Source organism: Pseudomonas sp. HMSC076A11, assembly GCF_001810205.1.
GTDB classification, from domain to species: Bacteria; Pseudomonadota; Gammaproteobacteria; order Pseudomonadales; family Pseudomonadaceae; genus Pseudomonas; species Pseudomonas aeruginosa.
On record NZ_KV800267.1, the window covers coordinates 1 to 49,221 of the forward strand.

Annotated in this window: 43 protein-coding genes; 29 read left to right on the forward strand and 14 right to left on the reverse strand. The window is 68.2% G+C overall.

From position 1 onward, the window contains the following. Window positions 1-422 (forward strand): cbb3-type cytochrome c oxidase subunit I (locus tag HMPREF2716_RS02505; protein ID WP_177343798.1); only part of this gene is annotated, 422 nt, incomplete at its 5' end. A gap of 83 nt (window positions 423-505) precedes the next feature. Beyond that, the gene (locus tag HMPREF2716_RS02510) at window positions 506-748 is read left to right on the forward strand and encodes a hypothetical protein (RefSeq protein ID WP_003093468.1); all 243 of its coding nucleotides are present in this window, start codon (window positions 506-508) and stop codon (window positions 746-748) included. Between the two features lie 15 nt (window positions 749-763). Here the strand turns inward: HMPREF2716_RS02510 and hpaR are convergent, their stop codons facing one another. Both hpaR and HMPREF2716_RS02520 read right to left on the reverse strand, forming a co-directional pair. After that, entirely contained in the window at window positions 764-1,186 is a 423-nt protein-coding gene (gene hpaR, locus HMPREF2716_RS02515) for a homoprotocatechuate degradation operon regulator HpaR (protein WP_003093470.1), read from the reverse strand. An 85-nt stretch (window positions 1,187-1,271) separates the two neighbouring features. Next, window positions 1,272-2,480 (reverse strand): Bcr/CflA family multidrug efflux MFS transporter, encoded by a 1,209-nt coding sequence (locus HMPREF2716_RS02520; RefSeq protein ID WP_003159295.1) that lies wholly within the window; start codon window positions 2,478-2,480, stop codon window positions 1,272-1,274. A gap of 364 nt (window positions 2,481-2,844) precedes the next feature. Between HMPREF2716_RS02520 and HMPREF2716_RS02525 the strand changes: the two genes are divergently transcribed. Then, window positions 2,845-4,101, forward strand: coding sequence for an OprD family porin (locus tag HMPREF2716_RS02525; protein ID WP_070621790.1), 1,257 nt, complete (start codon window positions 2,845-2,847; stop codon window positions 4,099-4,101). Between the two features lie 28 nt (window positions 4,102-4,129). Here the strand turns inward: HMPREF2716_RS02525 and tyrS are convergent, their stop codons facing one another. Beyond that, complete coding sequence (gene tyrS / locus HMPREF2716_RS02530) at window positions 4,130-5,368, reverse strand: tyrosine--tRNA ligase (RefSeq protein WP_033939001.1); 1,239 nt, start codon at window positions 5,366-5,368, stop codon at window positions 4,130-4,132. Window positions 5,369-6,126: 758 nt separating this feature from the next. Between tyrS and HMPREF2716_RS02535 the strand changes: the two genes are divergently transcribed. The 7 genes from HMPREF2716_RS02535 to HMPREF2716_RS02565 all read left to right on the forward strand — a co-directional run bounded on the left by HMPREF2716_RS02535 (window position 6,127) and on the right by HMPREF2716_RS02565 (window position 14,882). Continuing rightward, entirely contained in the window at window positions 6,127-6,426 is a 300-nt protein-coding gene (locus HMPREF2716_RS02535) for a hypothetical protein (RefSeq protein WP_003093477.1), read from the forward strand. A 131-nt stretch (window positions 6,427-6,557) separates the two neighbouring features. Then, window positions 6,558-8,351: a cholesterol oxidase substrate-binding domain-containing protein gene (locus HMPREF2716_RS02540; RefSeq protein WP_003121911.1), complete on the forward strand. Its 1,794-nt coding sequence runs from the start codon at window positions 6,558-6,560 to the stop codon at window positions 8,349-8,351. A gap of 308 nt (window positions 8,352-8,659) precedes the next feature. After that, a complete protein-coding gene (locus tag HMPREF2716_RS02545) occupies window positions 8,660-8,959 on the forward strand; it encodes a type I secretion effector TesG (RefSeq protein ID WP_003093484.1) in 300 nt (99 codons plus the stop codon). Between the two features lie 96 nt (window positions 8,960-9,055). Further along, window positions 9,056-10,312: an HlyD family secretion protein gene (locus HMPREF2716_RS02550; protein ID WP_004351723.1), complete on the forward strand. Its 1,257-nt coding sequence runs from the start codon at window positions 9,056-9,058 to the stop codon at window positions 10,310-10,312. Window positions 10,313-10,321: 9 nt separating this feature from the next. Continuing rightward, entirely contained in the window at window positions 10,322-12,481 is a 2,160-nt protein-coding gene (locus tag HMPREF2716_RS02555) for a peptidase domain-containing ABC transporter (RefSeq protein WP_003093498.1), read from the forward strand. Further along, the gene (locus tag HMPREF2716_RS02560; protein WP_023097203.1) at window positions 12,481-13,896 is read left to right on the forward strand and encodes a TolC family protein; all 1,416 of its coding nucleotides are present in this window, start codon (window positions 12,481-12,483) and stop codon (window positions 13,894-13,896) included. Before HMPREF2716_RS02555 ends, HMPREF2716_RS02560 begins: the two co-directional genes overlap by 1 nt. A gap of 95 nt (window positions 13,897-13,991) precedes the next feature. Next, window positions 13,992-14,882: a LysR family transcriptional regulator gene (locus tag HMPREF2716_RS02565; RefSeq protein WP_003093500.1), complete on the forward strand. Its 891-nt coding sequence runs from the start codon at window positions 13,992-13,994 to the stop codon at window positions 14,880-14,882. On the opposite strand, the gene HMPREF2716_RS02570 is transcribed toward HMPREF2716_RS02565, so the two are convergent. Then, entirely contained in the window at window positions 14,869-15,480 is a 612-nt protein-coding gene (locus HMPREF2716_RS02570) for a LysE family translocator (RefSeq protein ID WP_003104796.1), read from the reverse strand. The genes HMPREF2716_RS02565 and HMPREF2716_RS02570 overlap by 14 nt on opposite strands. Before the next feature lie 204 nt (window positions 15,481-15,684). Next, on the reverse strand, window positions 15,685-17,562 hold the full coding sequence (locus tag HMPREF2716_RS02575; RefSeq protein WP_070621791.1) for a sigma-54-dependent Fis family transcriptional regulator: 1,878 nt from the start codon (window positions 17,560-17,562) through the stop codon (window positions 15,685-15,687). Window positions 17,563-17,893: 331 nt separating this feature from the next. On the opposite strand from HMPREF2716_RS02575, the gene HMPREF2716_RS02580 reads away from it, so the two are divergent. The 6 genes from HMPREF2716_RS02580 to HMPREF2716_RS02605 are packed head-to-tail and all read left to right on the forward strand — an operon-like array spanning window position 17,894 to window position 23,994. Further along, on the forward strand, window positions 17,894-18,694 hold the full coding sequence (locus HMPREF2716_RS02580) for an SDR family NAD(P)-dependent oxidoreductase (RefSeq protein ID WP_003104791.1): 801 nt from the start codon (window positions 17,894-17,896) through the stop codon (window positions 18,692-18,694). Continuing rightward, window positions 18,691-19,731, forward strand: a complete 1,041-nt coding sequence (locus HMPREF2716_RS02585; protein WP_003112999.1) for an ATP-NAD kinase family protein — start codon at window positions 18,691-18,693, stop codon at window positions 19,729-19,731. Before HMPREF2716_RS02580 ends, HMPREF2716_RS02585 begins: the two co-directional genes overlap by 4 nt. A 22-nt stretch (window positions 19,732-19,753) precedes the next feature. Next, a complete protein-coding gene (locus tag HMPREF2716_RS02590) occupies window positions 19,754-20,728 on the forward strand; it encodes a thiamine pyrophosphate-dependent dehydrogenase E1 component subunit alpha (RefSeq protein WP_070621792.1) in 975 nt (324 codons plus the stop codon). 32 nt (window positions 20,729-20,760) lie between these two features. After that, window positions 20,761-21,780, forward strand: coding sequence for an alpha-ketoacid dehydrogenase subunit beta (locus HMPREF2716_RS02595; protein ID WP_003104786.1), 1,020 nt, complete (start codon window positions 20,761-20,763; stop codon window positions 21,778-21,780). After that, a complete protein-coding gene (locus tag HMPREF2716_RS02600) occupies window positions 21,777-22,889 on the forward strand; it encodes an acetoin dehydrogenase dihydrolipoyllysine-residue acetyltransferase subunit (RefSeq protein ID WP_003112997.1) in 1,113 nt (370 codons plus the stop codon). The genes HMPREF2716_RS02595 and HMPREF2716_RS02600 overlap by 4 nt, the downstream gene beginning before the upstream one ends. Before the next feature lie 43 nt (window positions 22,890-22,932). Then, a complete protein-coding gene (locus HMPREF2716_RS02605; protein WP_003104781.1) occupies window positions 22,933-23,994 on the forward strand; it encodes a 2,3-butanediol dehydrogenase in 1,062 nt (353 codons plus the stop codon). Window positions 23,995-24,077: 83 nt separating this feature from the next. Here the strand turns inward: HMPREF2716_RS02605 and HMPREF2716_RS02610 are convergent, their stop codons facing one another. The 3 genes from HMPREF2716_RS02610 to HMPREF2716_RS02620 all read right to left on the reverse strand — a co-directional run bounded on the left by HMPREF2716_RS02610 (window position 24,078) and on the right by HMPREF2716_RS02620 (window position 28,642). Then, entirely contained in the window at window positions 24,078-24,746 is a 669-nt protein-coding gene (locus tag HMPREF2716_RS02610) for a TIGR04211 family SH3 domain-containing protein (protein WP_003104779.1), read from the reverse strand. Between the two features lie 436 nt (window positions 24,747-25,182). Next, a complete protein-coding gene (locus tag HMPREF2716_RS02615) occupies window positions 25,183-26,490 on the reverse strand; it encodes an NtaA/DmoA family FMN-dependent monooxygenase (protein WP_003104777.1) in 1,308 nt (435 codons plus the stop codon). A 67-nt stretch (window positions 26,491-26,557) separates the two neighbouring features. Then, window positions 26,558-28,642, reverse strand: a complete 2,085-nt coding sequence (locus HMPREF2716_RS02620) for a TonB-dependent receptor (protein ID WP_016263079.1) — start codon at window positions 28,640-28,642, stop codon at window positions 26,558-26,560. 255 nt (window positions 28,643-28,897) lie between these two features. On the opposite strand from HMPREF2716_RS02620, the gene HMPREF2716_RS02625 reads away from it, so the two are divergent. Beyond that, the gene (locus HMPREF2716_RS02625; protein WP_003119004.1) at window positions 28,898-29,686 is read left to right on the forward strand and encodes an IclR family transcriptional regulator; all 789 of its coding nucleotides are present in this window, start codon (window positions 28,898-28,900) and stop codon (window positions 29,684-29,686) included. Between the two features lie 6 nt (window positions 29,687-29,692). Here HMPREF2716_RS02625 and HMPREF2716_RS02630 read toward each other — a convergent pair whose 3' ends face one another. Then, on the reverse strand, window positions 29,693-30,490 hold the full coding sequence (locus HMPREF2716_RS02630; protein WP_023518036.1) for an ABC transporter ATP-binding protein: 798 nt from the start codon (window positions 30,488-30,490) through the stop codon (window positions 29,693-29,695). Window positions 30,491-30,616: 126 nt separating this feature from the next. On the opposite strand from HMPREF2716_RS02630, the gene fepB reads away from it, so the two are divergent. The 3 genes from fepB to HMPREF2716_RS02645 are packed head-to-tail and all read left to right on the forward strand — an operon-like array spanning window position 30,617 to window position 33,603. Beyond that, window positions 30,617-31,522 carry a Fe2+-enterobactin ABC transporter substrate-binding protein gene (gene fepB / locus HMPREF2716_RS02635; RefSeq protein WP_003093531.1) on the forward strand — a complete coding sequence of 302 codons (906 nt, stop codon included), beginning with the start codon at window positions 30,617-30,619 and terminating at the stop codon, window positions 31,520-31,522. Window positions 31,523-31,552: 30 nt separating this feature from the next. Beyond that, entirely contained in the window at window positions 31,553-32,575 is a 1,023-nt protein-coding gene (locus HMPREF2716_RS02640; protein ID WP_003118181.1) for a FecCD family ABC transporter permease, read from the forward strand. After that, a complete protein-coding gene (locus HMPREF2716_RS02645) occupies window positions 32,572-33,603 on the forward strand; it encodes a FecCD family ABC transporter permease (protein ID WP_023518037.1) in 1,032 nt (343 codons plus the stop codon). Before HMPREF2716_RS02640 ends, HMPREF2716_RS02645 begins: the two co-directional genes overlap by 4 nt. A gap of 10 nt (window positions 33,604-33,613) precedes the next feature. Here the strand turns inward: HMPREF2716_RS02645 and HMPREF2716_RS02650 are convergent, their stop codons facing one another. After that, window positions 33,614-34,330, reverse strand: coding sequence for an SDR family oxidoreductase (locus HMPREF2716_RS02650; protein WP_003101310.1), 717 nt, complete (start codon window positions 34,328-34,330; stop codon window positions 33,614-33,616). A 304-nt stretch (window positions 34,331-34,634) separates the two neighbouring features. Here HMPREF2716_RS02650 and HMPREF2716_RS02655 point away from each other — a divergent pair, with 304 nt between their 5' ends. Both HMPREF2716_RS02655 and HMPREF2716_RS02660 read left to right on the forward strand, forming a co-directional pair. Beyond that, entirely contained in the window at window positions 34,635-36,344 is a 1,710-nt protein-coding gene (locus HMPREF2716_RS02655; protein WP_003101313.1) for an amidase, read from the forward strand. Between the two features lie 61 nt (window positions 36,345-36,405). Then, window positions 36,406-36,732: a gamma-glutamylcyclotransferase family protein gene (locus tag HMPREF2716_RS02660; RefSeq protein WP_003093540.1), complete on the forward strand. Its 327-nt coding sequence runs from the start codon at window positions 36,406-36,408 to the stop codon at window positions 36,730-36,732. Between the two features lie 15 nt (window positions 36,733-36,747). Here HMPREF2716_RS02660 and HMPREF2716_RS02665 read toward each other — a convergent pair whose 3' ends face one another. Then, the gene (locus HMPREF2716_RS02665; RefSeq protein ID WP_003101316.1) at window positions 36,748-38,238 is read right to left on the reverse strand and encodes a MocR-like pyridoxine biosynthesis transcription factor PdxR; all 1,491 of its coding nucleotides are present in this window, start codon (window positions 38,236-38,238) and stop codon (window positions 36,748-36,750) included. 131 nt (window positions 38,239-38,369) lie between these two features. Here HMPREF2716_RS02665 and HMPREF2716_RS02670 point away from each other — a divergent pair, with 131 nt between their 5' ends. Next, the gene (locus tag HMPREF2716_RS02670; RefSeq protein WP_003101319.1) at window positions 38,370-38,828 is read left to right on the forward strand and encodes a GNAT family N-acetyltransferase; all 459 of its coding nucleotides are present in this window, start codon (window positions 38,370-38,372) and stop codon (window positions 38,826-38,828) included. Window positions 38,829-38,877: 49 nt separating this feature from the next. Here the strand turns inward: HMPREF2716_RS02670 and dkgB are convergent, their stop codons facing one another. Then, a complete protein-coding gene (dkgB, locus tag HMPREF2716_RS02675) occupies window positions 38,878-39,696 on the reverse strand; it encodes a 2,5-didehydrogluconate reductase DkgB (RefSeq protein ID WP_003093545.1) in 819 nt (272 codons plus the stop codon). Between the two features lie 342 nt (window positions 39,697-40,038). On the opposite strand from dkgB, the gene HMPREF2716_RS02680 reads away from it, so the two are divergent. After that, entirely contained in the window at window positions 40,039-42,447 is a 2,409-nt protein-coding gene (locus HMPREF2716_RS02680; protein WP_003093547.1) for a TonB-dependent siderophore receptor, read from the forward strand. Window positions 42,448-42,511: 64 nt separating this feature from the next. On the opposite strand, the gene HMPREF2716_RS02685 is transcribed toward HMPREF2716_RS02680, so the two are convergent. Then, window positions 42,512-42,940, reverse strand: coding sequence for an Rrf2 family transcriptional regulator (locus HMPREF2716_RS02685; RefSeq protein ID WP_003101327.1), 429 nt, complete (start codon window positions 42,938-42,940; stop codon window positions 42,512-42,514). Window positions 42,941-43,020: 80 nt separating this feature from the next. Here HMPREF2716_RS02685 and HMPREF2716_RS02690 point away from each other — a divergent pair, with 80 nt between their 5' ends. The 3 genes from HMPREF2716_RS02690 (at window position 43,021) to xth (ending at window position 45,475) form a co-directional block, all read left to right on the forward strand. Beyond that, the gene (locus HMPREF2716_RS02690; RefSeq protein ID WP_003121894.1) at window positions 43,021-43,953 is read left to right on the forward strand and encodes an NAD(P)/FAD-dependent oxidoreductase; all 933 of its coding nucleotides are present in this window, start codon (window positions 43,021-43,023) and stop codon (window positions 43,951-43,953) included. A 135-nt stretch (window positions 43,954-44,088) separates the two neighbouring features. After that, the gene (locus tag HMPREF2716_RS02695; protein ID WP_003118177.1) at window positions 44,089-44,652 is read left to right on the forward strand and encodes a type 1 glutamine amidotransferase; all 564 of its coding nucleotides are present in this window, start codon (window positions 44,089-44,091) and stop codon (window positions 44,650-44,652) included. Window positions 44,653-44,674: 22 nt separating this feature from the next. Next, window positions 44,675-45,475 carry an exodeoxyribonuclease III gene (gene xth, locus HMPREF2716_RS02700; protein WP_003101332.1) on the forward strand — a complete coding sequence of 267 codons (801 nt, stop codon included), beginning with the start codon at window positions 44,675-44,677 and terminating at the stop codon, window positions 45,473-45,475. Between the two features lie 31 nt (window positions 45,476-45,506). Here the strand turns inward: xth and HMPREF2716_RS02705 are convergent, their stop codons facing one another. Then, complete coding sequence (locus HMPREF2716_RS02705) at window positions 45,507-45,905, reverse strand: RidA family protein (RefSeq protein WP_003101334.1); 399 nt, start codon at window positions 45,903-45,905, stop codon at window positions 45,507-45,509. 140 nt (window positions 45,906-46,045) lie between these two features. On the opposite strand from HMPREF2716_RS02705, the gene HMPREF2716_RS02710 reads away from it, so the two are divergent. Both HMPREF2716_RS02710 and piv read left to right on the forward strand, forming a co-directional pair. After that, window positions 46,046-46,969, forward strand: coding sequence for a LysR family transcriptional regulator (locus HMPREF2716_RS02710; RefSeq protein ID WP_070621793.1), 924 nt, complete (start codon window positions 46,046-46,048; stop codon window positions 46,967-46,969). Between the two features lie 532 nt (window positions 46,970-47,501). Next, entirely contained in the window at window positions 47,502-48,890 is a 1,389-nt protein-coding gene (gene piv, locus HMPREF2716_RS02715; protein ID WP_023117183.1) for a protease IV, read from the forward strand. Window positions 48,891-49,221: the final 331 nt, after the last annotated feature.

Here is a 49,221-nt window from a genome sequence, read left to right on the forward strand (position 1 = left end):
TCTCCCACTACACCGACTGGACCATCGGCCACGTCCACGCCGGCGCCCTCGGCTGGGTCGCGATGATCACCATCGGCTCGCTCTACCACCTGATTCCCAAGGTCTACGGGGTCGAGAAGATGCACAGCGTCGGCCTGATCAATGCGCACTTCTGGCTGGCCACCATCGGCACCGTGCTGTACATCGCCTCGATGTGGGTCAACGGCATCACCCAGGGCCTGATGTGGCGCGCGGTCAACGAGGACGGCACGCTGACCTACTCCTTCGTCGAGTCGCTGGTGGCCAGCCATCCGGGCTTCATCGTGCGCCTGGTCGGTGGCGGGTTCTTCCTCACCGGCATGCTGCTGATGAGCTACAACATCTGGCGCACGGTACGCCAGGCGCGCCCGGAAGGAATCCTCGCGGCGGCCCGCATGGCCTGAGCCGCGACAGCGCGTCCCTTCCCTTCCCGAGCCTCGCCCGCCACGCTGCGGGCAAGGCTCGACAGCCGACGAGGAGAATCATCATGGAATTCAGCTGGAGCGAGATCCTGCTGGAGCTGCTGGCGGTCGCCGTGCTGTTCTTCGGCGTGCATTGGAGCCTGCGCCACGCCAAGACCCTGGACCAGGCGAGCATGCTGCCGTTCGCCGACGACGAGGAGGTGGCCCGCCGGGTCGAGCGGGAAACCGGCAGGAGCCGCACCGGCTGCGGCTGTCCCGGTCGCTGCCAGGGCGACTGCCGGCACTGGGACAAGAATTGGCCGGCATGACGCCGGCCAGTCGCTTCAGGGCTTTATCTTCTTCAGCTCGTTGAGCAGTTCCAGCAACTGCGCGAGCTTTTCCTCGCCGAACCGCTCCTGGATGCGCTGGTAGTTCTTCTCCATGTCGCCGCTCATGGAGACGAAGCACTGCTGGCCCTTTTCCGTCAGGTTCACGTAGACCCGCCGCTGGTCCTTGGGCGCCTTCCAGCGCCGGACGATGCCGTCGCGCTCCAGGCGCGCCAGCACGCCGGTCATGCTCGGGCGCAGGATGCAGGCCTGGTTGGCCAACTGGTAGCTCTCCATCTCGCCCTGCTGGCGCAGGATGCGGATCACCCGCCACTGCTGCTCGGTGAGGCCGTGCTGGTTGAGGGAGGGGCGGAAGAAACTCATCGCGGCTTCGCGAGCCTGCAACAGGGTCAGGGTCAGGGAGGGTCTTGGCGTTGACATAGGGTCCGAGCTTGGATGACTGGTTTCGAAAGTGCAGAAGAGTAGCGGAAAAAACACAGGCTGCATGCGGGTATGCAGAAGGAAATCAACGGTTTCCGCCGTGCAGGGCCAAGCCCAGCGCGAGCAGGCTGCCGACGCCGCAGACGGCCATCACCAGCGCCATCGGCAGCACGCCGGGCAGCGCCAGCCAGCCGACCGCCAGGCTGGCCAGGCAGCCGAGGCCGAACTGCCCGGACACCGCCACCGCCGAAGCCGCCCCGGCCTGTCCGGGATACAACGCCAGCAGGCTGGCGATGCAGTTGGCGCCGAGCAGGCCGGTGACGCTGACGAAGCACAGCAGCCCGGGCACCAGCGCCCACAACCCGCCCCGCTCGCCGAGCGCCGCATAGCCGAGGAGGAACAGCCCGGACACGCAGGCCAGCAGGCTGCCGGCCCGCAGCAGCGGCCGCGGACCGTGGCGGCGCACCAGGCGCGCGCTGCACCAGGTGGCGAGCATCACGCCGAGGATGTTCAGGCCGAAGAACCAGCCGAAGCGCTCCGCGCGCACGCCGAAATGCTCGATGAACACGAAGGGCGCGGCGCTGATGTAGGCGAACATCCCGGCGAACGCCAGCCCCATGCACAGCACGTAGCCCAGCGCGCGACGGTCGCCGAGCAGCCGCCCATAGGCGAGAAAGGCCTGGGCCAGGCTGCCGCCGCGGCGCTCCGGCGGGTGGCTTTCGGCGACCCGCCAGACCGCCAGCAGGCAGAGCCCGGCGAACAGCGCCAGGACCACGAACAACGCGCGCCAGCCGGCCCAGAGCATCAGGTAGCCGCCGAGCAGCGGCGCGGCCAGCGGTGCCAGCATGGTCACCATGTGCATCAATGCCAGCATCCGGGCGGCCTCGCCCAACGGATAGAGGTCGCGCACCATGGCCCGCGCCAGCACCGACGCGGCGCCGCCGCCGAGGGCCTGGAGCACCCTCAGCAGGACCAGTTGCCCCGCGCTGTCGGCCAGCGCGCAGGCCAGGCTGCTGAACAGGTACAAGGCGATACCGGCCAGCAGCACCGGGCGCCGGCCGAAACGGTCGGACAAGGGGCCGTAGAACAGCATGCCGACGCAGAAGCCGACCAGGAAGCCGCTGATGCTCCGCTGCACCTGGGCATCGCTGGCGCCGAGATCGGCGGCGATCGCCGGCAGGCTCGGCAGGTACATGTCGATCGACAGCGGGCCGAACGCCACCAGCGCCGACAACAGCAGCAACAGGCGTCGTTCGCCGCTTCCGACCTGAATCCTCGATGCACTCGCAGGCACGCTCGCCCTCCTCTTCTTCGCCTTTCGGTCCAGACGACACCGCCGTGCACGCGGATGCAAGTTCGCCGTCCGGGAAATCCTCGCGCCGCGACCTCGTTCACCCTGGCAGCGCGCGGGCCTGGCTCCTTTCGCGGGCCGACAACGTTAACAGATTAACCAAATGCGCAGAAGGCGAAAGATTCCAGGCTGGCTTCGCTCTCCAGCGCCTTACCGTCAATGCTCGATGAGCATGGAAAGGGGCAGAGGCTAGCGAAGCTTCCGGGAGGATCGCCAACACTTCATTAACAAGTTAACAATATGCTAAAACTCACCGTGCAATCGGCGTCACCCATACCTACAAGAACAACAACCAAGGGAAGAATCGATGATCACGGCATGCCCCCGCCCGTGCGCCTGGCGCAGCTATGCGCTTGGCCTCGGCCTCCTGCCCCTCGCCGCGCAAGCGGAATTCCTCGCGGACAGCAGCGCCCACCTCGACCTCCGCAACTTCTACCAGTTGCGCGACTACCGCCAGCACGATGCGCCCCAATCGCAGGCCGGCAACTGGTCGCAGGGCTTCGTCCTGCGCCTGCAATCCGGTTTCACCGACGGCCCGCTCGGCTTCGGCCTGGATGCTACCGGGCTGCTCGGCGTCAAGCTCGACTCGGGACGCGGGCGTAGCAACGATGGCACGCTGCCGTTCGGAGCGAATTCGAAGGAGCCGGTGGACGACTACAGTCACCTCGGCCTGACCGCCAAGCTGCGCTATTCGCAGACCCAGCTACAGGTCGGCATCCTCATGCCGCAACTGCCGGTGGCGTTCCGCGACGACGTGCGCCTGTTGCCGCAGACCTTCGACGGCGCGCTGCTGACCTCCAGCGAGATCGAGGGTCTCACCCTCACCGCGGGGCAATTGTGGAAGTCGCGCACTCGCGAGTCGGCCGGCAGCGACGACATGTACATCATGGGCCGCGACAAGGCCCACGCCAGCGACGAGTTCAATCTCGCCGGCGCGACCTACGCCTTCACCCCTCGGCTCAGCGCCAGCTATTACTACGGCCAGCTCAAGGACATCTACCGGCAGCACTATTTCGGCCTGCTGCACACCCTGCCGCTGGGCGAAGGGCTGTCGCTGCGCAGCGACCTGCGCTACTTCGACAGCGGCGAAGACGGCGCGGCGATCTCCGGGCCGGTGGACAATCGCAACCTCAACGCCATGCTCACCCTGCGCGCCGGCGCCCACGCCTTCGGCATCGGTGTCCAGAAGATGATCGGCAACGACGCCTTTCCGGTGCTCAACGGCTACACCACGCCCTACGTGGCCAACCTCATGGCCTACCAGACCTTCACCCGACCGCAGGAGAAATCCTGGCAACTGCGCTACGACTACGACTTCGCCGGCCTCGGCCTGCCCGGCCTGAACCTCATGACCCGCTATGTACAGGGCCGCGACATCGACCGCGGCGCCGGCCGTGCCGACGACAGCGAATGGGAGCGCAACACCGACCTGTCCTACGTGATCCAGAGCGGACCGCTGAAGAGCGTCGCCTTGAAATGGCGCAACATCACCTACCGCAGCCGCTACGGTGCGGACCTGGACGAGAACCGCTTCATCGTCAATTACACGCTAAAGCTCTGGTGAAGCGCGGCCCCTTGGGGCCGCAGGCACCTCAATCCTCGAGTCGCAGGTGCAAATGCTGCTTCTTGCCCAGGCTCAAGCGCAGCCCGTCGACCTCGCCCGCCAGCGGCGCGTCCGGATCGCTGACCGGCGTGCCGTCCAGGCGCAGGCCGCCGCCGGCGGCGAGGCGGCGGACCGCGCTGCGGGAGGGCTGGATCGCGTGTTCCAGCAGCAGGTCGGTCAGCGACAGTCCCTGCGCCAGGCGCGCGCGGGATAGCTTCATCACCGGCAGGCCGCTGTCCCGCGTACCGTCGGCGAACACCCCGCGCGCGGCATCGGCGGCGGATCGCGCGGCGTGCTCGCCGTGCGCCAGGGCGGTGGCGGCATTGGCCAGGACCACCTTCGCTTCGTTCAGCTCGGCGCCCTGCAAGGCGCCCAGGCGGCGCACCTCATCCATCGGCAGTTCGCTGAACAGGGCGAGGAAGCGACCGACGTCGCGATCATCGCAGTTGCGCCAGAACTGCCAGAAGTCGAACGGCGCCAGGCGCTCGGCGTTGAGCCATACCGCACCCTGCGCCGACTTGCCCATCTTGCGCCCGTCACTGGTGGCCAGCAGCGGCATGGTCAGGCCGAACAGCTGGGCGCCGCCCTGGCGTCGCGACAGCTCCACGCCGTTGATGATGTTCGCCCACTGGTCGGCGCCGCCGAGTTGCAGGGTGCAGCCGCGCCGGCGCGACAGTTCGACGAAATCGTAGGCCTGCAGCAGGGTGTAGCCGAACTCGAGGAACGACAGCGAATGCTCGCGGTCCAGGCGCTGCTTGATGGCGTCGAAGGTCAGCAGGCGGTTGATCGAGAAGTGCCGGCCGACCCGGTCGAGGAACTCCAGGTAGCCGACGCCGTCCAGCCATTCGGCGTTGTTCACCAGGCTGTCGTCGTGCAGTTCGACGTAGCGCGAGAAAACCCGGGCGATGCCGTCGATATTGGCCTGGATCTGCGCCTCGGTGAGGATCGGCCGGCTCGAATCGCGGAAGCTCGGATCGCCGATCCGGGTGGTCGCGCCACCGATCAGCAGCAACGGGCGGTGCCCGGCCTTCTGTAGCCAGCGCATCAGCATCAGGCCCTGCAGGTGGCCGACGTGCAGGCTGTCGGCGGTGGCGTCGAAGCCCAGGTAGGCGGTTGCCGGACCGGCAGCCAGGTGCGCGGCGAGGCCGTCGCGGTCGGTGCACTGGTGGACGAAGCCACGCTCTTCGAGCAGGGCGATCAGGTCTTGCTGATGGGTCGGGACGGACACGGGTATCTCCTTTGGCACGGTGGATGCCCGAGGAGACAGGTTGGGAGGGAGTTCACCGGACCGCCGCCTCGGGCGGTTCGGGAATGCAGCGACGCATCTACCGCCTCAATGAGGGAGCAGATAGGCGTAATAGCGCTTGAAGGTCAGGGCTGCACGATTCATGCGCGGCACTCTACGCGCCTGTGCCGGGCTGTCAAGACTGGAAAGCGCCTCGACACGAACCGAAGCACTTCCCCGCAACAGAAGCGCAGCCTGGGAAAGTTTGCCCGCCAGTTATCCGCACAAATTTATGACGCCGGTTTCTCTACTTTGAAAAACAACGCAAGACCGGACATGGACTTCAATAACTCGACCGGAAGAAACCTATCAGCAAGGCAGTTGAATTTTTTCCGAAAGCAATAATTCGATACTTTTCTGGATTGGCGCATCATCTCGTAAAAATAGCGAACCGCTTCCCAGTACCCACGAATATCAATGGATCAGCAATATCCAGATGCTTATCGCGGCATTCGAAAAAACATCGACCAATTCCACTGACAAAATATCGGCGTCATTTGCCTAGCATGGATATTCCAAGTTCACCCTATCAACTTCCCAGATTGACACTCTCGCCGGCAGATCAGTAATTTTCAGCGACCAGCCGGCAAAGTACTTTTCCAGAGCGGCTGGCAACCGATAGTCACTCTATCTTCGCAAACCGATGTTTATGCGAGAGGGCCGGCTATCGCTCAAAACTTGATTGATGAAGGAATAGCGCCATGCAACTCGCCACACTTCAGGAACTGAGCTTCGATGAAATCGACCAGGTATCGGGCGCCGGACTCTTCAGCTTCGTCGGCGATGCCATCGTCGATGTGGTCAAGGTGTCCAACGACCTGCTCAACACGTCGGTCATCTCTTCGGTCGGCAAGGTGTTCAACGCCGTCGGCCTGACCCCCATCCATCAACTGGCCGACACCCTCGGCTACGGCGTGTTCAAGGGCGTCGCCGCGGTCGGCGGCCTGCTCGGCGGCGATACCAGCCGTATCGATTACCACTACGACACCGAGTGGACCTGATCCCAGGACCTCGGCCCGCTCCCGTCGCGGAGCGGGCCTCCCCCGTCGCCGGAGGCCTGGGCGCCCCCGGCGGCGACCAAGGACCCGGTAACCGGGAAGGGGCGACCAGCGCCCCGATCAGGAGAACCGCCATGCACGACCCCATCCAGCAAGCCGACGCCTTCGTCGGCGATCCCGACCAGGAATCCGGCGGCCTGTCGCGCCGCAGCTTCCTCGGCAAGAGTGCCACGCTCGGCGCGGTCGGCCTGGTGGCCGGCTGGACCCCGGCCTTCGTCATCCAGCCCGCCGAAGCCGCCGCCAGCAGTTGTCCGGCGCCGGCAGGCTTTCCGGCCGGCCTCGAACTTTATCGGCGGGCGTTCCGCAACTGGTCGGGGGAAATCGCCGCCGACGACCTCTGGAGCTGCGCCCCGCGCACCAACGAAGAGGTTCTCGCGGTGGTCAACTGGGCCTGGCAGAACGGCTTCAAGGTGCGCCCGCGCGGCATGGGTCACAACTGGTCCCCGCTGCTGCTGAAAGGCGGCGAGAACTGCGAGAGCCGCATCGTGCTGGTGGAAACCAGCCGTTACCTGACCCGCGTACGGATCGACGCCCAGGGCGAGTTCGGCCTGTTCAGCGCGCAGACCGGCGTCACCATGGAAGCCCTGCTGAAACAACTGGAGCGGGTCAAGCTCGGCTTCGTCGCCACGCCGGCGCCGGGCGACCTGACCCTCGGCGGGGTGCTCGCCATCGACGGCCACGGCACCGGCATCCCGGCGCAGGGCGAAAGCCGCCTGCCGGGGCAGAGCTACGGCTCCCTGAGCAACAGCATCGTGGCGCTGACCGCGGTGGTCTGGGACGGCGCCGCCGGACAATACGTGCTGAAGACCTTCCGCCGCGACGATCCGGCCTGCGCGCCGTTCCTCGTCCACCTCGGACGCGCCTTCATCGTCGAGGCGACCCTCCAGGCCGGGGTCAACAAGCGCATGCGCTGCCAGAGCTACGTGAACATCCCGGCGAGCGAGATGTTCGCCGCGGCCGGCAGCGGCGGAAGGACCTTCGACAGCTTCCTGCAGAAAAGCGGACGCGCCGAGGCCATCTGGTTCCCCTTCACCGACAAGCCCTGGCTGAAGGTCTGGACGCCGACCCCGCGCTGCCCGTTCGGCGCCCGCGCGGTCAACGGCCCGTTCAACTACCCCTTCTCCGACAACATTCCCAAGGCGCTGTCCGACCTGCTGGCGGCGATCAACACCGGCCACCCGGAACTCACCCCGCTGCTCGGCAAGCTGCAGTACGACCTGGTAGTGGGCGGCATGGCGCTGACCCTGGGCTACGACCTGTGGGGCTGGAGCAAGGACCTGCTGCTGTACATCAAGCCCAGCACGCTGCGCGTCACCGCCAACGGCTACGCGGTGCTGACCCGGCGTCGCGACGTGCAGCGGGTGATCAACGAGTTCTACCTGCAGTACCAGACGATGGTCGCCGCCTACCGCGCCAACGGCCACTACCCCATGAACGGCCCGGTGGAGATTCGCGTCAGCGGGCTCGACCAGCCCGGCGAGTCGATCGTTCCCGGCGCCCAGGTGCCCAGCCTGTCGGCGATCCGTCCGCGCCCCGACCAACCGGAGTGGGACACGGCGATCTGGCTGGACATCCTCAGCCTGCCCGGTACCCCGCAGGCCAATGCCTTCTACCACGAGTTCGAGGCCTGGCTGTTCGACCACTTCAGCGGCGACTACGCCTCGCTGCGGGTGGAGTGGAGCAAGGGCTGGGGCTACAGCCCCGCCGCCGCCTGGGACGAGCCGACGGTGGTCGACCAGTTGGTGGCGCAGTCGCTACGCCAGGGCCTGGTCGCAGACAACGATTGGGACAGCGCGGTGCGCCAGTTGAACGAAGCCGATCCGCATCGGCTGTTCAGCTCGCCGCTGCTCGACCGGCTGATGCCATGAAATGCCGCTATGCGAGGCCGTACTGACTCGGACGAAGAGCGGTTGGCCGGAGCCGATATGAATGAGCCCTCGATACGGCGTTGACTTGTTCAACAGGTCTTATCGAGGTGTCGCACGAACCGGCCTTAATCATTCGCAAAGTTTACCCGGAGTGGCAAACCTTCATCCGCCGAATATTTAAACTCATTGTCAAACGAATTATCGAGCCCATGAAAAACCGCTAATCCTGGCAGTTCATCCCACTCTTTCGGATTAGTACCATCGAATGGCTTTCCAGACTCACGGGAAGCCTAAAGGAGATATATGAAATGAAAGAACTCAATGACATTGAAGTCACCTGCGTTTCGGGTGGAACTCTTTCCGGCATGATCGTAGGCGCCGTCGACGGCGCCGCGACGGGCATGGCAATCGGCGGGAAATGGGGCGGTGCCGGCGGCTTCGGCTTCGGCGCTCTTTCCCAGTTGGTCGGCCTGATCGTGCCAACCGCAATGGGCGCTATTGCCGGGGGCACGGTCGGTCTCTTCACCAATGCAGAGACGGCTGTCGGTTACTTGGGCCAATACCGGGAAAACTTCGGTCCCGGTGATGTAGGCCGCACCACCATCTAATTAGAAAAGTCGCACTCCGGCACTTCATGCGTTTGAACTTTCGCAAGGGTGTCGGAGTGTCATGCAAGTATTATTCGAATCCAGGATCCAGCCACCATGTTTCGCCAGGAAGCCCTCGACGCCCAGCATGCCGGCGGCCTGGGCGAGATCGTGCTGATCCGCCCGGTCTCCTTCACTTTTCTCACCCTGCTGGCCGCGGCGATGGCGCTGCTGGTGGTGGGCTTCTTCCTGTTCGGCAGCTACACCAAGCGCAGCACCGTCAGCGGCCAATTGGTGCCCGCCAGCGGCCAGGTCAAGGTGCACGCACCGCAGGCCGGCATCGTGCTGCGCAAGTTCGTCCAGGAAGGCCAGGCGGTACGACGCGGCGAGCGCCTGATGGTGCTTTCCAGCGAACGCTACGGCAGCGATGCCGGCCCGGTGCAGGCCGGTATCAGCAGGCGCCTGGAACAACGCCGCGACTCCCTGCGCGACGAACTGGAAAAGCTTCGCCGCCTGCAAGACGACGAGCGCGACAGCCTGACCAGCAAGGTCGCCAGCCTGCAGCGCGAACTCACCACCCTCGCCGCCCAGACCGACAGCCAGCGACGCCTGCTGGCGCTGGCCAGCGACGCCGCCGCGCGCTACCAGGGGCTGATGGACAAGGGCTACATCTCCATGGACCAGTTGCAGCAGCGCCAGGCCGAGCTGCTCGGCCAGCGCCAGACCCTGCAAGGCCTGGAGCGCGAACGCACGTCGCTGCGGCAGCAGTTGACCGAGCGCCGCAACGAACTCGCCGGGCTTTCCGCGCGCCAGGCCAACCAGCTCGCGGAAACCCGCCGCCAGCTCAGCGCGGTGGAGCAGGACCTGGCCGAAAGCGAAGCCAAGCGCACCTTGCTGGTCACCGCGCCGGAGAGCGGCATCGCCACCGCCGTGCTCGCCGAAGCCGGGCAGACCGTCGACAGCTCGCGTCCGCTGCTGAGCATCGTTCCCGCCGACACCCCGTTGCAGGCCGAACTCTACGCGCCGAGCAAGTCCATCGGTTTCATCCGGCCGGGCGACGCGGTGCTGATCCGCTACCAGGCCTATCCGTACCAGAAGTTCGGCCAGTACCACGGCAAGGTGCAGTCGATCTCCCGCGCCAGCGTCTCCTATGCCGAGCTTTCCAGCATGGTCGGCGGCGTACCGGGGCTCGGCCAGGATGGCGAGCAGCTGTACCGGCTGCGGGTAACCCTCGACGACCAGGCGGTGACCGCCTACGGCCAGCCGCGTCCGCTGCAGAGCGGCATGCTGCTGGACGCCGACATCCTCCAGGACACCCGGCGCCTCTACGAATGGGTGCTGGAACCGCTCTACAGCCTGACCGGCAAACTCTAGGAACGACCCATGGCCTTTCTCGACGCTCTCGCCCTGCGCCTGGGCCGCCGCCTGCCGCTGGTGCTGCAGACCGAAGCCACCGAATGCGGCCTGGCCTGCCTGGCGATGATCGCCGGCTACCACGGCCACCATACCGGCCTGATGGAACTGCGCCGGCGCTTCTCCGTATCGCTCAAGGGCATCTCCCTCAAGCAACTGATCCAGACCGCCCACCGCCTCGGCCTGGGTACCCGCGCGGTGAAGCTCGACCTCGGCGACCTCGGCAAGCTCAAGCTGCCCTGCGTGCTGCACTGGAACTTCAACCACTTCGTCGTGCTCAAGGCGGTCGACGGGCGCGGCGCGGTGCTCCACGACCCCGCCCACGGCCAGCGCCGGCTGGGCCTGGAGGAAGTCTCGCGGAGCTTCACCGGGGTAGCCCTGGAACTCTGGCCGGAGAGCGGCTTCGAGAAACAGGAGGCGCCGCCGCGGATCAAGCTGCTGGGCATGCTCGGCAAGGTCACCGGGCTGTACCGCTCGCTGGCCCAGGTGCTGCTGCTCGCCGGCGCGCTGGAAGTGTTCTCGCTGATCAGTCCGTTCTTCCTGCAATGGACCATCGACAACGTCATCGTCAGCGAAGACCGTGACCTGCTCAGCACCCTGGCCATCGGCTTCGGCCTGTTGCTGCTGATGCAACAGGCGGTCAGCGGGGTGCGCGCCTGGGTGATGATGCACATGAGCACCCTGCTCGGCGTGCAGTGGCAGGCCAACGTCTTCAGCCACCTGCTGCGGCTGCCCGCGCAGTATTTCGAGAAGCGCCACCTGGGCGACGTGGTGTCGCGCTTCGGCGCGGTGAACAGCATCCAGCAGACCCTCACCGCGGCCTTCCTCTCGGCGGTGCTGGACGGCCTGATGACCGTCGCCACCCTCGGCATGATGCTGCTCTACAGTCCGCCACTGGCGGCCATCGCCATCGCCGCCATGAGCCTCTACGCCCTCGGCCGCTGGATCTGGTACCGGCCGTTGCGCAACGCCACCGAGGAGCAGATCGTCCACGCCGCGCGCCAGCAGAGCCACTTCCTCGAGACGGTGCGCGGCATCCGCCCGCTGAAGCTGTTCCAGCGCCAGGACGAGCGCCGCTCGGTATGGCTCGGCCTGCTGGTGGAACAGATCAACGCCGGCCTGCGTACGCAGAAGCTGCAACTGTTCTACCAGCAGCTCAACGGCCTGCTGTTCGGCGTGGAGAACCTGCTGGTGATCTGGCTCGGCGCGACCATGGTGATGGACGGCCAGTTCAGCGTCGGCATCCTGATGGCCTTCAACGCCTACAAGTCGCAGTTCGACAGCCGCGTCGGCAGCCTGATCGACAAGTTCTTCGAGCTGCGCATGCTCCAGTTGCAGGGCGAGCGCCTGGCCGACATCGTGCTCCAGGCCCCGGAGGTCAGCCACGGCGACATCCTCCCGGAGAACCTCCGCGAGCGCGAGGCGAGCATCGAGATCCAGGGCCTGCGCTACCGCTACGCGGAACAGGAGCCCTGGGTCCTCGACGGCCTCGACCTGCGCATCGCCGGCGGCGAGTCGGTGGCCATCGTCGGCCCCTCGGGCTGCGGCAAGAGCACCCTGCTCAACGTCCTGCTGGGCATCCTCCCGCCAGTGGAGGGACAGATCCGCATGGCCGGCCTGGACCTTGCGCAACTGGGCCTGGACGGCCTGCGCGAACTGGTCGGCACGGTGCTGCAGGACGACGTGCTGTTCGCCGGTTCGCTCAGCGACAACATCAGTTTCTTCGACCCGCAACCGGACATGCCCTGGCTGCTGCAGTGCGCGCAGATGGCTGCCATCCACGATGACATCCAGGCCATGCCGATGGGCTACAACACCCTGGTCGGCGACATGGGCACGGTGCTCTCCGGCGGCCAGAAGCAGCGGGTGATGCTGGCCCGGGCGCTGTACAAGAAGCCGCGCATCCTGTTCCTCGACGAAGCCACCAGCCACCTCGACGTACACTGCGAACAGCGGGTCAACGCCGCCATTCGCGCGCTGCGCATCACCCGCATCATGGTCGCCCATCGGCCCGAGACCATCGCCTCGGCGGACCGCGTGATAGTCCTCGGCCAGGGCAAGGTAAGCCTCGACGAAAGCACCGCGCGCCTGGCCGAACGCCAGGCCGCCGCGGCGCGGGAGCAGGCCTGATGCGTGCCCTCGCCGGCCTGTTGTGCGGCCTGCTCGGCCTGGTTCCCGGCGCCGCCGCCTACGAGCCGGACGTGTTCGGCACCGCCGGCCAGGTCGCCGGCCAGGCGGTCTACGACCTCGGCGGCAGCGGTTTGCCCTGCCGCGGCGGGCCGCCACCGACCGAGCTGAGCCTGGAGGAAGCCATCGAGCGGATCCTCTGCCACGACCCACAGACTCGCCTCGCCTGGGCCAATGCCAAGGCCCAGGCGGCCCAGGTCGGGATCGGCAAGTCCGCCTACCTGCCGCGCCTGGACGGCCGTCTCGACGCCAGTCGCGGCTACAGCGACATGGATTATCGCGATGCCCCCTACCTCTCCGGCGACGGCCATCGCCACCGGCGTGGCGCCAGCCTCCAATTGAGCTGGGTGCTGTTCGACTTCGGCCGCCGCAGCGCCGCCCTGCGCAACGCCCAGCAGTTGCTGCTGGCGGCCAACGCCAGCCAGGACGCGACCCTGCAGAACACCTTCGCCCTCGCCGCCCAGGCCTACTACGACGCCCTCGCCGCCCAGCGCAGCCTGGCCGCCTCGCGGCAGGTCGCGGCGCTGGCGGCGCAGAACCTGGAAGCCGCCGACGCCAAGTACCGGGCCGGCGCCGCCGCCCTTTCCGATCGCCTGCAGGCGCAGACCGCGCTGTCCCAGGCGAGCCTCGCCCAGGTCCGCGACGAAGGCGCCCTGAGCAACGCCCTCGGCGTCATCGCCCTGCGCATGGGCCTGGCGCCGGATACCCCGCTGCGCCTCTCCGGCGAGCTGGAGGCGCAACCCGACACCGGCTTCGTCAAGGCCATCGACGAGATGCTCGCCGAAGCCCGCCGCGAGCATCCGGCGCTGCTCGCCGCCCAGGCGCGGCTGAAAGCCGCCGCCGCCTCGGTGGAGGAAAGCCGCGCCGCCGGCCGGCCGAGCCTGGCGCTGAGCGCCAACCTGGCACGCAGCCATAGCGACCAGGCGATGGCGTTCAACGGCGATACCCGCGAACGCGACCGCAGCATCGGCCTGCAACTGAACATCCCGTTGTTCGAAGGCTTCGAACGCACCTACCAGGTCCGCAACGCCCTGGCCCGCCGCGAAGCCAGCGAAGCGGAGCTGGCCGACACCGAGCAGCAGGTTTCGCTGGAGGTGTGGAACAACTACCAGTCGCTCAGCGTCGAGACCCGCAGCCTGGCGCGCACCCGCGAACTGGTCGAACAGTCGCGGCAAAGCCTGGAGGTGGTGCAGGGCCGCTACCGCTCAGGGGTCGGCAGCATGATCGAGCTGCTCAACGCCCTGACCGCCTACGCCAGCGCCGAGGACCAGCACATCCGCGCCCTCGGCAACTGGCAGACCTCGCGCCTGCGACTGGCGGCGAGCCTCGGTCGCCTGGGTTTCTGGAGCCTGCGCTGAAAAGCCCGGGAAGCGCCGCCGCTCTCTACCTCTCGCGCTTGTCCGGCTGGCCGCCATCGCGCAGGATGCACCCAGCCCCCGCGACGAGAGACCGCATGATCGACGACATCCGCTACCTGATCGTATTCGCCAAGATCGCCGAGACCGGCTCCGTCTCCGGCGGCGCCGAGGCGCTGGGCCTGAGCGCCGCGACCGCCAGCCTGCACCTGTCCAGGCTGGAACGGAACCTGGGCCGTGCGCTGCTCTACCGCAACAGCCGCAAGCTGTCGCTGACCCAGGACGGCACGCAGTTGCTGGACACCGCCCGCTCCATGCTGGAACTCTACGAGAAGGGCTTCATCGAGTTCCGCCAGCGCGCCGTCTCGACCCGCAACAGCCTGCGCATCTCGATGCCCGCGGTGTTCGTCAACGGCGACTTCACCCGTCACCTGGCAGCCTTCATCGAGGAGCATCCCGACCTCGACCTCGGCATCGCCTGCGACGACAGCCGCCACGACATCATCGGCGACGGCATCGACATCGCCTTCCGCATCGGCGACCTGCCGGACAGCTCGCTGAAGGCCCGTCACCTGTTCCTGCTGCCGCGCCAGGTAGTGGCGGCACCGGCATTCCTGGCCCGGCACGCGCCGCTGGAACACCCGCGCGACCTGCAGCGGCTGGAATGGATCGGGCTCGGCATGCGCCCCGACAGCCGGCTATTCCGTCATGCGCGGGACGACGAGGAGGTACGCGTCGACTACACCCCGCGGGTGCGCGTCGACAGCGTCGAAGCCTCCTGCCGCCTGGCCCGCCTCGGCGTCGGCCTGGCCGCGCCGCCGACCTACCTGAGCGACGAGCCGATCCGCCGCGGCGAGTTGCGCGCGGTGCTGCCGGAATGGCGCCTGGAGCCGTTGAAGGTGTATGCGGTGTGGCCGCCCAACGTACCCGCCAGCAGCATCGCCTATACCCTCATCAATCGCCTCTACGAGGCCTTCAATCCGGGCTAGCGGCGAGCTGCAGGTAGAGCATGTAGCCAGCGGTCAGCACCAGGGTGCCGCCCATCGCCCGATTGAACAGGCGCACCCGCCGGGGGCTGTCGAGCAGCAGCGCCACGCGGTCACCGAGCAGTGCCCAGGCGGCCAGCGAGAGGTAGCAGACCACCAGGTAGATGGCCATGAAGACCAGCAGCGGCGCGTGCGTGCTCGGGCTGGCGAACAAGGCCACGCCGGAAGCGCAGGCGATCCAGGCCTTGGGATTGAGCCATTGCAGGAGCACGCCCTGGAAGAACCCGGGGACCCCGTTTTCCTCCAGGGCCAGGCGTGGATCCGCGGTGGCGATGCGGTAGCCCACATGAGCGATGAACGCCGCGCCGGCCATCCCCAGGTAGTCGAAGAAGCGCGGGTAGGCCTCGATCGCGCGGACGAACCAGAAGCCGACGAAGGCCAGCAGCAGGACGAAGCCGAGGGTGGCGCCGGTGACGAACGGCAGGGTCCGGCGGAAACCATGGTTGGCGCCGGAAGCGACGATGGTCAGGTTCACCGGACCGGGGGAAATCGACAGGCTCAGGGAGAACGCGCCCATGGCGAGCAGCAGGGCTAGCGGCATGGGTCGAACTCCCCGGTCGGATTGCGGGCTGGCTGGTGCGGGGCGGGCATGGGTTTCCTCCGTAGGCTCCTGGCGGGGCGCGACCGAACGGGTTGCGCCGCTGCCCGGAACGCTACAGGGAAAGCCCACCGGCATTAACGGGGCAAGGCTCAAGGCTGGTTTTGATTTTCCGCGCTTGACGACTGCGCCGGCCGCCGGCGCACCTCAGTCGTCCGCCTGGCCCGGCATGCGGATGCCATGCCGGCGCACCCGCCGATACAGGGTCGCTCGCGAGATACCCAGTTCCCGCGCCGCGGCCATGGGTTTCCAGCGATGCCGCACGAGGGCGTCGAGCAGGGCGTCGCGCTCCGGACCGCCGCCGCTCTCGCACGCACTGGCCGGTGTCCGGCCTTCGCCACGCAGCTCTGCCGGAAGGTCGGCGAGTTGCAGGGTGGCGCCGCCGCACAGCGCGCAGGCGTAGCGCAACACATGCCGCAACTGGCGGACATTGCCCGGCCAGCGATAGCCGAGCAGGCATTCCAGGGCTGCCTCGCCGAGTTCGATGCGTACGCCGCAGTGCGCGGTTTCCTCGTCGAGGATGCGCCGGATCAGCGCCAGCCGGTCGCTGCGTTCGCGTAGCGGCGGCAGTTCGAAGCGGGCGCCGCCGAGGCGGAAGTAGAGATCCTCGCGGAAGCCGCCGGCCGCCACCAGCGCCGCCAGGTCGCGGTGGGTGGCGCAGATCACCTGGATATCCACAGCCTGCCGGCGCGCAGCCCCCAGCGGCGCCACCTCGCCCTCGGCCAGCACGCGCAGCAGGCGGGTCTGCAGGCCCAGCGGCATGTCACCGATCTCGTCGAGGAACAGGGTACCGCCATCGGCCTGCTGCAGCAGGCCGCGCATCCCTTTCGCCGCCGCGCCGGTAAAGGCTCCGCCAACGTAGCCGAACAGCTCGCTCTCGATCAGGCTTTCGGGAATCGCCGCGCAGTTGAGCGCGACGAAGGGTTTGTCGCGACGGGCGCTGGCCTGGTGCAACTGGCGGGCGAAAACCTCCTTGCCGGCACCGGTCTCGCCCTGGATCAGCACCGGCAGGTTGCGGTCCTTGACCCGCACCGCCAGGCGCAGGCTTTCGGCGATGCGCGGGTCGAGCGCAGCGTCGTCGGGCACCTCGCGCTCCAGCCGCCGCGCCTTGGCCCGCGGCGCGCTGAGACGCACGTGCAGCTCGCCGGCCTGGCCGCGCAGCAGGCACGGCGCCTGGTCGGCGGCGGCGTGCAGGGCGTCGAGGTCGAACACCTCGCCGATGTGGCTCGGCACCTGCCCCAGGCGCTGCCGCAGGTAGTGCCGCGCCGCCGGGTTCAACGCCAGCAGGCGCCCATCGGCGTCCCAGGCGAACAGGTAGTCCGGCTGGCTGTCGACGTAGCCCGGCGCACGGTGCGCGCGCAGCACCCAATGGCCCTGGGCGCTGTGCATGAAGAAGGCGTTCTCGATCTCCCGCGCGCTCTGCGCCACCATCTGCCGGATCAGATGCTGGCTGCGGCGGTCGTCCGGCGATTGCACGGCGGAAACGTCGAGCACACCGAGCAACTCGCCCTGCGGATCGAAGACCGGCGCCGCGGAACAGGTCAGGTCGATGAAGGCGGCGCGGAAGTGATCGCGCTTGTGCACCGTCACCGCAGTCCTGTCGGTGAGTACGGCGGCCACCCCGCAGGTGCCCTCCTCGCCTTCCGACCAGCAGGTGCCGAGGTACAGCCCGGCCTTGCGGCAGTCGTTGCGGATGGTCGACTCGACACGGTAGTCGATGGTCCGCCCCTGGGCATCGGTGAGCAGTACGCAGTAGTCGGCATCGCGCCCCCGTCCATGCAGTCGCGCCACCTCTTCGCTGGCGATGCGCAGGAACAGTTCGGAACGCTCGCGACATTCGTCGAGGAGGGTCTGCGAGAGAATCCGCGGCCCTTGCAGGGACCCCGGGTCGAGACGGTGCTGCTCCATGGAGCGGCGCCAGGAGTCGAGGATCGGCGTCGGCACCGGCGCCTGCGGCAGGCGCGCGGCGTTCCTCAGGACACGGCTGACACAGTCCACATGGTCCTTCGAGTGTGCGGAAAGCATGGGGCCTCCGTTGCTCGGCATCTTGTTGTTGTGCCGCCCATTAAGCGCCCATCGGCGACCCTCGACAAGCGCCGGGCCGCCACAGCCGACGACTGAGACGGAGCGTCTCAGCGTCTCGCCGGGAACCCGTGCGCGATGACATGGGTTGTCTCGCCGGACGTCGCCCCGGCGGTCGCCGGCCTTCCCATGCCGGCGCTCTACGACGGGCCTTCCGGCCGCCACGCCGCAACCTGGCATCGGCCTTGCTCCAGCCACGGCGACGGCAGGGCGGACTGTCCGCTCCTCCCAACGCCCTGCCGCATACACCTACAAGAACAATCAGAGGTGAAGCATGCACGCTACGTCGTCCGACGATTTCTCCCTGTCTTCCCGGGTCGCGCTGGTGACCGGCGCCGGACGCGGCATCGGCCGGGGCATCGCCCTCGCCCTGGCGCGCGCCGGCGCCGACGTGGCGGTGGCCGACCTCGATCCGCAGGTCGCCGAGGAAACCGCCGCCGCGATCCGCAGCCTCGGTCGCCGCAGCCTGGCCCTTGGGGTCGACGTCAGCGACGGCGACAGCGTCCGGGCGATGGTCGAGCGGGTCGCCACGGAGTTCGGCCGGCTCGACGTGGCGGTGAACAATGCCGGGGTGATCAGCATCCGCAAGGTCGCCGAACTCAGCCTCGCCGACTGGGACCGGGTGATGAACGTCAACGCCCGCGGCGTGTTCCTCTGCTGCCAGGCCGAACTGCCGCTGATGCAGGCGCAGCGCTGGGGGCGGATCGTCAACCTGTCATCGATCGCCGGCAAGGTCGGTCTCCCCGACCTCGCCCACTACTGTGCCTCGAAGTTTGCCGTGATCGGTTTCAGCAATGCCCTGGCCAAGGAGGTCGCGCGCGACGGGGTGACGGTCAACGCGCTCTGCCCGGGAATCGTCGGCACCGGAATGTGGCGCGGCGAGGACGGCTTGTCGGGCCGCTGGCGGCAGGCCGGCGAAAGCGAGGCGCAGTCCTGGGAACGCCACCAGGCCAGCCTGCTGCCCCAGGGCGAGGCGCAGACCGTCGAAGACATGGGCCAGCTCGTCGTCTACCTGGCCTGCGCGCCGCACGTCACCGGCCAGGCCATCGCCGTCGACGGCGGATTCTCGCTATGACCCCGCCCTCGCCGATCGTCGGCATCATCGCCAACCCGGCCTCCGGTCGCGACCTGCGTCGCCTCACCGCCCATGCCGGGCTGCACTCCAGCACCGACAAGGCATCGGTGGTGCAACGCCTGCTCGCCGCCTTCGGCGCCACCGGCATCCGCCATGCGTTGCTGCCGCCGGACATGACCGGCATCGCCGCCGCCGTGCTCCGGGCCAGCCAGACCCGCCAGGCCCGCGACGGCCACTGGCCGTTCCTGGAGTTCCTCGACATGCCGCTGCGCCAGAGCGTCGAGGATACCCGCCTGGCGGCGCGGCGCATGGTCGAGCGCGGCGTGGCGCTGATCGCCGTGCTCGGCGGCGACGGCACGCACAAGGCAGTGGCCGCCGAGGTCGGCGACGTCCCCCTGCTGGCGCTGTCCACCGGGACCAACAACGCCTTCCCGGAGCTGCGCGAAGCCACCGGCGCGGGGCTCGCCGGCGGCCTCTGCGCCAGCAACCGGGTGCCGCCGGAGATCGGCCTGCGACGCAACAAGCGCCTGCTGGTGCGCGAGCCGCGCCGCGGGCTCTGCGAGTGGGCGCTGGTGGACGTCGCGGTGTCGCCGCAGCCGTTCATCGGCGCCCGCGCCATCAGTCGCGCCGAAGACCTCGCCGAAGTCTTCGTCAGCTTCGCCGAACCCCACGCCATCGGCCTTTCGGCGCTTTGCGGACTGTGGTCGCCGGTGAGCCGCGAGGAGCCCCACGGCGCCTGGATGCGCCTGCATCCGGACGCCCGCGAGAGCCTGCTGGTGCCGCTGGCGCCGGGCCTGCTGGTGGGCTGCGGGGTCTCTGCCGCCGGCTACCTGCAACCCGGCGTGGCCCACGCACCGAGCCTGTCCAGCGGGACCCTGGCGCTGGACGGAGAGCGCGAGATCGAGTTCAGCGCCACCGACCGCCCGAGCATCACCCTCGACCCTTCCGGCCCGTTCAGCGTCGATGTGCCGGCCACCCTCGCCTACGCCGCCCGCCATCGCCTGCTGGCCGGCCAGCGAACCCCGATGACCCCGTGAAGACAACCTGGAGAACAACAAGATGTCCACTCTGAGCACCGACCAACTGCTCCATGCCTACCGCGTGATGCGCACCATCCGCGCCTTCGAGGAACGCCTGCACGTCGAGTTCGCCACGGGCGAGATACCCGGCTTCGTCCACCTCTACGCCGGCGAGGAAGCCTCCGCCGCCGGCGTGATGGCGCACCTGCGCGACGACGACTGCATCGCCTCCACCCATCGCGGCCACGGCCACTGCATCGCCAAGGGCGTAGACGTGCACGGCATGATGGCGGAAATCTATGGCAAGAAGACCGGGGTCTGCCAGGGCAAGGGCGGCTCCATGCATATCGCCGACCTGGAGAAAGGCATGCTCGGCGCCAACGGAATCGTCGGCGCCGGCGCGCCGCTGGCCGCCGGCGCCGCGCTGGCGGCCAAGCTGAAAGGCAGCGATGCGGTGGCGGTGGCCTTCTTCGGCGATGGCGGCCCCAACGAAGGCGCGGTGTTCGAGGCGATGAACCTGGCCGCGGTGTGGAACCTGCCGTGCCTGTTCGTCGCCGAGAACAACGGCTATGCCGAGGCCACCGCGGCCAACTGGTCGGTGGCCTGCGACCACATCGCCGACCGCGCCGCCGGTTTCGGCATGCCCGGGGTGACCGTCGACGGCTTCGACTTCTTCGCCGTCCACGAGGCTGCCGGCGCCGCCATCGAGCGCGCCCGCGCCGGCGAGGGGCCGTCGCTGATCGAAGTCAAGCTGACCCGCTACTACGGACACTTCGAGGGCGACGCACAGACCTACCGCGATCCCGACGAAGTAAAGCACTACCGGGAAACCCGCGACTGCCTCAAGCAGTTCCGCGAACGCACCTGCCACGCCGGCCTGCTCTCCGCCAGCGACCTGGACGCCATCGACGCCGAGGTCGAGGCGCGCATCGAGGATGCCGTGCAGCGCGCGAAGAACGATCCCAAGCCGGAGCCGGACGACCTGCTGCGCGACGTCTACGTGTCCTATCCCTGAGCCGCCCGAAAACAAGAACGAGGAGAACCATCATGGCGAGAAAGATCAGCTACCAGCAGGCCATCAACGAGGCGCTGGCCCAGGAAATGCGCCGCGACCCGAGCGTCTTCATCATGGGCGAAGACAATGCCGGCGGCGCCGGCGCGCCCGGCGAGGACGACGCCTGGGGCGGCGTGCTGGGGGTCACCAAGGGCCTCTACCACCAGTTCCCCGGCCGTGTGCTGGATACCCCGTTGTCAGAGATCGGCTATGTCGGCGCCGCGGTCGGCGCCGCCACCCGCGGCATGCGCCCGGTGTGCGAACTGATGTTCGTCGACTTCGCCGGTTGCTGCCTGGACCAGATCCTCAACCAGGCCGCCAAGTTCCGCTACATGTTCGGCGGCAAGGCGGTCACCCCGCTGGTGATCCGTACCATGGTCGGCGCCGGCCTGCGCGCCGCCGCCCAGCATTCGCAGATGCTCACTTCGCTATGGACCCACATCCCCGGCCTCAAGGTGGTCTGCCCGTCGTCGCCCTACGACGCCAAGGGCCTGCTGGTCCAGGCGATCCGCGACAACGACCCGGTGATCTTCTGCGAGCACAAGCTGCTCTATTCGATGCAGGGCGAGGTACCCGAGGAGCTGTACAGCGTACCCTTCGGCGAGGCGAACTTCCTCCGCGACGGCGACGACGTCACCCTGGTGACCTACGGCCGCATGGTCCACCTGGCGCTGGACGCCGCCGCCAGCCTGGCGCGCCAGGGCATCTCCTGCGAAGTACTGGACCTGCGCAGCACCAGCCCGCTGGACGAGGACAGCATTCTCGAAAGCGTGGAAAAGACCGGCCGCCTGGTGGTGGTCGACGAAGCCAACCCACGCTGCTCGATGGCCACCGACATCGCCGCGCTGGTCGCCGAACGGGCCTTCTCCGCGCTGCGCGCGCCGATCCGCCGGGTCACCGCGCCCCATACGCCGGTGCCTTTCTCCGACGCCCTGGAAGACCTCTACATCCCCGACGCGGCGAAGATCGAGGCAGCCGTGCGCCAGGCCCTGGAAGGGAGGGACGCGGCATGAGCCGGATCCATACACTGACCATGCCCAAGTGGGGCCTGTCGATGACCGAGGGTCGGGTGGACGCCTGGCTCAAGGAAGAGGGCGCGCATATCGAGAAAGGCGACGAGGTGCTCGACGTGGAGACCGACAAGATCTCCAGCAGCGTCGAGGCGCCCTTCTCGGGCGTGCTGCGGCGCAAGGTGGCGCGCGAGGACGAGACCCTGGCGGTCGGCGCGCTGCTCGGCGTGGTGGTCGAGGGCGAGGCGAGCGACGAGGAGATCGACGCACTGGTGCAACGCTTCCAGGCCGAATTCGTACCCGCCGACGAGGACGCTGGGGATAGCGGACCGGCACCGCGGAAAGTCGAGCTGGACGGGCGCCTCCTGCGCTATTTCGACCGCGGCGAGGGCGATCCGGCGCTACTGCTGATCCACGGTTTCGGTGGCGACCTGAACAACTGGTTGTTCAACCACGAGGCGCTGGCCGCCGAGCGGCGGGTGATCGCTCTAGACCTGCCGGGCCACGGCGAGTCCGGCAAGGCCCTGGTGCGCGGCGACCTCGATGAACTCAGCGGCAGCGTGCTGGCCCTGCTCGACCACCTCGACCTGGAACAGGTACACCTGGCCGGTCACTCCATGGGGGGAGCGGTGGCGCTGAACTGCGCGCGCCTGGCGCCGCAGCGGGTGCTGTCGCTGAGCCTGATCGGCAGCGCCGGCCTCGGCGAGGAGATCAACGGCGACTACCTGCGCGGCTTCGTCGAGGCGGCCAACCGCAACGCGTTGAAGCCGCAACTGGTGCAGTTGTTCTCCGACCCCGCGCTGGTCACCCGGCAGATGCTCGAGGACATGCTCCGCTACAAGCGCCTGGAAGGCGTCGATGCGGCCCTGCGCCAGTTGCTGGACAACCTGTTCGCCGACGGTCGCCAGCGCAACGACCTGCGTGCCGTGGCGAACGAGGGCCGCCAGCCGGTCCTGGCGATCTGGGGCAGCGATGACGCGATCATCCCGGCGCGGCATGCCGAGGGCCTGCCAGCCCAGGTGGAGATCATTCCCGGACAGGCGCACATGGTGCAGATGGAAGCCGCCGAGCAGGTCAACCGCCTGCTGCTCGACTTCCTCCGCCAGCATTGAGGAGACGACCGACATGAACAGTTCCCCGCAAGCCAACGCGGCGATGCGCGCCGCCGTCTGGCACGGCCGCCACGATATCCGCGTGGAAGACGTGCCGCTCCCGGCCGAGCCGCCGCCCGGCTGGGTGCAGATCCGCGTGCACTGGTGCGGCATCTGCGGCTCCGACCTGCACGAATACCTGGCCGGCCCGGTATTCATCCCCGTGGAGGCGCCGCACCCGCTCACCGGCCTCAAGGATCAATGCATCCTCGGCCACGAGTTCAGCGGCGAAATCGTCCGCCTCGGCAACGGCGTGACCGGCTTCGCCGTCGGCCAGGCGGTCGCCGCAGACGCCTGCCAGCATTGCGGCACCTGCTACTACTGCCGGCATGGGCTGTACAACATCTGCGAGAACCTGGCCTTCACCGGGCTGATGAACAACGGCGCCTTCGCCGAATACGTCAACGTACCGGCCAACCTGCTCTACGCCCTGCCGGCCGGATTTCCCAGCGAGGCCGGCGCGCTGATCGAGCCGCTGGCGGTGGGCATGCACGCGGTGAAGAAGGCCGGCAGCCTGCTCGGGCAGAACGTGGTGGTGGTCGGCGCCGGCACCATCGGCCTGAGCACCATCATGTGCGCGCGCGCCGCCGGCGCGGCACAGGTGATCGCCCTGGAGATGTCCTCGGCGCGCAAGGCCAAGGCCCTGGAGGTCGGCGCCAGCCAGGTGCTCGACCCCTCGCGGTGCGACGCCCTAGGCGAAATCCGCGCCCTCACCGGCGGGCTTGGCGCCGACGTCAGCTTCGAATGCATCGGCAACAAGCACACCGCCAAGCTGGCCATCGATGCCATCCGCAAGGCCGGCAAATGCGTGCTTGTGGGAATCTTCGAGGAGCCCAGTGAATTCAATTTCTTCGAGCTGGTTTCAACCGAGAAGCAGTTGCTCGGGGCCCTCGCCTACAACGGCGAGTTCGCCGACGTGATCGCCTTCATAGCCGACGGCCGCCTCGACATCGCACCGCTGGTGACCGGTCGCATCGGCCTGGAAGAAATCGTCGAGCGCGGTTTCGAAGAGTTGGTGAACAACAAGGAGCACAACGTGAAGATCATCGTCTCGCCGGGCGGCTGACGCTTCAGCCCTTGTCGCGCTTGCGACACAGCCCCGCGGCCGGCGGGGCTTGCTTTACGAAACGCAGAGACGCGGGCGGAGGCTCAGAACCACTTGTCGTTGCGCTTGCGCCGCACCCTCAGCAGCGACGGCAGGATCAGCCCGGCGAACAGGCCGGCGCCGGCGATGCTGCCGCCGTAGACCATGTAGCGCATCAGCACCTGCTTGTTCTCGTCGCCCAGTTGCGCCTGCACCGCACGCAGGTCGGAGCGGGCCTTGCCGAGCTCGGCGTCCAGGTTGCTGCGCGCCGCCTGCAATTCGTCGATCAGCTTCTTGCGCGTGTCGAGGGTTTCCTGCATGCCCTGCACGCGGGTCTTCCAGGTGTCGTTGATGCCGTCCAGCTCGGCGGTCAGGGCGGCCACCTTCTGTTCCAGTTGCGGCAGGCGCTCGGCCTGGCCGGGAACCTCCTGCAAGTCGCGGCTGGGAATCCACACGGTGCTGCCGTTCTCGCCGCGCACCTGGCTGTAGTTGCCCTGGGTGCCAAGCAGCTCGACCTTCTGCCCGGAGGTGAGGGTGCCGACGATACGATAGCCATCGGTGGGGCCGCTGCGCACGAAAGTGGTCAGGCTGTCGCTCACCCAGCGCGCGTTGCCGGTCGCCTCCTCGGCCTGCGCCGGGGCGCCGGCCGCCAGCAGGCCGCCGAGCAGGCAGGCTCCGATGACGCGGTTCTGGAACGGGGAAAGAGCGGCGGGGATGCGACGGGATAGGGACATGGCAATCTTCACATGGCGAGAGAACGAAACCCGCAAAGGGGAGCGAAAAAGCCGGCCAGTCGAATTGTTATGGACAAGCGCGCGACCGGGGCGGGGCTACCGCATGGCCAAGGGCCATGCGCCCGGCCCGGTTGGGCCGACGGCTGACAGACAGCGCTCGGGGCGATTGAGTTCACTCGTTTCCGCAGGAATGGATGGATGGTTGTAACAGCAGAATGCCAGGCCTGCCGACGGCCAGCGCTGCCCAGGCTGCGACCTGTCCGGATGATCCCCGGGGTACGACGGTATCTACGCCAAGGCAGAGGCTCCCTCGCCTGTACCACGCCCCACCGGTCGGATGGCGTGCTGCGATACAGCGGGCCCGTCAGGCGGCCAACCGCAGGCGGTCACTCGCTCGCCGTCGCCGCCAGGACGCGGCCGTCGCCGGCCCTTTCCATCATTCCTCTGCCAGGTGCCCGGCGAAGGTAGTGGCGCTGTAGCGCTCGCGGAACAGCCCCTTCTCCACCAGGCGCGGCACCACCTGTTCGAGGAACAGCCGCAGCGAGCCGACCGAGCCTCCCGGCGCGGCGATGAAACCGTCCATGGCGCCGGCGGCGGCCCAGTCGACGATCTGCTCGACGGCATCGTCCACCGTACCGATGACCTGCCAGTGCGCCGCGGAAACCACCTCGGGGCGCAGCAGCAACTGGTCCAGGCGTAACGTCTCGCGCTCGATCAGGCGCCGCAGCAAGTCGGTGTGGGTGCGGCTGCCGGGGTTGGCCACCGGCGGCGGCAGGTCGGCCGCGGAAATCGGCCGGTCCAGCGGCCAGTCGCTGAGGTCGAGGCCGAGCATCTGCCTGATCGTGGCAAACTTGCGCGCGCGGTCCAGGCGCGCGTGGGTCTGCATGAAGATTTCCCGCGCCTCCTCGCGGCTCTCCGCCAGGTACAGGCTGAAGCCCGGCAGCAGGCGCACGTCGCGCGGCGAGCGACCGTGGCGTTCGGCGCGGCGGGAAAGGTCGCGGCGCAGTTCCAGGGCAGCCTCCTTGTCCGGGGTCGGCGCGAACACCAGGTCGGCCACCGAGGCGGCGAAGTCGCGCCCGCTCTCGGAGGCGCCGGCCTGCACCAGGGGAATCCGCGCCTCGCCGAAGGCCGGCAGGTTGAGCGGTCCCTTGACCTTGAGGAATTCGCCGTCGTGGTCGACCGGGTGCACCCGGGAAACGTCGGCGTAGCGGCCGCTCTCGCGGTCGACCAGGAGTGCCTCGCGGGGGAAGCTGTCCCACAGGTCGTGCACCAGCCGGGTGAACTCGGCGGCGCGCGCGTAGCGCTGCTCCGCATCGGGCATCGCGTCCAGGCCGAAGTTCTCGTGGCCCTGCAGCGCGGTGACGATGTTCCAGCCGGCGCGGCCGTTGCTGATCCAGTGCAGCGATTGCAGCTGCCGGGCCACCACGTAGGGCGGATAGAACGTGGTGGAGACCGTCGACACCAGGCCGATCCGCGAGGTTTCGCGGGCGACCGCGGCAAGCAGTACGGTGGGATCCAGGCTGGCGAAGCCGGAGCCGGTCTCCAGCACGTCCAGTGGCAGGCTGCTGACGTCCGGGCGAAACACGAAGTCGAGGTGGGCGGCTTCGGAGCGCCTGGCGATGTCGACGGCGAAATCGCTGCCGAAGATGCCTTCGATATTGCTGTCGGGGCGCCGCCAGGCATCGCCGCTGAGCCAGGTGGGGGCCAGCGACATGCCGATGTGCAGGCGTTTCGGGGTACTCATCGTGCCAATCTCCTGTATGGGCTCTGGGGCTGGGCCGGCCCTGCGCGGGGCCGGCTTCTCGGGGCGCCTAGAAGGTGCCCTTGATGCCGATGCCGAGGGTCCGCGGCTGCGTCATGCTCGCCTCGATGCCGCCGATCCCCCGGTTTTCCTGCATGTAGGTGGGCGAGCGGTCGTCGAACACGTTCTTCACGTAGCCATAGAGCTGCACCTGGTCGTTGAAGCGGTAGCTGGCGCGGGCGTCGGTGAGGGTGTAGGCCTTGATCGAGTAGGCCTTGGTGTTGGCGGTGTCCGAGTAGTAGCCGTCCAGGTAGCGCACCTGGGCGTTCAGGTTGAGGCGCTCGGTGACGTCCCAGCTCGGTCCGAAGCTGAGGGTATAGCCCGGCGAGCGGGCGAACTCGTTGTGCTCGTAGCCGGTATTGCCGGACATCTCGTCGATCCGGGTGCGTAGCACGCCGGCGCTGGCCTTCAGCCGCAGGTCGTCGCGCAGGCGATAGTCGAGGTCCAGCTCCATGCCGTAGGCGTGGGCCTTCTCGGCGTTGATGGTGTACGACTGCGCCACCCCCGGCGAAACCACCACCGGGATGTTGTACTGGGCGTCCTTGAAATCCATGAAGAACAGGTTGCCGTTCAGCAGCAGGCGGCCGTCGAGCAGGCTGGCGCGGGTGAACAGTTCGTAGTTCCAGATGGTTTCTTCCTTGAAGTAGGCCCAGTTGCGGGTGGTCAGGTTGAGCGACACGCCGCCGGGGTTGTAGCCGCGGCTGACCAGGCCGCCGACGGTCCAGTCCGGGGTCGCGGCGAAGGCCAGGGAGACTTTCGGCAGGAAGGCCGAGAAGGTCTTCTGGTAGTCCAGCGGACGCGGCGCCAGCACCGAGTTGCCGCTGCGCTCGATGCGATCCTCCTGGTAGCGCAGGCCGGTGGTCAGGGTCCAGCGGTCGCTCAGGCGGTAGTTCAGCTCGCCGAACACACCGAGGTTCTTCTTCGTGTCGTCGAAGGCCGACAGCCCGCGCAGGTGCAGTGTCTCGTCGGTGCGGGTGCGGGCGTAGTAGACCCCGCCCATGCCGCTGATCCGGTCCTCCTGCTCGCCGAAGCTGACCCGCGATTCGTTGGAGGCGTTCTTCTGGCGGATGTCGGCGTCGCCCTCGCCGCCCGCGCCGGTGGTGCGGTGCACCGAGGACAGCGAGTACTGCGCCTGGTTGAACAGGCGGATGCCGTTGTCGAGGTCATAGGCGACGTCGAGGATGCTGGTGTTGGTGTCCTGCTCCCAGCTGGGCATGGTGGTCGAGCGATGGTCGAGCTTGTCGAACGGGCGGGTCGCCGCTTCCTGGGTCGGGCGATTGCTGTCGTTGTGGGAGAAGGTGAACTTGCTCTCCAGGCCCGGAATTCCGCTGGGCAGCCAGAGCAGCTTGGCGCGCGCGTTGAGGGCGCGGAAGTCCTGGTCGGTGCCGCTGTCCTGGAACTTCGGGTTGTCGTAGTCGATGAAGGTGTCGCGACCCGCGTAGTCCACCGCCAGGCGCCCGGCGAAGTCCTGCGCCAGCGGGCCGGACACTGCGATCGAGCTGCGCCGCGAATGGTAGCTGCCGATCTCCGCCTGGTAGGCAGCCTCGGGGCTGAAGGTCGGGTCCTTGGTGTTGACGATGATCGCCCCGGCGATGGCGTTGGCGCCCTGGGAGGTGGTCTGCGGGCCGCGGAACACCTCGATGCTGTCGACGTCCCAGACCGAGGTCGCGCCGAAGAACATCTCGTTGTAGTTCAGGTAGTGGCCATCGAGGTTGATCGTCGCCCGCGGCACTGTGCCGCCCCAGAACACGTTCTGCCCGTTGTTCGGGCCCTGGGTGTCCTGGCCGCGGATGATCGGCGCGCCCACCGAGTCGGTGTAGACCACATTGGGACTGCCATTGATCACCTCGGCGACCGAGGCGTTGCCGGTCTGCTTGCGGTCGATGTCGCGGGCGCTGGTGAGCGATACCGAGGACGCCGTGTCCTTCAGCGAGCGTTCACGTTTCTCGCCGGTCACGACCAGCGCCTCGAGGGCGGCGGGTTCGTCCTCGGCGAGCGGGTTTTCCCGGGCCAGTGCCGATGGCGAGGCGAGCAGGGTGGACAGCGTGACGACGCCGATTCCCCGGTTGAGCGTGCGGTGCGTGCGGGCGTTCAAGGATCTTCTCCAAATGGGAATGACTCTCTTTTCCATTCAGGCTATCACGCCACCAGAATATTCCTCAATGGGGAATAGATTCCTCATTGCGAAATATGAAATCTCCTACACCCGTCCCTTCCGCGGCGCCCCACCGCCCCGGGGAATCGGTATCATGGGCGCCGCCCGCGCCACCGCAGCGCGGACCGAAGCCTATGGATCAACCGTGGTGAGGAGACCGAGCCGTTGAATACTTCGCAGCCCCCGGCGGACGAGATGCCGGACGCCCCGGGCGAAAAGCGCTCCGGCACCATCCAGTCGGTGTCCATCGCCGCGCGCTTCCTGAAGACCCTGGCCAACGCCGAAGGCGAGCTGGCCCTCGGCGAAGTGGCCCGGCGCACCGGCACCGGCGGCTCCACCGCGCACCGCTACCTGCAGAGCCTGGTGAAGGAAGGCCTGGCCCGCCAGGACCCGCTCAGCGGTCTCTACGACCTCGGGCCGGCGGCGCTGAGCATCGGCATAGGCGCGCTGAAGCGGATCGACGCGGTGGATATCGCCGCCCGCCACATGAAGGCCCTGGCCCAACGGCATGCCGCCAGCGGCGGGGTGGCGATCTGGACCGAGCGCGGCCCGACCCTGGTGCGCTGGTACCGCAGCGCCTATTTCTCGATCAACCCGCTGGCCCTGGGCGATATCCTGCCCATCGACAATACCGCTTGCGGCCTGGTGTTCCAGGCCTTCCTGCCGAAGGCCGTGGTCGACGCCGCGCGCAAGCAGCAACCGGCGCACTTCCGCGGCAGCCCGCCGAGCCGCGCGCTGCTCGACGAGGTGCGTGAGCGCTGCTGGGCCGAACTGACCAGCCACCTGCTGTCGAATGTCACCGGCCAGGCGGCGCCGGTGTTCGACGCCCAGCAGGAGATCGTCTGCGCCATGACCACGGTGACCGATCTCGGCCAGTTGCAGTCGGCGGAAGACCGCGACGCGCTGTTCCACGAGGCGCTGCAGGTCAACCAGTCCACCGGTGGCCTGGTACTCCACCCCGGCATGCGGCCGCCGCCGCGCTGAGCCACCTCAGCCCGGCGCGTCGGCGGCGATCCCGCGCGGCACCAGCAGCGGCGTGCCGCTGACCGGGTCGGCGATGATCAACGAGCGCAAGCCGAACACCTCCTCCACCAGACGCTCGGTGAAGATATGCGCCGGCGCGCCCTCGGCGAGGATCGCGCCGTCACGCATGGCGATCAGGTGCGAGGCATAGCGGCAGGCCTGGTTGAGGTCGTGCAGCACGGCGACGATGGTGCGCCCCTGGCGATTCAGCTCGGCGAGCAGTTCGAGCAATTCGATCTGGTGGACGATATCCAGGTAGGTGGTCGGCTCGTCGAGCAGCAGCAACGGGGTTTCCTGCGCCAGCACCATGGCGATCCACACGCGTTGCCGCTGGCCGCCGGAGAGCGCATCGAGCGGTCGCTCGGCCAGGCCGTCGACCCGCGTGGCGCGTAACGCCGCCGCTACCGCGCGCTCATCCGCCGGCGACCACTGGCGCAGGAACGACTGGTGCGGATAGCGCCCGCGCGCCACCAACTCGGCCACCGTGATGCCATCCGGCGCCAGCGCGCTCTGCGGCAGCAGGCCGAGACGCCGCGCCACTTCCCGTCCCGGCAGGCTGTGGATATCCCTGCCGTCCAGCACCACCCGGCCCTCGGCCGGCGCCAACAGGCGCGACAATGCCGCCAGCAGGGTCGACTTGCCGCAGGCGTTGGGCCCGACGATCACACTGAACGAACCCTCGGGGATGGCCAGCGAGAGATTCCGCGAAACGGTCCGCGCGTCGCGGCGCAAGGTCATGGCGTCCGCGTGCAGGCGATGGGTCATGGGAGGTTCCTGGATAAGAATGGCTCGAATATGTGGAATCGATTCTACATTATGGAATAGACTGCATGAGAAGCATTATCATATGAATCCGTCCGCCCGGCTTCCCCTACAGCGAAAACAGCCTTCATGCCGACCCGCCGCCGCTCCGCCCTGCCGTTACTCGCCCTCGCCCTGAGCCTGTTCGCCACCCTCGCCGCGGCCGGGGAGCCGAAGCCGGCGCGGATCGTCTCCACCACCCCGAGCGTCACCGGCATCCTGCTGGCGATGGACGCACCGCTGGTGGCCAGCGCCGCCACCACGCCAAGTCGCCTGACCGACGCCAAGGGCTTCTTCTCGCAATGGGCGAAGGTCGCCGACCAACGTGGCGTCGAGGTGCTCTACCGCAACCTGCGCTTCGACATCGAAGCGGTGATCGCCCAGGATCCGGACCTGCTGGTCGCCTCCGCCACCGGCGCCGACAGCGCCGCGCCATACCGTGCGGAGCTGGAGGCGCAGGGCGTACCGACGCTGGTGGTCGACTACTCGAAACACAGTTGGCAGGAACTGGCTACCGAGCTGGGCCGGCACACCGGCCTGGAACGCCAGGCGCAGGCCGCCATCCAGCGCTTCGACGCCTACACCGCCGAAGTCGCCGCGGCCATCGCGCCGCCGCAGGGCCCGGTCAGCGTGGTCGGCTACAACATCGCCGGCAGCTATTCCATCGGCCGTCAGGCCAGCCCCCAGGCACGCCTGCTCGAGGCCCTCGGCTTCCAGGTGGCGGAACTGCCGGAGGCGCTGGCGGGCAAGGTGACGCGCGCCTCGGACTTCCAGTTCATCTCGCGGGAAAACCTGCCCGCCGCCATCGCCGGCGACAGCGTGTTCCTGCTCGGCGCCAGCGACGACGACGTGCAGGCGTTCCTCGCCGACCCGGTGCTGGCCAACCTGTCGGCGGTCCGCGAAAAGCGCGTGTACGCCCTGGGCCCCAGTTCCTTCCGCATCGACTACTACTCGGGACGGCAGATGATCGACAACGTCGCCCGCCATTTCCGCTGAGCCATGCGCCCGTTCGCCGGAAGTCCGCTCATGCAGGCGTCCCCGATGCGCCGCCGGCGCCTGCGCGCCTGGGGCCTGCTCGCCGGCGCGCTGCTGCTCGCGCTGGCGGCCCTGGCCAGCCTGGCGCTGGGCTCGCGGCCGGTGCCCCTGGCGGTCACCCTGGACGCCCTGCAAGCCGTCGATCCGCACGATGATCGCCACCTGGTGGTACGCGAACTGCGCCTGCCACGCACCCTGGTGGCGCTGCTGGCCGGCGCGGCGCTGGGAGTGGCCGGCGCGCTGATGCAGGCGCTGACGCGCAATCCGCTGGCCGAACCCGGCCTGCTGGGGATCAACGCCGGCGCGGCGCTGGCGGTGATCGTCGGGGTCGCGCTGTTCGACCTGGCGAGCATGGGCCAGTACCTCGGTTGCGCCTTCCTCGGCGCCGGCCTGGCAGGCATCGCCGTATTCCTTCTCGGCCAGGCCCGCGAGACCGGCACCAACCCGGTGCGCCTGGTGCTGGCGGGTGCCGGCTTGTCGGTGATGCTCGCCTCGCTGACCGGGATCATCGTGCTGAACGCCCCGCCGGAAGTCTTCGACCGCTTCCGCCACTGGGCCGCCGGCTCGCTTTCCGGCAGCGGCTTCGCCCTGCTCGGATGGCCGGGCCTGGCCATCGGCGCCGGGCTGGCCGCCGCCTTCGCCCTCGCCGCCAGGCTCAATGCCCTGGCCCTGGGCCAGGAGATCGGCCGGGCGCTCGGCGTCGACCTGCGCCTGACCTGGCTGCTCGCCTGCCTGGCGGTGATGCTGCTGGCCGGCGCGGCGACCGCCCTGGCCGGGCCGATCGCCTTCGTCGGCCTGGTCGCCCCACACCTCGCGCGACTGCTGGCCGGACCGGACCAGCGCTGGATCCTGCCTTTCTCGGCGCTGATCGCCGCCGGCCTGCTGCTCGGCGCCGACATCCTCGGGCGGCTGCTGGCGGCGCCGGCGGAGATCGCCGCCGGAATCGTCGCTTTGCTGCTCGGCGGACCGGCCTTCATCGTCCTGGTCAGGCGCTTCCGCCTGAGCCGCCTGTGAACGGTCTCCACGCCCTGCGCCTGGGCTCCCTGTCGCTGCGTTGGCGGCCACGGGCGGCGCTGGCCTGCCTGGTCCTCGCGGGGGTCGGACTGGCGCTGGCGGCGGCGCTGCTGGGGACCGGCAGCCTGGCGCTGGGCCCGGCAGAGGTGTTCGCCAGCCTGCTCGGCCAGGGCCAGGACCCCACCGCCCAGCGCATCGTCCAGCGCGTACGCCTGCCACGGGTGCTCACCGCCTGCCTGGTCGGCGCCGCGCTGGGCATGGCCGGGGCGATCTTCCAGTCGATCTCGCGCAATCCGCTGGGCTCGCCCGACGTCATCGGTTTCACCACCGGCGCCGCCAGCGGCGCCATCGTGCAGATCATCCTGTTCGATGCCGGCCCGCTGGCCACCTCGCTGGCGGCGCTGGCCGCCGGCCTCTGCACGGCGCTGGCGGTGGTGCTGCTGGCGCGCCGGGGCGCCACCGCCGGCGGCTACCGCCTGGTGCTGGTGGGCATCGGTGTCGGCGCCAGCCTGTCGGGTCTGAACAGCCTGCTGCTGGTCACCGGCAACCTCGACCAGGCGATGTACGCCCAGCTCTGGCTGGCCGGCTCGCTGAACACCCGGACCTGGTCGCACGTCGTCCCGGCAGCGCTGGGCCTGCTCGCCAGCATGCCGCTGGCGCTGTACCACGGTCGTCGCCTGGAAGTGCTGGAGCTGGGCGATGCCAGCGCCGCCCAGCTCGGCGTGGCGGTGGAGCGCGTGCGCTTGCAGATGGTCCTGGTCGCCGTCGGCATGACCGCCATCGCCACCGCCGCGGCCGGCCCCATCGCCTTCATCGCCCTGGCCGGCCCGCAACTGGCCCGGCGCCTGACCCACTCGGCCGGGGTGCCGTTGCTGTCCGGCGCATTGATGGGCGCGGTCCTGCTGCTGGCCGCCGACCTGCTCGGCCAGCGCCTGGCATACGTCGCCAACCTGCCGATCGGCCTGATGACCGGCCTGCTCGGCGGTTTCTACCTGCTCTGGCTACTGCTGCGCAGCCGCCGGATCTGAAGCCCCGGCCTCAACGACCGCCCAGGCTGCCGCCGCCGTCGACACCGATCACCTGGCCGGTGACGAACGAAGCGCCCTCGCTGAGCAGGAACTCGATCAGCGCGGCCACTTCGTCCGGCCGCCCGAGCCGCTGCATGGGGATGGTCGAGAGAATCCGCCGTTCCTCCTCGCCGCCGACCGGGCGGGTCTGGCGGAACAGCTCGGTCTCGATCGGCCCGGGCGCCACCGCGTTGACCGTGATGCCCAGCGGCGCCAGCTCCAGCGCCCAGGTGCGAGTCACCCCGACCAGCGCGCTCTTCGCCGCGGCGTAGGCGGTGCGTTCGCGGGCGCCGTGGATCGCCCGGCTGCACAGGTTGACGATGCGGCCCGCCGGCGAACGCTTGAGCCCCGGCAGGCAGGCCTGGGCAAGCTGCACGGCGACCCGCACGTTGAGGTCGAAGACCTGTTGCAGAGCGGCCAGGTCGAGGTTCTCCAGGCTTTGCGGCAAGGCGATCCCGGCGTTGTTGACCAAGGCATCCACGGCGCTTTCCGAGAGCAATCCGCGCAGCGTCTCGGCGGTTTGCGCAGGATCGGCCAGGTCGCAGCACAGCAGACGTCCAGGAAAGTCGTCGCTCGCATGGCGGGCGATGCCCACTACACTCCAGCCGGAGGCCGCCAAGCGCCTGGCCAGGGCCAGGCCGATGCCACGGGTGGCGCCGGTGACCAGCGCGGTACGATGATTCGTCATGACGATTCCCCTGTGTGAAATGGTCCCCCCGACGCCGCACCTTACGCCTCGCCGGCGGCCGGCGACAGCCCGCGGACTTTCTCCGACGCCGCGCTTCGGCGGCAACCCCAGACACTGGCCAGGACCTGCGAGGCCGTTGCCGCGCCCCGCCAGGGAAGCCGCGAGCGCCGGCCAGGATGTACACTGCATCCCCTGTATCGACCCGGCCGCCTCGCGGCCCCCGTCGCAGCAAGCAGAGAACAAGAGGAACGATGATGAGCGTCGCTAACGGTCTCCCCGTCTCCATTCGCCAGGCGGTGACAGCATGATCGAGGTCACCGAGGTTTCCATCGCCGAGCTGCGTGACGCGCTCGAGTCCGGTCGTACCACGGCGGTCGAACTGGTCCAGGCCTACCTGGCGCGGATCGACGCCTACGATGCACCCGGCACGCCCACCGCGCTGAACGCGGTGGTGGTGCGCAATCCCGATGCGCTGGCCGAAGCGCAGGCCTCCGACGCCCGCCGGGCGCGTGGCGAGCCCCTCGGTCCGCTGGACGGCATTCCCTACACCGCCAAGGACAGCTACCTGGTCAAGGGCCTCACCGCGGCTTCCGGCAGCCCGGCGTTCAAGGACCTGGTGGCCCAGCGCGATGCCTTCACCGTCGAGCGCCTGCGCGCCGCCGGGGCGATCTGCCTGGGCAAGACCAACATGCCGCCCATGGCCAACGGCGGCATGCAGCGCGGCGTCTACGGCCGCGCGGAGAGCCCGTACAATGCCGCCTACCTCACCGCGCCCTTCGCCTCGGGGTCCTCCAATGGCGCCGGCACCGCCACCGCGGCCAGCTTCGCCGCCTTCGGCCTGGCCGAGGAAACCTGGTCGAGCGGGCGCGGCCCGGCGTCGAACAACGGCCTGTGCGCCTACACCCCTTCGCGCGGGGTGATCTCGGTGCGCGGCAACTGGCCGCTGACGCCGACCATGGACGTGGTGGTGCCCTATGCGCGGAGCATGGCCGACCTGCTGGAAATCCTCGACGTAGTGGTCGCCGACGATCCCGATACTCGCGGCGACCTCTGGCGCATGCAGCCCTGGGTGCCGATCCCCAAGGCCTCCGAGGTACGCCCGGCGAGCTACCCGGCCCTGGCCGCAGGCGCCGAGGCCCTGGCCGGCAAGCGCTTCGGCGTGCCGCGCATGTTCATCAACGCCGACCCCGATGCGGGCACCAGCGAGTCCCCCGGGATCGGCGGCCCGACCGGCCAGCGCATCCATACCCGGCCCTCGGTCATCGCCCTCTGGGAACAGGCGCGCAAGGCCCTGGAAGCCGCCGGCGCCGAAGTGATCGAGGTGGACTTCCCGCTGGTGTCGAACTGCGAAGGCGACCGACCCGGCGCGCCCACCGTGTTCAACCGCGGCCTGGTGTCGAAGGAATTCCTCCACGACGAGCTGTGGGAACTCTCGGCCTGGGGCTTCGACGACTTCCTGCGCGCCAATGGCGATCCGAAGCTGAACCGCCTGGCGGATGTCGACGGCCCGCAGATCTTCCCCCACGACCCCGGCACCCTGCCCAACCGCGAGGGCGACCTGGCCGCCGGCATGGACGAATACGTGCGGATGGCCGAGCGCGGCATAAAGCCCTGGGACCGGATCGCGACCCTCCCCGATGGCCTGCGCGGCCTCGAGGAAACCCGGCGGATCGACCTCGAGGAGTGGATGCGACGCCTGCGCCTCGACGCCGTGCTCTTCCCCACCGTCGCCGACGTCGGCCCGGCGGACGCCGACGTCAACCCGGCCTCGGCCGACATCGCCTGGAGCAACGGTGTCTGGGTCGCCAACGGCAACCTCGCCATCCGCCACCTCGGCGTGCCGACGGTCACCGTACCGATGGGGGTGATGGCCGACATCGGCATGCCGGTGGGCCTGACCTTCGCCGGCCGCGCCTACGACGACTCGGCGCTGCTGCGCTTCGCCGCGGCCTTCGAGTCGACCGGCTCGCGGCGTATCGTGCCGCCGCGTACTCCACCGCTGGCAAGCAAGTGAAAGGCGCGGGCGGAAGGCTTCGCGTCTTGCGCCCACGCTCTTCCGTTCAAGGGAGTTATCGATGCAGCGACTCTTCGTCTACGGCAGCCTCGGCCCCGGCCGTCCCAACGAACACCTGATGCAGAAGATCGGCGGGCAATGGCAGGCGGCCAGCCTCCGCGGTCGCCTGCTGGAAAAGGGCTGGGGTGCCGGGATGGGCTTTCCGGGCCTGGCGATCGACGCCGACGGCGAGGAAATCCACGGCCATGTATTCGTCTCCGACCGCCTCGCCGAGCACTGGCCCGCGCTGGATGAATTCGAAGGCACCGAATACCGGCGCGTGGCGACCCGGGTAACGCTGGCCGACGGCGCCCAGGTCGATGCCTACGTCTACGCCCTGCGCGACTGAGCGCTTGCCGGCGGCCTAGGGATTCGCACGCAAACCGCGCAGGGTCTTCGCGAGGACCCCGACCGCCGCCTCCAGCTCGTCCGTGGTGTAGGCGGCGAAGCCCATCAGGAAACCCGCTCGCGGTGGCGCGGCGAGATGCAGGGCGCTGAGCCCGACCAGCTCGACACCGGCGCGGTATGCCGCCGCGATGGCGCGCGTTTCGTCGATTCCCGCGCAAAGCAGCCCGGGCATCTGTAGCCCGCCGGCCGGCACGCGCGGCTCGACCAGGCCGCCCAGACGCTTGCCCACCCGCTCCGCGAGGAATCCCAGGCGCTCGCCGTAGAGATTGCGCATGCCGCGCACATAGGCGCCGAAATGGCCGCCGGCGATGAAGCGCGCCAGGGTCAGTTGCGCCAGCGAGGCGTTGTGCCCGTCCTGCAGGGAGCGGGCGACGGTCATCGGCGCCACCAGCGCCGGCGGCAGGACCATGTAGCCGATGCGCAGGCCGGGAAACAGCGACTTGGTGAACGTGCCGATGTAGAGCGTCCGCTCGTGGGCGTCCAGGCCTTGCACGCAGGCGGTGGGCCGGCCGGCGTAGTGGAACTCGCTGTCGTAGTCGTCCTCGATGATCCATGCCTGCTGCCGCTGCGCCCATTCGATCAGCGCCAGGCGGCGCTCCAGCGACAGGGTCACGCCGGTCGGGTAATGGTGCGACGGGGTCAGGCACAGCGCCCGCGCCGCCTGCGGCTGGGCGAGGATCGGCTCGGGCCGCAGGCCCTGTTCGTCGACCGGGACCGGCAGGCACTCTAGGCCTGCGGCCTCGAAGGCCTTGCGCGCGCCGTAGTAGGCCGGGTCCTCGACGAATATCCGCTCGCCGGCGTCGAGCAGCACGCTGGCGCAAAGACCCAGCGCCTGTTGCGAACTGGTCAGCACCAGTACCCGGTCGGCCGTGGCCCGTGCGCCACGCTCCAGGTTGACGTAGTCGGCGATCGCCTGGCGCAGCGGTTCGGCACCCTGCGGGTCGCCATGGGTCAGGGCGCGCGCGCCGTATTCCTTGAGGACCTGGCGCTGCAGGCGCTCCCAGGTCGCCAGGGGAAAGGTGCGGGTCTCCGGCACGCCGGGAGCGAAGGGGCGCGGGACGAGCTGCTCGCGAACCCCGCCGCCAGCCTGCATCGCCTCGCCACGCCGGCTCAGTCGCGGCGCGCCGCCGCCCCGTCGTGGAGCGCCCGCGCCGCGCCGGCCGGGGGACAGCCGGGTAGCCGCGGCGACCACGCTGCCGCTGCCGACCCGACGCTCGATGAAGCCCTCGGCATGCAGGTGCGAATAGGCCGCTTCGACGGTGTCGCGGGATACCCCCAACGACTGCGCCAGCGCCCGCGAGGCCGGCAACGGATTGCCCGGCGCCAGCGCACCGTCGAGGATCAGTTGGCGGATCGCGCGCTGGATTCGCGCATGCAGCGGCAGGGCCTGGAGCTGTGGATGGAGGAGGCGCGCCTTGACCGACTCGAGCAGTGACTGCCTGAACAAATGGTCTGCCCTCGATTATCTAATTGGTGGGGTATGGCAAGCCATTAGGCGGCTATAAAAACAGCCGGGTCAAGACCCTCGGTCCCGGCCTCCGCCGGATCGCCCCATCAAGCCAAAGAAGGAAGCACTGGATGCAATCCCTGCACACACTGGTATCGGTACGCCCCGTGGCACACGAGGACTTCGAGCAGTGGCTCGAATACTGGAAGGCCTACCAGGCGTTCTATGAAGTCGAACTCTCGGCACAGGCCACCGAGGCCACCTGGCGGCGCTTCTTCGACGAGGGCGAACCGATGCACTGCGCCGTGGCCAGCGACGGTAGCCGCCTGCATGGCATCGTCAACTTCCTCTACCACCGCTCGACCTGGGCGGCACAGGACGTCTGCTACCTGGAAGACCTCTATGTCTCGCCCGACGTGCGCGGCCAGCAGATCGGCAAGCAGTTGATCGAGTACGTCCGCCGGCAGGCCGAGGAACGTCGCTGCGCGCGGCTCTACTGGCATACCCAGGAAAGCAACCACAGGGCGCAGCGCCTGTACGACTGGGTGGCGGACAAGCCGGGCGTGATCGAATACCGCATCGAGCTCTGAACCGACCGCGCGACCGGAGCCTCGGCGCGGCGGACCCTCGACGCGGTTCTCAGTCCCAGGCCGGCGCCAGGCCCTGCGGACTGACCTCGCGGCCGTTACGCTCGAGGCCGGCGATGCGCGCCATGTCCTCGGCGTCCAGGCGCAGGTCGCGCGCCAGCAGGTTGCTGGCGAGGTTCTCGCGGCGGGTCGAGGACGGAATCACCGCGTAGCCCAGTTGCATCGCCCAGGCCAGCGCCACCTGGGCGACCGTGGCCCGGTGCCTGGCGGCTATCCCGGCCAGCGTCGGGTCCTTCAGCACCTTGCCGTAGGCCAGGGTCATGTACGAGGTGACCGCGATGCCCTGCTCCTCGAGGTAGGCGGTCAGCGCGCGGTTCTGCAAGTAAGGGCTGAGTTCGATCTGGTTGGTGGATATCTCGCCCGCACCGACCGCGGCGATGGCCTGGCGGGTCAGTTCGATGTTGAAGTTGGAGACGCCGATCCGCCGGGTCAGGCCCAGGGACTTGGCTTCCGCCAGCGCCGCCATGTACTCCGCCAGCTCGACGCCGTTGCCGGGTGCCGGCCAATGGATCAGGACCAGGTCCAACCGGTCGGTGCGCAGTTTCTCCAGACTCTCGCGCAGGCTGGCGAGCAGCTTTTCGCAGGCGTAGTTGTCGACCCAGACCTTGGTGGTGAGGAACAGCTCGGAACGCGGTACGCCGCTCTCGGCGATCGCGCGGCCGATATCCGCCTCGTTGCCGTAGATCTGCGCGGTATCGATGGCGCGATAACCCAGCTCGAGGGCGCTGCGCACCGAGTCGACGACGACCTGGCCGGTGAGGCGGAAGGTGCCGAGACCGAAGGACGGGAGGGGGTGGATGGTGGAAGACATGGCTGCGCTCCGTGGGCGGGATGACTCGAAGGAAGCGCAGTGTGGCGGCTTACATCTCTTCGATTAAGGCCCGAATCGAGCAAATTCATTTGCGTTGGAATCACGAATCCAGGCGGCCTTCACGGGAGGTATCCAGCGGAAATTCCCGCCAGCCGCTGGCAGAACGCAGTTCATCGGATTCCCGCGAATACTACTGATAACGATAATCTATATCATTTACTCCATTTTTACATTTACATACACTTGCCCCGCCGCGAATTCCTACGCCGGTTTCCCACATAAACAAGAAACGCAGCCGGTCGCGCCAACGGCCTGCCTGCGCCGCCATCCAGGACACTGCAGATGAAACACGTCGTTTCCAGTGCGTTATTGCTCGGTCTCTCCTCGCTTTCCCTGGCCGCCCAGGCCGCTCCCATCGCCCTTGACCTTCCCGCCCAGCCCCTGGCCGCATCCCTCGAGCAATTGCAGGGCGCCAGCGGCCTGCGCATCCGTTTCGACCGCGCGGCCGTGGCCGACCGGCGCGCACCGGCCCTACGCGGCACGCTGGAGCCAAGCGAGGCACTGCAGCGTCTGCTCGCAGGTTCCGGACTGAGCGGGGAGGTACGGGGCGGCGACGCCTGGGTCGAGGCCGCGGCGACAGGTGCCGGCATCGCCCCCGGCGACAGCGTCGACCTCGGCGCGCTCAGCGTGGTCGCCACCCAGGACCCGGCCACCGCCGCCATCACCGAAGACAGCGGCTCCTACACCACGCGGGCGATGCGCACCTCGACCAAGCTGGCGATGTCGATCCGCGAGACCCCTCAGTCGGTCAGCGTGGTCACCCGCCAGCGCATGGACGACCAGGGCATGCGCGACCTCAACGACGCGGTGAAGGGCGTCACCGGCCTCACCGTGCAACAGTACGGGCCGGCCCGGGTGAAGTACGCGGCGCGCGGCTTCGACGTCGACAACATCATGTACGACGGCCTGCCGACGAGCATTTCCACCTATACCCAGGACGTCATTTCCGCCGCCGACCTGGCCATGTTCGACCGCGTCGAAGTGGTGCGCGGCGCCACCGGACTGATGCAGGGCGCAGGCAACCCGGCGGCGGCGATCAACATGGTGCGCAAGCGTCCGACCCAGGACTTCCGCGCCTCCCTGCAAGGCAGCGTCGGCACCTGGGACCGCTATCGCAGCGAGGCCGACGTTTCCGGCCCGCTGAACAGCGAAGGAACCCTGCGCGGCCGCGCGGTGGTCGCCTACCAGAAAGGCAACAGCTTCCAGGACCACGTCAGCAGCGAACGCGGCGTGTTCTACGGGATCGCCGAAGCCGACCTGAGCCCGGACACCACCTTCGCCATCGGCGCCTCGAACCAGAACGACAACCGCAACGACAACTGGGTAGGCCTGCCCAGCCCGCTGGGCGGCCGCCACCTGGACCTCAAGCGCTCGTCCTATTACGGCGCCGACTGGTCCTACTGGGATACCGACACCACCCACCTGTTCAGCGACCTGACCCACCGCTTCGCCAACGGTTGGCAGATGAAGCTGGCCGCCGACAAGCTGTGGGCGCGAATCAACATGCTCGGGCTGTACAACGACTGCTACTACTCGACCACCGGCTGCGCCAGCATGACCCAGAACCCCGGCGACTACAGCTACACCGACGACCACGACAGCTATGACGCCTATGCCAACGGTCCCTTCCAGTTGCTCGGCCGCGAGCACGAGCTGGTGGTCGGCGCCAGCTATCGCCAGGAACGCTTCGACGGCCACGGCGGCTGGGGCAGCCTGTTCAACAAGGACGGCACCCCCACCGGGCCGATGGACCCGACCCAGTGGGACCCGAGCTCGACTCTCAAGCCGAGGCTGAACACCAGCCTGTGGGGCATGAAGCTCGACCAGGAACAGAAAGGCGCCTACCTCACCACCCGGTTGAACCTCGCCGACCCGCTGAAAGTGATCCTCGGCGGGCGCCTGGACTGGTACAAGGCCGACGCCGATACCGACAGCTACAAGGTCACCCGCAACGTCACCCGCTATGCCGGGGTGATCTACGACCTGAACCAGACCTACTCGGTCTACGCCAGCTATACCGACATCTTCAAGCCGCAGAGCAACTTCGACGCCGGCGGCGGCCTGCTCGACCCGATCACCGGCAAGAACTACGAGATCGGCCTGAAGGGCGAACACTTCGGCGGCGCGCTCAATTCGCAGATCGCGCTGTTCCAGATCGACCAGGAAAACCGCGCCACCGAGGACGTCGGCGGCCCCTCGCCATGCCCCTTCAGCCCCACCTCGCGCTATTGCTCGCGCGCTTCGGGCAAGGTCCGCAGCCAGGGCGTCGACCTGGAGCTGAGCGGTGCGCTGAGCGACGACTGGCAGATGATGGCCGGCTATACCTACGTCGACGCCAAGTACAAGCACGACAGCAACAAGGCCAACGAGGGCAAGCCATTCGACGCGGCCAAGCCACGCCACCTGTTCAAGCTCGCCACCAGCTATACGCTACCCGGCGAACTGCACAAATGGCGCGTCGGCGGCGACCTGGCCACCCAGAGCAAGACCGAGGACAGCAGCACCGGTTTCCAGCAGGGCGGCTACACCGTGGTCAACGCCATGCTCGGCTACAAGGTCAACGAACGGATCGACACGCGGCTGAACTTCAACAACCTGTTCGACAAGTACTATTACAGCGGCATCGACTTCGGCAACCTCAACTACGGCGAGCCGCGCAACCTGATGTTCACGGTGAAGTACTCGCTCTGATCCCGGACCGCCGGCGTGCCTCCGCAGGCGCGGCGGCGGTGTCCGAACGGCCCTTCGAGGCGCCTCAGCAGGGCCGATAGCGGCGCTCGAACTCGCTCGCCAACTGCTCCAGCGTGACGCTCCCCAGGCGCTCCAGGAGCAACGCCTGCGCCGCCTCGAACGCCTCGCCGAGCGCTTCGTTGACCGCCTGCTCGACCAGGCATTCCGGATGATCGGTAGACAGGCCGATGGCGAAGATCGAGGACGCTCCCAGCGCCTGGTGGATATCCAGCAAGGTGATGTCCGCCAGCGGCTTGGCCAGCCGCCAACCGCCGCGATGGCCCTTCTCCGAACTCACGTAGCCTTCGTTCTTCAGCAGCGCCATGGTCCGTCGCACCACCACCGGGTTGGTGCCGAGCATCTGCGCGATGGCTTCGGAAGTCGCCGGCCCTTCGTGGCGGGCCATATGGATCAGCACATGGAGCATGCGCGAGAGGCGGGTGTCGTTTCTCATGAACGGCGGGCTCGTGACGGAAAGACCATGAGTATGTCTCGCTACAGAAAAAGTTACGAGAGCGTTGACAAGCGCATCTCATGAAACTTACGTTGTTGCGTGACTATCCGAATGGGAGATACGCCATGACTTTCGACGTGATCATCGTGGGCGGCAGCTACGCCGGCATCTCCGCGGGCATGCAACTGGCGCGGGCGCGGCGCAGGGTGCTGGTGATGGATACGGGACTGCGACGCAACCGCTTCGCCCGGGCCTCCCACGGCTTTCTCGGCCAGGACGGCCGCGATCCGGCGGCCATCGCCGATGACGCCCGCGCGCAGTTGCTGGCCTATCCCAGCGTCGAGTGGCTGTCCGAAGCCGCCGTCGCGGCGAAGAAGGAGGCGGACGGTTTCGTGGTGAAGGCCGCCAACGGAGAACGTTTCACCGCGCGCCGGCTGATCCTCGCCAGCGGGGTCGCCGACGAGCTGCCGGAGATCCCCGGTCTTGCCGAGCGCTGGGGACGGCACGTGTTCCATTGCCCGTATTGCCACGGCTACGAACTGGACGGCGGGCCGATTGGCGTACTGGCGGCCTCACCGCTGGCCATCCACCACGCCCTGATGTTGCCCGACTGGGGAGCGACCACCTTTTTCCTCAACGGCGTCTTCGAACCGGATGCCGAGCAAATGTCCAGGCTGGACCGGCGCGGCGTGACGATCGAGCGCGAAGCCGTGGTCGCGCTGGGCGGCGCGCGCGCCGACGTGACCCTGGCCAGTGGCCGCACGATTACGCTCGCGGGGTTGTTCACCCAGCCGCGTACGCGCATGGCCAGCCCGCTGGCGGCGTTGCTCGGCTGCGAGTTCGAGGACGGCCCGAGCGGGCCGTTCATCAGGACCGACGGCATGCGCGAAACCAGCGTTCCCGGCGTCTTCGCCTGCGGCGACGCGGCGCTGGCGGCCGGCAACGTCGCCATCGCGGTGGGCGACGGCGCGCGCACCGGTGGCGCGGCGCATCATTCGCTGCTGTTCCGCTGACGCCGGAGGCTGACAGGCCAAGGATCCGGCCCACCGCCCGGCAAATCTTTCGAACTCCCCGGCGCTCCAGCTTTCCACTCTCCTGCATGTCACGCCACGGCGCCCGCCACGGGCGCCCCAGCAGAGGAGAAAACCATGAGCGCGAAGCTGCAAGGCAAGAACGTCCTGGTCATCACCGCCAACACCGGCATCGAGCGCGACGAGCTGCTCGAACCGCTGAAGACCCTGAAGCAACAGGGCGCCACGGTCACCCACGCGACCATCGAGGGCGGCGAAGCGCAGACCTGGGTGCACGACAGCGAGAAGGACCTGATCGTCAATTCCGACGCCAGGCTGCAAGGCCTGCGCGCCGAGGACTACGACTTGCTGCTGGTCCCCGGCGGCACGGTGAATGCCGACACCCTACGCCAGGACAGCGAGGCCCGGCGCCTGGTCAGGGAATTCAGCGACGCAGGCAAGACGGTCGCCGCCATCTGCCACGGCCCCTGGCTGCTGATCGACGCCGGTGTCGCCCGCGGCAAGACCCTGACCTCCTATTCCAGCGTGCGTATCGACCTGACCAACGCCGGCGCGGACTGGGTCGACACGCGGGTGAAAGTCTGCCCGGCGAACGGCTGGACCCTGATCACCTCGCGCAACCCGGGTGACTTGCAGGCGTTCAACGAAGCCATCGGCGAAGCCCTGCAGGCGGCCGCCTGATCGTCATTCGCGGAGGCGACCGGTGGACACCCTGAAGATCGCCACCTTCAACGTCAACGGCATCCAGACCCGGCTGGCCGCGCTGCTGGCCTGGCTGGAGCGGGAAGCGCCGGACATCGTCTGCCTGCAGGAACTGAAAACGCCCGACGCGCGCTTCCCCGCCGCGGCGCTGGAGAAGGCCGGATACGGCGCGATCTGGCAGGGCCAGTCGGCGTGGAACGGCGTCGCCATCCTCGCCCGCGACAGCCAGCCGCTGGAGGTACGCCGCGGCCTGCCGGGCAACGCCAGCGATCCCCACAGCCGCTACCTCGAAGCGGCCGTCGACGGCCTGCTGGTGGCCAGCCTGTACCTGCCCAATGGCAATCCCCAGCCGGGACCGAAGTTCGACTACAAGCTGGCCTGGTTCGAGCACCTCATCCGACACGCCGCCGAGCTGATGGAGAGCGGCCATCCGGTGGTGCTGGCCGGCGACTTCAACGTGGTGCCCAGCGACTTCGATATCTACGACACCCGCTCCTGGAAAAAGGACGCCCTGCTCCAGCCGGAGTCCCGCGAGTGCTTCGAGCGCCTCCTGCGGCAGGGCTGGGTGGACGCGCTACGCCAGCGTTTCCCCGACCGGCGCCTCTATACCTTCTGGGACTACTTCCGCCAGCACTGGCAACGCGACGCCGGGCTGCGCATCGACCACCTGCTGCTCAGCGCCAGCCTGGCGGACCACCTGGAAGACGCCGGGGTGGATCGCTGGGTGCGCGGCGAGGAGCACGCCAGCGACCACGCGCCGGCCTGGGTAAGCCTGCGGCGTCCCTCAGAGCCCCGGCGCTAGCCGAGCTGGCCCCGGCACTGCGCATCGGCTCTCACCGCCCCTCCGGCAACCTCGCCACCACCTTGATCTCGAAGCTGAAGCCATACAGCCAGTTCACCCCCACCGCCGTCAGCGTGGGGTACGGCGCCTCGCCCCAGTACTCCGGGACGATCTTCCAGATGCGCTCGAAGTTGGCCTCGGCGTCGACCATGAACACGGTGACGTCGAGCACATCGTCGAACCCGCAACCGGCCGCGGCGAGCACCGCATTCAGATTGTCGAAGGCGCGGCGGACCTGGGTCTCCAGCTCGGGTTCGGGAGAGCCGTCGTCGCGGCTGCCGACCTGGCCGGAGACGAACAGCAGGCCGTCGCTGCGGACCGCCGGGGAATAGCGGTTGCGCTCGTAGAGGGCCTGGCGGCCGGCGGGGAAAACCACGTCGCGTACAGTCATGCGATACCTCCATCCTGGGGCTCCCGGCCCCGTCATCGTCGATGGAAGAACGGTAAGGTCGTGCGCGCCGTGGATAAACGCGCAACCCTGGCCATGACTGTTTGTAGAATCCAAACAATCCCCGACGACCCGGAGTCCCGATGGACCGTTTCGATGCGATGCAGGCCTTTGCCCGTGTGGTGGATACCGGCAGCTTCACCAAGGCGGCGGAGACGCTGCACATGAGCCGCACCAGCGTCACCCAGTTGGTCCAGCAACTGGAAGCGCGGCTGCGGGTACGCCTGCTCAACCGCACCACGCGCAAGCTCAACCTGACCGCCGACGGCGCCGCCTACTACGAGCGGGTGGTACGCCTGCTGGCGGAACTGGACGATGCCGAGACCAGCCTCTCCAGCGCCGCCCTGGCGCCCCGCGGGCGTCTCCGGATCGACGTACCGAGCCCGCTGGCGCGGCTGCTGCTGATCCCGGCGTTGCCCGAGTTCCATGCGCGCTATCCGGAGATCCAGATCGACCTGGGCGTGAGCGATCGGCTCGTCGACCTGATCGACGAGAACGTCGATTGCGTCATCCGCGGCGGCGAACTGCGCGACCAGTCGCTGATGGCGCGGCGGGGCGGCGACCTGCAACTGGGGGTCTACGCGGCACCGGCCTACTTGCAGCGCGCCGGCGTGCCGAGCCACCCGCGCGAACTGGAGGACAGCCACCAGCGTATCGTCGGCTTCCTCTGGGCGCGCACCGGCAAGGCCCTGCCCTACGCCATGCGCAGGGGCGAGGAAAGCCTGCGGGTGGCGGGCCGCCATGTGCTGGCGGTGGACGACGGCAACGCCTACCTGGCGGCCGGGCTGGCCGGCCTGGGCATCCTCTGGCTGCCGCACTACATGGCGCGTGAGCCCCTCGCCCGCGGCGAGCTGCTGCCGCTGTTCGAGGACTGGAGCCTGGAGCCGATGCCGCTGTACCTGGCGTTCCCGCCGAACCGCCACGTCAGCGGCAAGCTGCGGGTGTTCATCGAGTGGGTCGCCGAACTGATCGCGCGGCATGCGCCGCCGTTGCATCCGCCGCTCTGAAACAAAGACGGAGGCGTATCCTGGAAAACCCTGGAGTAATGGTAAGCGGCCAGGGCTCTATATATGCCCCGCGATTATAAAGATGACTGATACGACCATAAGCCGGATATCCTGGAATTCAACCAAGCCGACATCGGAACGGTTTCCGAGCGATGAATGAAAGATTCACCCAGCCTTATATTCGGCAGTGGTCAAACCGGATAACTTGAAAATCCGGATTTCGTTAACCCGATCACATCGATAGATGCACCAGCAAAGCACTCGCGCACTACACCCTGCACCTCTCTGAAGCAAGCCGAAGGCTCTATAGCGGCACTCCAGACCAAACTTTAGTTGGTAGAGAGAGCACTCCAACATCAATGACAAGTGAGGGGAATAGCTATCTATTCTGCTATCCATAAACGCTTCTTCATATTTAATAGCTAGCAGAAACGAATATAAAAAATATTTGAACGACTCCGTCACCCCTGCATATCTTTCGCCACGCGAACGATTAAGGAAGTTGCCCTCCCCAAACTGAAGGAGTCGATTCATGCATAAGAGAACGTACCTGAATGCATGCCTGGTTCTCGCGCTGGCTGCGGGCGCGAGCCAGGCCTCGGCCGCGCCCGGTGCGAGCGAAATGGCTGGCGACGTCGCCGTGCTCCAGGCCTCCCCGGCGAGCACCGGCCACGCCCGCTTCGCCAACCCCAACGCGGCGACCTCGGCGGCCGGCATCCACTTCGCCGCGCCCCCCGCCCGCCGCGTGGCCCGCGCCGCGCCGCTGGCGCCGAAACCGGGTACGCCGCTGCAAGTGGGCGTGGGCCTGAAAACGGCGACTCCGGAAATCGACCTGACAACCCTCGAATGGATCGACACTCCGGACGGGCGCCACACCGCGCGCTTCCCGATCAGCGCTGCGGGGGCCGCCAGCCTGCGCGCCGCGATTCGCCTGGAAACCCGCAGCGGCTCGCTGCCCGACGACGTGCTGCTGCACTTCGCCGGCGCCGGCAAGGAAATCTTCGAGGCCAGCGGCAAGGACCTCTCGCTCAACCGTCCCTACTGGAGCCCGGTCATCGAGGGCGATACCCTGACCGTCGAACTGGTGCTGCCGGCCAACCTGCAACCGGGCGACCTGCGCCTGTCGGTACCCCAGGTATCGTATTTCGCCGACTCCCTGTACAAGGCCGGCTACCGCGACGGCTTCGGCGCCAGCGGCAGCTGCGAGGTGGATGCGGTCTGCGCGACCCAGAGCGGCACACGGGCCTACGACAACGCCACCGCAGCGGTGGCGAAGATGGTCTTCACCAGCTCGGCGGACGGCGGCAGCTACATCTGCACCGGCACCCTGCTGAACAACGGCAACTCGCCCAAGCGCCAGTTGTTCTGGTCGGCCGCGCACTGCATCGAGGACCAGGCCACCGCCGCGACGCTGCAGACCATCTGGTTCTACAACACCACCCAGTGCTACGGCGACGCCTCGACCATCAACCAGAGCGTCACCGTGCTGACCGGCGGGGCGAATATCCTGCACCGCGACGCGAAGCGCGACACCCTGCTGCTGGAACTCAAGCGCACTCCGCCGGCCGGCGTGTTCTACCAGGGCTGGAGCGCCACGCCGATCGCCAACGGCTCGCTCGGCCATGACATCCACCATCCGCGCGGCGACGCCAAGAAGTACTCGCAGGGCAACGTCTCGGCAGTGGGCGTCACCTACGACGGGCATACCGCCCTGACCCGCGTCGACTGGCCGTCGGCGGTGGTCGAAGGCGGCTCGTCCGGCTCGGGCCTGCTGACCGTCGCCGGCGACGGCTCCTACCAGCTGCGCGGTGGCCTGTACGGCGGCCCCTCGTACTGCGGCGCGCCCACCTCACAGCGCAATGACTACTTCTCCGATTTCAGCGGCGTCTATTCGCAGATCTCCCGCTACTTCGCGCCCTGAGGCCAGCCAGGCTATCGATCGCGCACCGGCGGATAACCGCGCAGCGGTTATTCGCCCTACGCCCGGATTGGCGCCTGGAAGTGCGGCTTCTTTCGTCGTCCGGGACAGGTAGGGCGCATAACGCCAACGGCGTTATCCGCCGTTTATCCCGCGCAGCGGTTATCCGCCCTACGCCCGGATTGGCGCCTGGAAGTGCGGCTTCTTTCGTCGTCCGGGACAGGTAGGGCGCATAACGCCAACGGCGTTATCCGCCGTTTATCCCGCGCAATGGTTATTCGCCCCACGCCCGGATTGGCACCTGGAAGTGCGGCTTCTTTCGTCGTCCGGGACA

Bases quoted from the DNA above. Each gene is read 5' to 3' on its own strand.
- HMPREF2716_RS02690 (WP_003121894.1), top strand. From the start codon at position 43,021: ATGAAACTTACGTTGTTGCGTGACTATCCGAATGGGAGATACGCCATG.
- HMPREF2716_RS02580 (WP_003104791.1), top strand. From the start codon at position 17,894: ATGCACGCTACGTCGTCCGACGATTTCTCCCTGTCTTCCCGGGTCGCG.
- HMPREF2716_RS02615 (WP_003104777.1), bottom strand. From the start codon at position 26,490: ATGAGTACCCCGAAACGCCTGCACATCGGCATGTCGCTGGCCCCCACC.
- HMPREF2716_RS02570 (WP_003104796.1), bottom strand. From the start codon at position 15,480: ATGCCGCTAGCCCTGCTGCTCGCCATGGGCGCGTTCTCCCTGAGCCTG.
- dkgB (WP_003093545.1), bottom strand. From the start codon at position 39,696: ATGTCTTCCACCATCCACCCCCTCCCGTCCTTCGGTCTCGGCACCTTC.
- HMPREF2716_RS02680 (WP_003093547.1), top strand. From the start codon at position 40,039: ATGAAACACGTCGTTTCCAGTGCGTTATTGCTCGGTCTCTCCTCGCTT.
- HMPREF2716_RS02555 (WP_003093498.1), top strand. From the start codon at position 10,322: ATGGCCTTTCTCGACGCTCTCGCCCTGCGCCTGGGCCGCCGCCTGCCG.
- HMPREF2716_RS02510 (WP_003093468.1), top strand. From the start codon at position 506: ATGGAATTCAGCTGGAGCGAGATCCTGCTGGAGCTGCTGGCGGTCGCC.
- HMPREF2716_RS02560 (WP_023097203.1), top strand. From the start codon at position 12,481: ATGCGTGCCCTCGCCGGCCTGTTGTGCGGCCTGCTCGGCCTGGTTCCC.
- HMPREF2716_RS02650 (WP_003101310.1), bottom strand. From the start codon at position 34,330: ATGACGAATCATCGTACCGCGCTGGTCACCGGCGCCACCCGTGGCATC.
- hpaR (WP_003093470.1), bottom strand. From the start codon at position 1,186: ATGTCAACGCCAAGACCCTCCCTGACCCTGACCCTGTTGCAGGCTCGC.
- HMPREF2716_RS02630 (WP_023518036.1), bottom strand. From the start codon at position 30,490: ATGACCCATCGCCTGCACGCGGACGCCATGACCTTGCGCCGCGACGCG.
- HMPREF2716_RS02565 (WP_003093500.1), top strand. From the start codon at position 13,992: ATGATCGACGACATCCGCTACCTGATCGTATTCGCCAAGATCGCCGAG.
- HMPREF2716_RS02670 (WP_003101319.1), top strand. From the start codon at position 38,370: ATGCAATCCCTGCACACACTGGTATCGGTACGCCCCGTGGCACACGAG.
- HMPREF2716_RS02655 (WP_003101313.1), top strand. From the start codon at position 34,635: ATGATCGAGGTCACCGAGGTTTCCATCGCCGAGCTGCGTGACGCGCTC.
- HMPREF2716_RS02525 (WP_070621790.1), top strand. From the start codon at position 2,845: ATGATCACGGCATGCCCCCGCCCGTGCGCCTGGCGCAGCTATGCGCTT.
- HMPREF2716_RS02625 (WP_003119004.1), top strand. From the start codon at position 28,898: ATGCCGGACGCCCCGGGCGAAAAGCGCTCCGGCACCATCCAGTCGGTG.
- HMPREF2716_RS02695 (WP_003118177.1), top strand. From the start codon at position 44,089: ATGAGCGCGAAGCTGCAAGGCAAGAACGTCCTGGTCATCACCGCCAAC.
- HMPREF2716_RS02640 (WP_003118181.1), top strand. From the start codon at position 31,553: ATGCAGGCGTCCCCGATGCGCCGCCGGCGCCTGCGCGCCTGGGGCCTG.
- HMPREF2716_RS02585 (WP_003112999.1), top strand. From the start codon at position 18,691: ATGACCCCGCCCTCGCCGATCGTCGGCATCATCGCCAACCCGGCCTCC.
- HMPREF2716_RS02705 (WP_003101334.1), bottom strand. From the start codon at position 45,905: ATGACTGTACGCGACGTGGTTTTCCCCGCCGGCCGCCAGGCCCTCTAC.
- HMPREF2716_RS02535 (WP_003093477.1), top strand. From the start codon at position 6,127: ATGCAACTCGCCACACTTCAGGAACTGAGCTTCGATGAAATCGACCAG.
- HMPREF2716_RS02590 (WP_070621792.1), top strand. From the start codon at position 19,754: ATGTCCACTCTGAGCACCGACCAACTGCTCCATGCCTACCGCGTGATG.
- HMPREF2716_RS02575 (WP_070621791.1), bottom strand. From the start codon at position 17,562: ATGCTTTCCGCACACTCGAAGGACCATGTGGACTGTGTCAGCCGTGTC.
- piv (WP_023117183.1), top strand. From the start codon at position 47,502: ATGCATAAGAGAACGTACCTGAATGCATGCCTGGTTCTCGCGCTGGCT.
- HMPREF2716_RS02540 (WP_003121911.1), top strand. From the start codon at position 6,558: ATGCACGACCCCATCCAGCAAGCCGACGCCTTCGTCGGCGATCCCGAC.
- HMPREF2716_RS02600 (WP_003112997.1), top strand. From the start codon at position 21,777: ATGAGCCGGATCCATACACTGACCATGCCCAAGTGGGGCCTGTCGATG.
- HMPREF2716_RS02550 (WP_004351723.1), top strand. From the start codon at position 9,056: ATGTTTCGCCAGGAAGCCCTCGACGCCCAGCATGCCGGCGGCCTGGGC.
- HMPREF2716_RS02685 (WP_003101327.1), bottom strand. From the start codon at position 42,940: ATGAGAAACGACACCCGCCTCTCGCGCATGCTCCATGTGCTGATCCAT.
- fepB (WP_003093531.1), top strand. From the start codon at position 30,617: ATGCCGACCCGCCGCCGCTCCGCCCTGCCGTTACTCGCCCTCGCCCTG.
- HMPREF2716_RS02610 (WP_003104779.1), bottom strand. From the start codon at position 24,746: ATGTCCCTATCCCGTCGCATCCCCGCCGCTCTTTCCCCGTTCCAGAAC.
- HMPREF2716_RS02545 (WP_003093484.1), top strand. From the start codon at position 8,660: ATGAAAGAACTCAATGACATTGAAGTCACCTGCGTTTCGGGTGGAACT.
- HMPREF2716_RS02605 (WP_003104781.1), top strand. From the start codon at position 22,933: ATGCGCGCCGCCGTCTGGCACGGCCGCCACGATATCCGCGTGGAAGAC.
- HMPREF2716_RS02710 (WP_070621793.1), top strand. From the start codon at position 46,046: ATGGACCGTTTCGATGCGATGCAGGCCTTTGCCCGTGTGGTGGATACC.
- HMPREF2716_RS02595 (WP_003104786.1), top strand. From the start codon at position 20,761: ATGGCGAGAAAGATCAGCTACCAGCAGGCCATCAACGAGGCGCTGGCC.
- HMPREF2716_RS02660 (WP_003093540.1), top strand. From the start codon at position 36,406: ATGCAGCGACTCTTCGTCTACGGCAGCCTCGGCCCCGGCCGTCCCAAC.